Genomic DNA, 55,677 nt, shown 5'->3' with positions numbered 1-55,677 from the left:
GGTGGAAGCTCAAGGGCTCGCAATATGGCAAGCTGAAGAACTGGCGGGTTTCCGCTGACGGCACCTATGTCGACGGCGTCAGGATTTCAGAGACCAGTCTCGCCGCCCTCGACCTGAAGGGTCATCATTCAATCCGGGTCCGTATCGGCGTCAAGGACGACGCCGAGCGTCCCGGCGGAATCAATATTTTCGGCAAGGGATTTGGAAATTACGATCAGGACATTCTGCTGAGGATCAAAACCGGTTGATATCGTCAAATCGGGTCTCAAAAATAGCGAAATAATTTCAAATATTTGGCTGCATTTGCGGCTGAGGCTGCCGGTCAATTGTCAGACTTTTGGCGGTTTTTCGCTTGACGAACGGATGCTGTTTCCCTTTGATATCTAATAAGGTGATTTAAATCACTATTTATGATACTCTCGGAGGTAATGCATGAAGGCGGCCGTTACGGCGCATCCGCGTTATATCGTCTCGAAGATCGATCCCAGGCTCTATGGATCCTTCATCGAGCATCTTGGGCGGGCGGTTTACACCGGTATCTATGAGCCCGGCCATGCGACGGCGGATGACAATGGCATGCGTCGCGACGTCATCGATCTCGTCAGGGAGCTCAGAGTTCCGATCGTCCGCTATCCTGGCGGCAATTTCGTATCCGCTTACAATTGGGAAGATGGCGTCGGCCCCAAGGAAGGGCGCCCTGTGCGCCTTGACCTTGCCTGGCACACTTCGGAAAGCAATGAAGTCGGCCTGCATGAATTTGCCGACTGGTGCGCCTCGGCGAACACCGAGATGATGCTTGCCGTCAATCTCGGCTCGCGTGGGCTCGATGAAGCCCGCAACCTTCTGGAATACGCCAATCATCCCGGCGGCAGCGAGTGGAGCGACAAGCGCATCGCCAACGGCCGCAAGGAGCCCTTTGACGTCAAGCTCTGGTGTCTTGGCAACGAGATGGACGGCCCCTGGCAGATCGGCCACAAGACCGCCGACGAGTATGGCCGCCTGGCCCACGAGACCGCCAAGGCGATGCGTGCCTTCTCCAAGTCGCTCGAGCTCGTGGTCTGCGGCTCGTCAAATGCCAAGATGCCGACATACCCGGAATGGGAAGCGACCGTTCTCGATCATACTTACAACGAGGTAGATTACATCTCGCTGCACATGTATTTCGACAATGAAGCCAATGACGCGCCGAACTATCTTGCCATGAGCGAGAAGCTCGACGCTTACATTGTCTCGGTCGCCGGCGTCATCGATTATATCAAGGCCAAGAAGCGCTCCAAGAAGCAGGTCTACATCTCGTTCGACGAATGGAACGTCTGGTACCATTCCAAGGAGCAGGACAAGAAGATCCTTGGCGGCAATGAGGGTTGGCCCTTCGCCCCGCCATTGCTCGAAGACATTTACAATTTCGAGGACGTGCTGCAGGTCGGCCTGATCCTCAACACCTTCATCCGTCGCTCCGACGTGGTCAAGATCGCGTGCTTGGCGCAACTGGTCAACGTCATCGCGCCGATCATGACCGTTCCCAACGGCCCGGCATGGCGTCAGACGATCTTCTATCCTTATCTCTATGCCTCGATCTACGGCCGCGGCAATGCGCTGGATCTCAAGGTGGAAAGCCCGGCCTACAGCTCCACCGTCGCCGGCGATGTTTCCTATGTCGACGTCGCCGGCGTGCATGACACGGAAACCGGACATGTCACCTTCTTTGCCATCAACCGCCATTCGAGCGAGGAAATCGAAACCGCGATCGACATAGCGGGCTTCGGCGCGGCTGAGATCGTCGACCATGAGCTGATGGCGCATGCTGATCTGAAAGCCGTCAATTCGGCGCAGAACCCAAGCAATGTCAGTCCCAGGAAGGGGACCGGCGCGTCGGTGGTGGGCGGCAAACTGAGCCTGCCGCTGCCGCCCTATTCCTACCAGATGGTGCGCCTGAAGCTCTGACTTCAGGCGCATCGTCGTGCATGGGCTGAGGAGGAGCCTCGACGTGACGGCCGATATCGAGATCAGGAATGTGAGCAAGCATTTCGGCGCCATGACGGTGCTGGATGATCTGTCTCTCTCCATCAAGGCACGCGAATTCATCGTGTTTCTCGGGCCCTCCGGCTGCGGGAAATCGACGCTTCTGCGCATGATCGCGGGCCTCGAGACTGTCGATACCGGCGAGATAGCCATCAACAACGAACGTATCGATCATCTGCCGCCGGGCAAGCGCGGCATTGCCATGGTGTTCCAGTCCTATGCGCTTTATCCGCATATGAGCGTGCGCGACAACATGGCGTTCGGGCTTGAGAATATCGGCATGCCGCGCGACGTCATCGACGCGCGCATAAAGGAGAGCGCCCGCATCCTCGAAATGGAGCACCTGCTCGAGCGCAAGCCGGGCCAGCTCTCCGGCGGCCAGCGGCAGCGCGTCGCCATCGGCCGTGCGATCGTCAAGGAGCCGAAGGCTTTCCTGTTCGACGAGCCGCTCTCCAATCTCGATGCGGCATTGCGGACCCGTACCCGCATCGAGCTTGCCCAACTGCACCAGCGCCTGCAATCGACGATGATCTTCGTCACCCACGACCAGGTTGAGGCGATGACGCTCGCCGACCGTATTGTCGTCATGAACAATCGCAAGATCGAGCAGATCGGCTCTCCCATGGAAATCTACGACCGCCCCGCGACCAAATTCGTCGCAGGCTTCGTCGGCGCGCCGGCGATGAATTTTGTCGAGGCGACGCTCGACAGATCGAGCCGGAACGCCACGGCCAGGTTTGCGGACGGCATATCGGTTCAGACCGAGATCGCCTCCGACCAGACGATCGATGGCAAATACACTTTCGGCATCCGTTCGGAAGACGTGCGCATCGTTTCCGCCGGGCAGGGCAATGCCGATGGCGTGGTCGATGTGCTTGAGCGGCTCGGCGAACGCACCTTGGTCTACGCCCGGCTTGGCGACGGCCAGCAGATCGTCGGCTCGGATGTCGGCAACAGCCGCGTCGCGGTCGGCGACAAGGTCGGGCTCGCCTTCGACGGGCGGAAATCGCATCTGTTCGGCGAGACCGGTCGCGCCTGGCACGCGGGGGAGGTCTGACATGGACGACCGACGGGCGACGCCGCGCACCGCGCTTCCGGCCGCCGGCGACAGAGCTGCAAGCATCGATATCTGCGCGCCGCAATGGCGAAACTTCATTTTCGTCGCGCCGTTCCTGTTCTTCTTCACGACGCTTCTGCTGGTCCCGCTGTTCTGGGGAATGTGGCTGAGCTTCCACAAGGCCGACACGTTCTCATCCGGAAACTTCGTCGGTTTCGGCAACTATATCAGGCTGTTTCACGACAAGGTGTTCCTGCAATCGGTCTGGAATACCTTCTACTTCGTGCTTCTGACGGTGCCGACCCTGGCACTGATCGGTCTTTTTCTCGCGCTTTGCCTCAACCGCCGCACGCGCACCGCCGCGGTGCTGCGGACCCTGTTCTTTTCTTCCTCCGTGCTGTCGGTCACGATCGTCACGCTGATCTGGCGCATCGTGTTCATTCCGAATGTCGGCCTTCTGTCGACGATCTACGGATGGTTCGGCGCAACCGCCCCGGCTTTCATTTCCGATCCCAGCCTGGCGATGATCGGCATCGCCATTGCTACCGTCTGGTGGTGCATCGGCCTGCCGATGATGCTCTTTCTCTCCGCCCTCCAGCAGATTCCGCAGGATATTTACGAAGCGGCAGCCCTGGACAATGCCAATCGCTGGCAGACGTTACGCTCGATTACGCTGCCGTCGATCAAACGCACCTTCGTCCTGGTGGTCATCGTCCAGATCGTGCTGCAGTTCCAGCTGTTCGGCCAGGCCTGGCTGATGACACGCGGCGGTCCGAACAACCTGACCAAGCCGATCGTGCTCTACATCTACGACACCGCGTTCCGTCGCTGGGATCTCGGCATGGGTGCCGCGGCTTCGGAGGTGCTGTTCATCCTGATCCTGATGGCGGCCATGGCCCAGTACCTGGTCACGCGCAACAAGGCGGGTCAGGCATGAGGGCTCCAGCCATCTCCATCAAGGGACGCGCATTCGGCGACCGCGTGTTGCTGGCTCTGGTCATCCTGCTTTCCCTGGTCATGGTCGCGCCGGTTCTGTGGGTTATCGGCCTGTCGCTAAAGGAAAATGCCGCGCTGATGGCAAATCCGAATTCGGTGTTTCAGTCGCCCTATACGCTCAAGAACTACATCAACACCATCGGCACCTCGTCGGTGTTCGTCTGGGTGCTCAACAGCATCATCGTCTCCGGAGGATTGACGCTCGGAACGCTGATCCTGTCATCGCTTGCCGGCTATGGCTTTGCACGGCTGAATTTCCCCGGCCGAAACATCCTGTTCGTGATCGTCCTCTTCGGCCTGGCGGTTCCGGAACAGGCCGTGCTTGTCGCCCGCCACCAGATCTTCAGCATGCTGAACTTCCACAACACCTATCACGGGCTCATTCTCCCGGGCCTGTCGGCTTCTTTCGGCGTCTTCCTGATGACGCAGTATTTCAAGGCCATCCCGAAGGAGCTGGACGAAGCCGCCATGCTGGACAATGCCAGCCGGTTCAGGACGTTCTGGAAGGTTCTTTTGCCGCTCACGGTGCCCGCCCAGGCAACCCTCGGCATCTTCACCTTCCTCGGCGCGTGGAACGATTACTTGTGGCCGCTGATCTCGGCAACCAAGAAGGATATGTACACGCTGACGGTCGGCATGGCCTCGACACAGACCAATTTCGCCCAGTCGGAAGGCATCGGCTTCTTGATGGCGCAGGCGGTGTTCGCCGGCGCGCCGATCCTGATCGTCTACCTGTTTTTCCAGAAATACATCGTCACGGCCGTCTCGGGCGCCGCGGTGCGATGACGAGATTGCCTGACGGAGTGCGTCGCAGCGATTGAAGCATGAAGCCAGTCCAGCGTGGAGTGGCGCAGACTCAGGAGGAGGAACTGATATGAAAATGAAGAAAGTCCTGTTTGCAGCGGTCTCGGCGGGCGTGCTGATGCTCGCAAGCCCGAGCCTTGCAGCGACGGAATTGACGGTGCAGCGGTTTTTCGGTGCCTGCGATGCCGATTTCGGCACCAACACCGATGTCGCCAAGGCAGTAGGCGAATGCGGCATCATCACCTCGCTGATCAACAAGTTCAATGCCGACAACCCCGATGTCCACGTCAGCGTCAGCACTGTGGAATGGCCGGGCTATGACCAGCTGACCGCACAGTTTGCTTCGGGCGAGGCTCCCGACATCGTCACGATTCATGAATCCGCGCTTTCGGATTACCAGTCCAAGGGGCTGTTGATGCCGCTTGACGATCTGTTGAAGTCCGTCGGCGTCACACCCGATTCCTTCACGGACGCGGCGCGCAACGGCGCCACCAAGGACGGCAAGATCTATGGCCTGCCGATCGACAGCTGGACGATGCTCTATCACATCAACATGGATCTCTTCAAACAGGCCGGCCTCGTCAAAACCGACGGCACGCCGATCCTTCCGACGTCGCCAGAGGAGCTGCTCGCCCAGGCCGAACAGTTCAAGCAGAAGACCGGCAAGCCCTACTTCGTTCAGAACCTGGCCAATGAGACCGCGCTCTACACGCGCAATCTCTACACCTATCTCTTCCAGCAGAATTCCGATTTCTTCGCCGATCCAAAGCATGTGAAGCTGAACACGCCGGAAGCCAAGAAGGTCGTCGAGATGTACAAGGCGATCTTCGACAAGGACTACACCACCAAGGACCTCGACTATGGCGGCGCGATCAACGCCTTCCTTGCCGGTGGAGGCGGCGTGCAGCTCAACGGCACGTGGGTCGTCGGCGACAACAACGCCCAGTCCGAAACCAAGGGCACGGCCCTCAACAAGGGCGGCTATGCAGTCTACCCGTATCCGCAGCTATTTGCCGGCGCCCATGCGCAATATGCCGATGGCCACACCTGGGCAGTCTCGCAGAAGGACCGCACACCCGAACAGACCGCGGCTATCGGCAAGTTCCTGAAGTTCTTCGCCGACCATGACTTCGATTGGTCGCGCACCGGCCACTTGCCGGCCTACAAAGCCATCATCGCCTCGGACGCCTTCAAGGCACTGCCGCATCGCAATACCATTGCCGCGGTCGCCGATCTCGGCAGGCCGCTGCCGTCCGCGGTACAGCGCCAGTTCGCAATCCAGGACATTGTGGGCGAAGAGATGAGCGCTGCAATCACCGGCCAGAAGGACGTCGATGCCGCACTTGCCGACATGGAAAGCCGCGTCAACGAATTGCTCGCCAACATTTGACCGCAGGTCTCTCGGAAACGCTCTCGATGCCCGCGGCTGAAGGCCGTCGCGGGCATTCTTGGTCAATGAAGCAGCACCGCATCTTCGGACCGTTCGCAAATTTCAGGCCACGTCCCGCCGAATTGGCTTGCGATCATCAGCCGCGAACACCGCGCTCGCCTCGCTGACGATCGAGACATGGTCCCTGGCGGCCTTGCCCGCAGCCACGCTGTCTCCGCGCATAATTGCGGTGACGATCAGGTCGTGTTCCTGCCAGGATTTGGCCAGCCGTCCGGGCAGCATGAACTGGGCGCGGCGGAAGGGTGCCAACCGGCTGCGGGTCATCACGGTGAGTTCGTGGATATGCGCATTGTGGGCGCCACGATAAAGCCGGCTATGGAACTCGGTGTTGAAATACTCATAGTCCTCCTCGGCGCCCAGCTGCACCATCCGCGCCGAAGCCTGGTGCTCGATCTCGAGCCCGCGACGCTCGCTGCTGGTCATGCGCTCGGCCGAGAAGCGCGCGCAGATCGCTTCCAGCTCGGCCATGCTCTCGAACATCGAGGCGAGATGCTCCTGCGTCACGACGGCGACGATAGCGCCCCTGTTTGGCCGCCTCTCGACCAGGCCCATGGCGCTGAGCTGGCCGAGCGCCTCCCTGACAGGGGTGCGTGATACGTCGAAGCGAGCGGCGAGCGAGGTCTCGTCCAGCTTTTCGCCGGGGCGCAGGTAGCCGGTGACGATCCGGTCGCCGATCGCCCGAACCATCTGATCCACGGTCGTGCCAGACCTGATCAAGCTGCGCTTCCCAGACAATTTTCCTCCGTCGCGTCTTCTCGTGGAGTCGGCCGACTCGTTGGCCTTTCGACTCAGGCATGCCCTCTATGCCTCTATTTTAATCTGTCTGTCAAATTGGCTACTTTCAAGGCAAAAAGTGCATGCAATTGCCTCCGGCATAGGCACAAGCCTCCGATCTGATAACTGATTTTATTGGATAAATTCCAGGACATAAACTGGCACGGCGGTTGCATGCACTTTCTTGGACGGCATGTTAACCGACCCGGAAAAGGGTCCCAAAGGGGAGCATTCACTATGACCGACAGATTCATGCTTAACCGCCGCCAACTGCTCAAGACCTCAGCCGCGGGAGCCGCGCTCGGCCTCGCCTCGGCATCCTTTCCGATCAGCCGTGCCTTCGCCGCCGCCGCCACTGTCGGCTTCATCTATGTCGGCCCGAAGGACGACTATGGCTACAACCAGGCGCATGCCGAGGGGGCGGCCGCGCTGAAGGGCATCGAAGGCATCTCCGTCGTCGAGGAGGAAAACGTTCCCGAGACGGTCGACGTCCAGAAGACGATGGAATCGATGATCAACCTCGACGGCGCTTCGCTGATCTTCCCGACCTCCTTCGGCTATTTCGATCCGCACATGCTGGCCATGTGCGCGAAATTCCCCGACGTGCAGTTTCGCCATTGCGGCGGCATGTGGGACAAGGCCAAGCACCCGATGAATGCCGGCTCCTATTTCGGCTATATCGGCATGGGCCAGTACCTGAACGGCGTCGTCGCCGGCCACACATCGAAGTCGAAGAAGCTCGGTTTCGTCGCCGCCAAGCCCATTCCGCAGGTGCTGCTCAACATCAACTCCTTCCTGCTCGGCGCGCGCTCGGTCGATCCGGCGATCACCTGCCAGGTCATCTTCACCGGCGAATGGTCGCTGGCGGTGAAGGAAGCGGAAGCCACCAACGCGCTGGTCGACCAGGGCGCCGACGTCATCACCTGCCATGTCGACAGCCCGAAAGTGGTGGTCGAGACGGCCGCGGGCCGCGGCGCCTTCGTCTGTGGCTACCACGCCAACCAGAGCCCGCTGGCGCCGGAAAAATACCTCACCGGCGCCGAGTGGAACTGGGCCAAGGTCTACAAGATGTTCGTCGACGATCTCATCGCCGGCACGCCGCTACCCAATTTCACCCGCGGTGGACTGGCCGACGGCTTCGTCAAGATGAGCCCGCTCGGTCCCGCCGTCGGCGAGCCGGCCCGCAAGCAATTCGACGCCACTTTGGCCGAAATGATGAAGGGCGGCTTCTCCGTCATCAAGGGCCCGCTGAAGAGCAACAAGGGCGCCGTCGTGGCGACGGAAGGCCAAGCCTTCGTCGAGACCGCCATCGAGCTCGAAAGCATGGACTATCTCGTCGAGGGTGTCGTCGGCTCGACCGCCTGAAGCCGAGCGGAGACGGGGACCATGACCAATACGGTCAGCAGTGCGGAGGCGCCGGCCCTGCTCGGCGCCAAGGGATATCCGGCGGCGCTGGCATGGATCGCGCGGCGGGCGGAAGCTTTCGTCATTCCGCTCGCGGCTCTTGTCGTCGGCATGGCGCTGTTCAGCCTGTTCATCGCCCTGGTCGGCAAGTCCCCGGTCCTGCTTTACGAGACCATGTGGCGGGGCGGCTTCGGCTCGTGGTTCTCCATCCAGAATTCGCTGTCGCGGGCCGCGCCGCTGCTGCTGGCGGCGCTGTGCGTGGCACTGCCGGCGCGGCTCGGCCTCGTCGTCATCGGCGGCGAGGGCGCCATCGTGCTCGGTGGCGTCAGCGCCGCTGCCATAGGCGTGATGCTGAGCGGCGCGCCTTCCTTCATCGTCATTCTTGCCATGGGCGTGGCGGGCCTGGCCGCCGGCGGCATCTGGATCGGTGCCGTCGGCGCGCTCCGCCACTACCGGGCCGTCAACGAGACCATTTCCAGCCTGCTGATGGCCTACATCGCCATCGCCTTGATGAACCAGCTGGTGGAAGGGCCGCTGCGCGACCCGGCCTCGCTCAACAAGCCCTCGACCCAGCCGCTCGCCGACATCTACCGCATCGGCAACATTCCGGGCATGGAGGTGCATTGGGGGCTTGCCGTCGGCGTCGTCGCCTGCGTGCTCTCCTGGGTGCTGATCGAAAAGACCCGCTGGGGCTTTGCCGCTCGCATCGCCGGCGGCAATGTCAGGGCAGCGCAGGTGCAGGGGCTGGCCGTCGGACCGCTCATCGTCGGCTTTACCGCGCTTGCGGGCGGCTTTGCCGGTCTTGCCGGCATGCTGGAAGTCGCAGCCGTGCAAGGCAGCGCCAACGGCTCGCTCGCCGCCGGCTATGGCTACACCGGCATCCTCGTCGCCTTCCTCGCCCGCCACAACCCACTGGCCATCATCCCGGTTGCCATCCTGCTCGGCGGCATCGACGCGTCCGGCGGGCTGATCCAGCGCCGCATGGACCTGCCCGACGCCACTGTCCTGGTGCTGCAAGGCATGCTGTTCATCGTCATCCTGCTCAGCGAAACCTTGTACGGCCGTTTCAAGGCCTTCAACCCCGATTTGTGGCAGAGGGCCTCGTGATGGATGCGGCCGGGATCGGCCTCTGGGGCGTGCCGCTCGCCATCCTCGGCGGCGCGATCCGCGTGTCGACGCCCTTCATCTTCGTTTCGCTGGGCGAAGCCATCACCGAGCGCTCCGGCCGCATCAATCTGGGGCTGGAAGGCACGCTCGTCTTCGGCGCCATGACCGCATATGCGGTCGCGGTCATGACCAGCTCGCCATGGCTCGGCCTGCTGGCCGCCGCGGCCGCCGGCCTTTGCTTCGGCCTGTTCCATGGCTGGATCTGCAAATTCCCGAAAGTCAACGACATCGCCATCGGCATCGCGCTGATGCTGTTCGGCTCGGGGCTCGCCTTCTTCTTCGGCAAGCCGTTCATCAAGCCGAAAGCGCCCAATCTTCCGGCCATTCCCTTCGGCGCCTGGTCCGACATTCCGCAGGTGCAGGCGGCACTCGACGTTAACGTCCTGTTCCTGATCGGTGCGGTGCTTTCGCTGGTCCTGTGGTGGGCCTTCCGCAACACCCGCGCCGGCCTCATCGTGCGCGTCGTCGGCGACAGTTCCGACGCCGCGCGCGCCATGGGCCTCAACCCGAACACAGTGCGCCTCATCGCCACCGGCGTCGGCGGCGCGCTGGCCGGCATCGGCGGCGCCTATCTGTCGCTCTACTATCCCGGCAGCTGGACCGAGCGCATCTCGTCCGGTCAGGGGCTGATGGCGGTGGCGCTGGTCATCTTCGCGCGCTGGAATCCGCTCGGCTGCTTTGCCGCCGCGCTTCTGTTCGGCGGCGCTGGAGCGCTCGGACCGGCGCTGCAGTCGGTCGGCGTCACGCAAGGCTACTATTTGTTCTACGCCGCCCCCTACATCCTCACCCTCATCATCATGATCGCCACCTCGTCGCCGACACGCTCGCTAGCGGGCGCGCCGGGCGAATTGTCGATCACCAGATAGCTGGAGTTTTTGCCATGAACGCCAGAGCCGAAATCACCCAGCGTTATATCGACGCCGACCCGTATCCGTGGCCCTACAATGGCGAGCTTCGCCCCGACAACACGGCGTTGATCGTCATCGACATGCAGACCGATTTCTGCGGGCCGGGCGGCTATGTCGACCATATGGGATACGACCTGTCGCTGGTGCGCGCACCGATCGAGCCGATCAAGTCGGTGCTGTCGGCCATGCGCGCGAAAGGCTACACCATCATCCACACCCGCGAGGGCCACCGCCCCGACCTCGCCGACCTGCCCGCCAACAAGCGTTGGCGCTCGCGCCGCATCAACGCCGGCATCGGCGATCCCGGCCCCTGCGGGCGCATCCTGGTGCGCGGCGAGCCGGGCTGGGACATAATCCCCGACCTCTACCCGGCCGAGGGCGAGCCGATCATCGACAAGCCCGGCAAGGGCTCCTTCTGCGCCACCGACCTGGAGCTGATCCTCAACCAGCGCGGCATCGAAAACATCGTGCTCACAGGCATCACCACCGATGTCTGCGTGCACACCACCATGCGCGAGGCCAACGACCGCGGCTTCGAATGCGTGATGCTGGAGGACTGCTGCGGCGCGACCGACTACGGCAATCATCTTGCCGCGATCAAGATGATCAAGATGCAGGGCGGCGTCTTCGGCGCGGTGTCGAGCTCGGCGCCCTTCGTCGCCCAGCTGCCGTAAGGAGGCCAGGATGAGCGCGATCACCGGCAACAAGGCCGTCGGCGTCGAGACCATCGGCATGACGATGCGTTTCGGCGCCTTCACGGCGTTGGGCGACGTCTCGATCAAGGTGCCGGCCGGATCGTTCCACGCGCTGCTTGGCGAAAACGGCGCCGGCAAGTCGACGCTGGTCAAATGCATGATGGGTTTCTATCACCCGACCGCCGGCGACATCCTCGTCGACGGCCGCGAGGTGGCGATCGCCAGCCCCAGGGACGCCTCGGCGCTCGGCCTCGGCATGGTCTACCAGCATTTCACGCTTGTCCCCTCGCTCACCGGCGCCGAGAATCTGGTCATTTCGCGTGAGAAGGTTCCCGGCGTGATCGACTGGCGCAAGGAGCGCGGCGAGCTTGCAATGTTCATGGATCGAATGCCGTTCAAGCTGCCGCTCGACGTCAAGGTGGCCGAGCTCGCTGCCGGCGAGAAGCAGAAGCTGGAGATCATCAAGCAGCTTTATCTCGGCCGCTCCTTCCTGGTGCTGGACGAGCCGACCTCCGTGCTTACCCCCGGCGAGGCGCAGGAAGTGCTTGGACTGGTGCGCGCCATGACCAGGGCCGGCAACCTGACGGTGCTGATGATCTCGCACAAATTCCATGAGGTGACGGCATTCGCCGACGATGTCAGCGTGCTGCGCAAGGGCAGGCTGACCGGCACTGGCCGCGTCGTCGACCTCGACCGCAAAGCCATGGCGGCGATGATGATCGGCGACCAGCCGATCGCGGTCCTCGACAGCCGCGCCGAGCCCAGGCCGGACGCCGAGATCGTCCTCAAGGTCAAGGCGCTGAAGGCGCCGGACCGCACCGGGTTGAAGTCGATCCGGATCGAGGATCTCGGCGTGCGTGCCGGCGAGATTGTCGGCATCGCCGGCATTTCCGGCAACGGCCAGAAGGAATTGCTCGAAGTGCTGGCCGGGCAGCGCCCCCGCGATGCCGGCGAGGTCATGGTGCGCGGCGCCGCCTATGCGGCAACGCGGGCCGAGGCGCGCGCTCTCAATGTGCGGCTCATTCCCGAGGAGCCGCTGAAGAATGCCTGCGCGCCGAAAATGACGGTGGCCGAAAACATTTCTTTCCGCACCTTCGATATCGACGCCAACGGCAAACCGGTGAGCTGGATTAGTGCCGGCGCCATCAGGGCATTCAGCGCCAGGCTGGTCGAGCAGTTCAAGGTCAAGACCGCATCCCTTGCCTCGCCGATCGCCTCGCTGTCGGGCGGCAATGTGCAGCGCGCCGTGCTTGCCCGCGAGCTCACCGGCAAGGTCGACCTTCTGATCGTCTCCAACCCGTGCTTCGGCCTCGACTTCTCGGCCGTGGCCGAAATCCGCGCCCGCATCATGCAGGCGCGCAATGCCGGTGCCGCCGTGCTTCTGATGTCGGAGGATCTCGACGAACTGGTCGAGCTCTCGGACCGCATCTTCGTCATGTCGGACGGCGCGCTGGTCTACGAGACGCCGATCGCGCAGGCTAGCGTGCAGACCATCGGCGAGCACATGGCGGGACATCACTAATGGCGGAAATCGCAGCGCAGCCATTTCCGTTCGCCTTCAAGCCGCGGACCATGGCGCTGGTCGTCATCGACATGCAACGCGACTTCGCCGAGCCCGGCGGCTTCGGCGCCAGCCTCGGCAACGACGTCAGCCGGGTGACCGCGATCGTGCCGACGGTGAAGCGGTTGATCGACGGCTTTCGCGCCGCCGGCCTTCCGGTGATCCACACGATGGAGTGCCACCGGCCCGACCTTTCCGACCTGCCGCCGGCCAAGCGCAACCGCGGCAATCCGTCGGTTCGTATCGGCGATGCCGGGCCGATGGGCCGCGTGCTGATCGCCGGCGAGCCGGGCACCGCGATCCTCGACGAGCTTGCGCCGCTGCCCGGCGAGATCGTCATCGAGAAGCCAGGCAAGGGCGCCTTCTATGCGACCTCCTTCGGCGATGACCTGAAAAGGCTCGGCGCCGAGCAGCTCGTCTTTGCCGGCGTCACCACCGAAGTCTGCGTGCAGACGACGATGCGCGAGGCCAACGATCGCGGCTATGAGTGCCTGCTCGCCGAGGACGCCACGGAAAGTTATTTTCCCGAGTTCAAGGCGGCGGCGATCGCCATGATCAGGGCGCAGGGCGCCATCGTCGGCTGGACGGCGACGACCGACCAGGTGCTCGAGGGAATTGCCAATGCCTAATCTTGCCTTTGCCGGCCTGCTCGACGGCGGCTGGCGCGATCTGGCGTTCGAGCCTTTCCGAGACGGCATCGGCGTGCATTGGCTGCTGAAGGGTGGGCCGGTCGAGCCGTCGGTCGCGATCCTGAAATACCGGCCGGGCGCCAGCGTGCCGCGCCATCGCCATGTCGGGCTGGAGACCATCGTCGTGCTGGAAGGCACCCAGAGCGACGAGAACGGCGACTATCCTGCCGGCAGCGTGATCCTCAATCCGGTCGGAACCGAGCATTCGGTGTGGACGAAGGACGGCTGTGTCGTGCTGATCCAATGGGACCTGCCGGTGATCATTCTGGGGGAGACGAAATGAGTGATGTCCACTTCGACATAGCGAGCCTGCGCGCCGCCTATCGTGGAGGTGTCGGCGTTGGCGATGTGATCGCGGCGATTTATGCCCGCATCGAGGCTGCCGACGATCCGGGCATCTTCATCCATCTCGCCGCCAGGGCGGATCTGCTTGCCGCGGCCGAAGCGCTCGGCCCGTTCGACCCGGTGGCAAAACCGCTGTGGGGCATTCCCTTCGCCGTCAAGGACAACATCGACGTCGCCGGCATGCCGACGACGGCGGCCTGCGCGCAATACACCTACTGGCCCGACAAGGACGCCACCGTGGTGGCGCGGCTCAAGGCCGCCGGCGCGCTGGTCGTGGGTAAGACCAATCTCGACCAGTTCGCCACCGGCCTCGTTGGTGTGCGCACGCCTTGGCCGATCCCGCGCAACGCCATCGACGCGGAGCTGGTGCCGGGCGGCTCCTCCTCGGGCTCGGCGGTGGCGACGGCGCGCGGCATCGTCTCCTTCGCGCTTGGCACCGACACCGCCGGCTCCGGCCGCATCCCGGCCGGCCTCAACAACATCGTCGGGCTGAAGCCGACCGTCGGCGCGTTGTCGACGGGCGGCGTCGTTCCGGCCTGCCGCACGCTCGACTGCGTGTCGGTGTTCGCGCTGACCGTCGACGACGCCTATGAAGTGTTCTGCGTCGCGGCAGCGCGCGATGCGGCCGATCCCTATTCGCGCGACATCGCCGTCCGGCCGCTCGCCGCTCGCCCGCCTGTGCCGAGCGTCGGCATCCCGGCAAGAGCCGACTGGAAATTCTTCGGCGATGCGGCCATGCAGGCCGGCTTCGAGGCCTCCCTCGCCATGCTGTCGCGGCTCGGCTGCCGGCTGGTCGAAATCCCGTTCGGCGATTTCTACGCCACCGCCAACCTTCTCTATGAGGGTGCCTGGGTGGCCGAACGCTATGCTGCGATCCGCGATTTCATGGAAGCCAACGAAGCCGCCATGCATCCGGTGACGAGCAAGATCATCGGCGGCGCCAGGAAGCTGTCGGCGGCGGACGCTTTCCGCGGCCTTTATGCCTTGCAGGCCTACCGGGCCAAGCTCGCCCCGCTCATCGCCTCGGTCGACCTGTTCTGCGTGCCGACCGCGCCGACGCACTACACCACCGCCGCCGTGCTCGCCGATCCGGTCGAGACCAACAGCCGGCTCGGCACCTACACCAATTTTGTCAACCTGCTCGACATGTGCGGCATCGCCGTGCCGACCGGCACGCGCGACGACGGCCTGCCGATGAGCGTGACACTGCTTGCGGCCGCCGGACTGGACGGCCTTGTGGCGTCCATCGCGCGCGATCTCCATGCCGCGAGCGGTCTCACCCTCGGCGCGACCGGCTGGCGCCAGCCGAGCGTGCAGCCTGTCGGCGCGTCGGCCGAAGACGGCACGATCGAATTGGTGGTGGTCGGCGCTCACCTCTCGGGAATGCCGCTCAATGGCCAGCTCAAGCAGGCCGGTGCCCGGTTCTGCCGGGCGACGAGGACGGCTTCTTCATACAAGCTTTACCAGCTCGCCGGCCAGGACACGCCCAAGCCCGGACTGGTCCGTGTGGAGAGCGGCGGCACTGCGATCGAGGTGGAGGTCTGGCGGCTGCCTGCCGAGGCCTTCGGCCACTTCGTGGCCGCCATCCCGCCGCCGCTGGGCATTGGCAACATAGAGCTTGACGACGGCAGCAGCGCCAAAGGCTTCCTGGTGGAATCCGTGGGCTTGCTGGGCGCTTCCGACATCTCGTCATTCGGCGGCTGGCGCCGCTTTCTGTCTGATCGCGTTCCCGTTTGAATGTGTCCTCAACGGACTCCGCGAACTGCTTTGCATGGAATCAGTGCCGGGCACGTCCTTCGAACGATGACGAAGAGGGTGCCGCTCAACGATTGCTATTATGCGCTGCTGCCGACAGTCCCGAACCTGACGCGTGCTGATGCCAGACGTCGAGCACCGCGGCAACGATTGCTTCGGGCGCGTCTTCCTGGACGAGGTGCTTGGCGTTGGCGATAACCGTGAATGACGCGTTTGGAATACGCCTCGCGAGTTCCTCCCCATCCTTCAGCGGGATGAACTCGTCTTCAGCGCCCCACAGGATCGTCACTGGGCAGCGAATCTCGCCATAGCGCCATTCGACCTCTTCGCTGTATTTGTCGTCCATTTGAGCGATCTGGCGCCAGAACGCCTTCTGCCCCTCTTCCTCAAGCCAGGGATCGAGATAGAGCCGCATCTCCTCCTCAGCCAAAGTGCGCTTGACCGCCGCGCTGATATACGCGCGCAGCATGGCCTCATGGACATAGGCGGGCAGTCTCGCGAACACCTCTCCATGCGCTTTCGCCGCTTGCACCAGCGCTGAACCCTGCGGGCTGATCGCGACCGGGTCGATCAATATGAGGCTGCGGTAGTCGACACCGTCAAGCAAATGCGCACGCAGCGCCACCGAGCCACCGAAGTCATGCGCCACGATATCGGGCTGCTCGGCACCCCAATGGTTTACGAGTGCCGCGAACAGGCTGTTCTGAGTGCCGTGCAGGACGTCGCCCTCGGGCTTGGTCGAGCGTCCATAGCCGAGCATGTCGTAGTAGAAGACCCGTCGATGCCGCACGAGCCATGGCACGATCCGCCGCCATTCGAGCGAAGAGAATGGCGAGCCATGCATGACGACCGCGGGCGGCCCTTCGCCAATGACGCCCCAGGCGATCTCATCACCGTTGAAGTCGAACCGCTCGGGCAACTGCCAATCCATGGCTTTTCTCCTGATCAGATTTCCACTGGGATCGAAATCACTCGTGCTAGCCAGGTAGAATCCGGATTACGGCCGTGAACAACGAATGCACGCAGCGCATTCCCCAGCCCGTGCTCGACTGGCACCTTAAGACAGCATCTGCAGACATCCGGCGGCCATGCATGGGAAATGACCGATGCCATTCACGGGCCGGTGCAAATGATCCCGGGACCGGTGATCCAAGCCCCGACTGTCAGAACCTCGACGCCGATCTGTCCGAAATCAGATGGCGCAAGAACCATTGAGCCGCGAGATCCGCGACTTCGTCCAAGGTGCCGGGAGGCAGCGCCAATACGATGACGTCGTCGCGCCCGGCAAAGCGAACGAGTTCCCCGGCCAGTCGCCGTCCGGCCTCGCGGCGATCTGTAAAGATGGCAGCCATGACCTTCGATCCCCGTGCATCTGTTTTCCCGGTGCATATCCTTTCAGCCTGCGGCCACTCTCGTGAGATGACCGCGGCACCGGTATCATTTTGGAACTCGCTCGCTGTCTCGACGTTCCAGGAATAGTTTCGATCGCGAGGGAGGCGCGTTGGCGCGCGGATCGAGCAGACCGCGATCCGTGCTCCGGGCGCTTGGCGATCTCCGATGCGCAGCAGGAGGCGGTTTGGCGCCTCAGCAATCAGAGAGAGGAACATCCCATGCAAGTTCAGGAGATCATGTGCCGTCGGACCGAACTGGTCGGCCCGAACACGACGATCAGGGATGCCGCCAGGAAAATGCGGGCCGACAATCTCGGCGCCCTTCCGGTCGGCGAGAATGACAGGTTGGTCGGCATGGTGACAGACCGCGACATTGTGATGCGCGGCGTCGCCGAGGAGCGCTCAGCCGGCAACACGACCGTTCGCGAGGTCATGTCTGAGCATGTCCATTGGTGCTTCGATGACGTCGATATCACCGATGCGGCGAAGATCATGGCAAAGCATCAGGTGCGTCGTCTTCCGGTGATCAACCGTGACAAGCGTCTCGTCGGCGTCATTGCTCTGGCTGACCTCGGGCGGACCGATGAGGAAGCCGCCAAGATCGCCCTCGAAGGCATTTCCGAGGCGACGGACGATCCCCGGCGTTAGAGCAATTCCAGGAAAAGTGCGTAGCGGTTTTCGCTCCGGAATTGCTTAAAACCAAAACTTGGAGCGGTTTGGGGATTCCGTGAAACGCTGAACCGCTCTAAACGCTCGCCTGAGCGGTTGCTGGCATGCGTTCTCCTCCGTCGGGGCTGAACGTCCCCTGCTCAGGCAGCCTTCAGTTGGCCACTATCGCGCTTTGACGTCTATGCGGCGTGTCTTGTCCTTGCAGCGGGGTTCTTCGGAAGCTCGACAGCCGACAGGAATGCGCATCGGGACATGCCATCGCGGAACAACGGCCCAGCACGCCTGTTTGGTCAATCCACCTAGTCGGATTTGAACGGAAGGAGATTTCGATGAACGCCACCGGACTCGACGTATTCGACAAGACACTGCAGACCACAAACATCTGGCTCGACGAGATCATGGACGAGATTGGACCGGATCGGCAGGTCGCCTGGCACGTTCTCGGAGCGGTGCTGCACGCCCTGCGCGACCGTATACAGCCGGATCTTGCAGCCCACCTCGGCTCGCAATTGCCGATTCTGGTTCGTGGCGCCTTCTATGACCGATATCAGCCCTCCAAAGCTCCCGAGAAGGTGCGGTCGCTCGACGAGTTTCTAGCCAAGATCAAGGCGGAGCTAGAGCTCATCCGCCCGCTCGATTCCGAGGATGCATTCAGGGCCGTGTCCAAGGTGCTTGCCCATCATGTCGAAGAAGGACAGATGCACAAGGTCTGGGACTCCCTGCCAGGAGAGATCAGACGGGTCGCCGAAGCTCAGCAAGCGGCGTGAACGGCGCCGGCGCGGGTTTCTCGGTCGCAATCTCCTGGGGAAATAGCAATGCCACTCACCCTTATCAGCCCGGCGTTCCCGGCAGGCGGAAAAATTCCCGAAAAGTACGCGCGCGACGGCCAGAACGTCTCGCCGCCGCTGAAGTGGTCCGGTGTTCCTGACGGTACCAAGAGCCTTGTTCTAGTCGTGCAGGATCCCGATGCGCCAAGCGGGACGTTCGGGCACTGGGCGGTCTTCAATATACCGCCGGATGCCGGCGGACTTGCCGAAGCCGAAGATGGCAAGCCCGGTCCGTCGGCACTCAGGCAAGGCACCAACGATTTCGGCAATGCCAATTACGATGGACCGCAGCCGCCTGCGGGGCATGGCGTCCACCATTACCACTTTCGGCTGGCCGCGCTCGATGTACCGAGCCTCGGCGTACCGGGACAGGCGGGCGTGCATCAAATCTGGAAGCAAGCCCAGAAACACGCATTGCAGGAGACGGAGTTGGTCGGAACCTACGAACGGCCAGCATGAGGCCGGCGGCATTGGTCGCCGCCTTCACAACTGCCGCTTTCACAATGCAATCTGGGCAAGCGGTTTTCGGGCGGGGCCGTGGATGACCGAGCCGTCGGCGGCAAAGATCGAGCCGTGGCAGGGACAATCCCAGGTGCGGTCGGCATTGTTCCAGGATACGGTGCAGCCTTTGTGGGTGCAGGTCGCCGAAACCGCCCGGAGTGCTCCTTCGGTGTCTCTCCACGCCGCAATCTTTTCGTCTCCCCTGACGATCACGCCACCCATGCCAGGCGCGATATCGTGCGTGCTCGAGACGATCGATTGACTGCGGCCATTCTTGTGGAAGTCCTCGGGAGAGGGCCGCGCCGGATCGTAGAGTTTTTGCCATCGGCTTGGGCGGCCGCAGATCAGGTCGGCGATCATCGTGCCCGCAACCGTTCCGTTGGTGATGCCCCAGGCGTTGAAACCCGTGGCAATGTGGAAGCCGGCCGCCTTGGTGGGATCGGGTTCGCCGGCGTATGGGATCCTGTCGGCCGTGTCATAGTCCTCATTGCACCAGCGCCACGCAACGTCACCGACGGGAAGGTTCTTTCTCGCCCATTTTTCCAGTTCGATGAACCGCCGCGCCACGTCGCCATCCCAGCCAGTGTTGAATTTGGGGCCGAGCGCGACCAGCAGTGGACCTTCGGCATCACGGCCCGTGCGAATGGAATGCGTCGGATCGTCGATGCCGATAAACATGCCGTCGACAGGGCGGGGATCATCGATCCGAAAGGCCATGGCGGTGTGGCAGCGCGGTTGCGTCCGGTTCGCCATGCCGACGGGACTCTTCACCGTCATGTTGGTGGCCACGATGACGTCCCCGGCATCAACGGCGCCGCCATCGGTGACGACGCGCCAGCGGCTTGCCTCGTCGATCGAGGTGGCGCGGCTGTTTTCGAAGATACGACCACCATGGGCTGTCACCGCTGCCGCCAAGCCAATCAGATACATCGTTGGATTGAACTGCGCCTGGTCGGGAAACCGTAATGCTGCGGTCGTTTCGAAAGGCAGCGGCGCGCGATCGAGGAGATCGGCCTCCAGTCCGACCTGGCGCGCGGCCTCCGCCTCGGCCACGACCTCCGCGCGCCGGCTTTCACTGCACGTGTAGGTATAGGCGTCCTTGCTCTCGAGATCGCAGGCGATGGCGTGGTTGTTGACCCAATCGCGGATTTGTTGCGCGCCAGCGGAATTCGCGTCGGCGTAATCCTGGGCCAACTCCAGGCCGACAGTGTCGATGAGATGACGATAGATCAGCGCATGCTGCGTGGTGATCTTGGCCGTCGAGCGGCCGGTGACCTGGCCGCCTGTACGCAGGCCTTCGAGGACGACCACCGATCGGCCCGCCTCGCAAAGGCGAAGCGCCGTCGTCAGGCCGACAATTCCAGCCCCCACGACAACGGCGTCCGCACGGAGCGAACCTTCGAGCCGGGGAAAGTCGGTGGCGGTGGCTGCCGCAACCCAACAGCTTCCCGGCTGTCCTAAGAGAATGGCCATTTCAACCGCGTCCCTCGCGTCTCGATGCGCTTCCATCGACAACCGGGCCGGCGGAGGAACGTTCCCGGGGTTCGTCGCTTTCAATCGATCCCTCGCCACCCCTGGCTAGAAAAGCACCGGGAAGGTGCGAGGTGCAGGCCATCACCCAAGTGATCGCCTCGCGGTCGTATTCGTCGCCCGAGCGCCAGTCCTCGAAGAAGGCGTTCAGCCTGTCGATACGCCCCGGCCAGATACCGGCGGCCTGCAGGCCGAGTGAAACACCGTAATTGGTGAAGGCGAACTTGGTATCGCCCAGCCATGGGGCGCGGCTGAAATAGCCGGGCGGGTCGACCCACATCGTTTCCAGGGTTCGCAGCGAACGCCTCGTCTGCGCCTCTGCCCACGGCTCATCGGGAAAGAAATGGGCGAGCCACAGCATCATGCCCAGGCCGAGGTCCTGCTCGATGTCGAGGGTGCGCCAATCCCGCTCCATCAGGTCGCGCATTTGCGCGATCTCGACCGCCAGCGCGTCCTCACCGAGCATCCGGTAAGAGACGTAGCCGTCATAGGCATCCATGCTGCCGAGACCGTAGCCAGGATATGGGCTGCTCAGATCCTCCTGCATCTTCCAGATCACGCCGCGGCCGGGGATCACAAAGGCTGGGTGAATGTCACGCGCCAGGGCAATGCCGCGCTTGCGGTATTCCGGCTTCAGATCGCCGAGACGCGCCAAGGCGAATAGCCACATCGCCAGATAATGGAAATACTGGCCGTCGCGATCCGCCGCCTCGCCGATCCTCAATCCGCGCTGGCGGCCGAGCACACGCTCGACATCGGCCACCAGCCGGTCGGCCGCGCCCAGCCAGCGCTCTTCGCCAGTTTCTGTGTAGAGCGAGACATAGAGCACGACGCCGAATGCATCGGTCCAAAGATACCGCAAGCCGTTGGGCCAGATGCCTTCGGCGCGCAGCCAATCGAGTTTTCGCAGGACATAGTCGACGTCATGCAACATTGAGCCAAAGTCCTAAAACTGGCGGAACTGGCCGGTATTCGGCACCGCGCGACTGCGAGCATGCCGAATTTCGAGCTCTCCTCGGTCCGTTGATCTGGCCAGATATCGCGAAACGATCTGATCGGCGGCGGGTTCCTTGGCCGCTTTGGCCGGCGCGACCGGATATCCTCGTCCTGATCACGAGTTTCGGGTCCAGGCACTCATAGCGGGATGTGCGAGGTTGCCAGGCGTTTCGGGCGTTTCGCTCGGGGAGGCAAAGTTGCGACGCCGCCAAATCCGAATTGAGGCTGGCGAAGCCGCAGCCGAGCGCGGTTCTCAGCGCTTACGCCGCTCAACCCCGAACGACTTCAGCTAAGCAAGCCTAGTGCTAACTACCTGTTATGCAATGAGAAATTGGCGCACCCGACAAGATTCGAACTTGTGACCTCTGCCTTCGGAGGGCAGCGCTCTATCCAGCTGAGCTACGGGTGCTTCCCGGGAAAACGAACCGGCCGGTGAGCCGGCCAGCCACGGCTTCATAGCGGAAGCCGGCCGTGGCTTCAACGGCCAATTGGCGATTGTGCGGCGGCCTGAGACGGGTTGATTGTTTCACCGATAGCTATCGGACATGGCGCTCCCTCGACGTCGCGGCTTCGCCGAGCCCACCGTTTCGGAGCAAACCGCGGGTCTCGCCGCCCTTCGGACCTCCGTTTTTTGGGCGCGAGGAACCCAAGCTCTTGGGTCTCACCCCTCCGCCTCCACCTTCGCCACCCTCCTTCTCACCGCCCTTGTCGCCCGCTTCTGTTTCTTTGCACCCGCCAGCTCGTGCATCGCATCCAGCTGCATCTGCTGCATTTCGGCCAGCCGCTGCCATTGGCGCGAGATCAAATAGTCGAGCTTTTCGTGCAGATGGCGCACTTCGAGCTCGGCTTTCAGGTTCACCCGGTAGTCGTTGAAGGAGCGCAGCCGGTCTTTGGCTTCCTGCCGCTTCTGGCTCATCATGATCACCGGCGCCTGGATGGCGGCAATGCAGGAGAGCAGAAGGTTGAGCAGGATGAACGGGTAGGGATCGAAGGCGTGCGCCAGGCCGGCGATCAGGTTGACGCCGATCCAGACCAGAAGCACGGTGCCGAACGAAATCAGGAACCACCAGCTGCCGCCGAACTCGGCCATCGTGTCGGAGACGCGGTCGGCGAACGAGCGGTGCTCCTCGAACTCCTCTTCCGAGTTTTCCGAGATCGTGTCTTGTCTCGCGATCGATTCAACCACCTGGCGGTCGAGCTCGGAGAACTCGCCGTGCTCCTGCTGCAGCAATTCCTCCATGTAGCGCATGCGGTAGCGGCCGAGCTCCTCGCGGCTGATGCGGGCGCCGCGCGGCAGGTCGGGATGGTCGGAGCGGATGCGGTCGGCAAGGCTGGGCCGCAGGTCGTCGATCCGCACCAGGTCGCGCTTGCGGAATTTCCGACCGCTGATCGCCGAGGGTTTTTTCTTCGGCTTGATCCGGCCGGGCACATGCGGTTCGGAATCCGGCACTTCCGGCGCTTCGAGGATCTCGTCGGCTCCGTGCTGGGCATCCTCCAACACGGTTTCCGCCTCGAGATATTCGCCGGCGACGTCGTTCTCGTTGTCCGCCTGCTTCTGCGCGGCTGCCTTCGGGTCGCTGGCCATGGTCGGTGCTCCTGTTCGAGGCTTTGCGATACGATACGCCAAGCCGGCGCGGCATATCCATGGTCAGTATGAATCTCGTGTGACAGAACAAGTTCTTGTGATTGGGAGGAGGTGGCTGCGGGGTTGCCCGGTTCGCATAGGGCCGCGCCCGCCCCTCATCCGGCCGCTACGCGGCCATCTTCTCCCGTCTGGGAGAAGAGACTGGCGCCCACGCCGGCCATCTCCTCTCCTCTCGAGGAGAGGTCAGCCGAGCGAAGCGGAGGCTGGGTGAGGGGGAGCGCCGTCGGCAATTTCTCATCTCCCCTGGCGCAATCGTCTTCGCCGCCTGGCCTTGATCCGGATCAAGCTGGCCCCTGTGGCGGGCCTGATAGGCTGACTATATCGACATCAGGCCTGACCGTTCAGGCTCCCGCCACCTGGGCCGCGCGCAGCGCCCCGCAAATGAGGGATCGCCACCATGTACAAGACAATCCTGATTGCCACCGACGGTTCGGAACTCGCCCAAAAGGGCGTCGCCCACGGGCTTGAGCTGGCCAAGGGGCTCGGCGCCACTGTCGTCTTCGTCACCGTCTCCGAGCCGTTCCCGACGCTGGCCTGGGGCGGCGCCATGGCCGGCTATGTCGCCGCCGACGAGCTCACCAATTACCAGGAAAGCGCGCGCAAATTTGCCCGCGAGCTGCTCGACAAATGCAAGGCCGAGGCGGATGCGAAGGGCATCGGTTCGAAAACCCTGCACATCGAGAACCGCACCCCCGCCGAGGCGATCCTCGAGGTGGCTACCGCGGAGGCCTGCGACCTGATCGTCATGGCCTCACATGGCCGCCGCGGGCTGGGGCGCCTTGTGCTGGGCAGCCAGACGGCGGAGGTGGTGTCGCTGACGCAGATCCCGGTGCTGGTGGTTCGGTAGGTCCTAGGACGGCGAGGCGCTGGACGTCGAGCGCGCCATACTACTGCGCCGGCAGCAGAGGCGAACTGGGCGACGCCAGATCCGGCGACGGCAGATCCGACGCCGGCTGGCCCGGCAGCGTCGATGCAGGCGTCGCCTGATTCGGCTTGGACAGCCCTGGCAAAGCCGAATCCGGCGGCACCATGCCGGGCAGGGGCGAAGCCGGCTGCTGCCCGGAATACATCAGCCTGGGCTGGCCGGCATCGGCTGTCGTCGGCCCCAGGCTTCGCTGGATCAGCGCTTCGACATGGTTGTTGCGCTGGCGCGCGCTGTCGGCGCCCATCACCACCACGATCAGATGCCTGCCGTCGGCATTGTAGGAGGTGACGATGTTGTAGCCGGAGGCACGAATGTATCCGGTCTTGATGCCGTCGACGCCGCGCACGCGGCCCAGCATGTCATTGTGGCCGCGCACCAGCCGGCCGCGGAACATGAAGTCGCTTTCGGAGAAATAGTGGAAATGCTGCGGAAAGCGCTTTTCCAGCGCCATGCCCAGCACCGCCATGTCGCGCGCCGTGGTCACCTGGCCGTCGTCGGGCAGGCCGCATGCATTGCGGAAATTGGTGGCGGTCATGCCGAGCTGGCGCGCCTTGGCGGTCATCATGGCGGCGAACTGGTCCTCCGAGCCGCCGCCCAGATACTCGCCCACCGCCACCGCCACATCGTTCGCCGACTTCACCACCATGGCACGTATGGCGGAATCGACGTCGATCGTCTCGCCGCGCCGGAAGCGCAGCTTCGTCGGGGGTTGCGAGGCGGCGTGGTCGGAAACCGGAATCTGCGTCTGCTTGGTGACGCGGCCGGACTCCAGCGCCTCGAACAGCATGTAGAGCGTCATCATCTTGGTCAGCGAGGCGGGATAGCGCTGCGACCTCGAGTTCACCTCGAACAAGGTCTTGCCGGTCGAGGCATCGACCACGATCGCCGCATATTTCTGCGGCTGCGCCGGCACGGCAAGCACGCTTTCAGGCGGCGCGGCCGTGGTGCAGCCGGCCACCAGCAGGAGCAGGGCCATCGCAGCGATGAGTTTTTGGAGGATGAGGAAGGGACGGGGCAAGACGGTTCTAAAGCTGTTGCTGAGATGCGGCGAAGCTAACGTACCGCATATGCCGCGTCCAATGGGTTAACGGCGGCAATAAGGCATTTGCCCAGGTTTTCGGGGTGCGCGCTGCGGGGGAGATCGGATGCTGCTTGGCTTTCGCCAATCGCCGGCCACCTGCTTACCCCCGTTTTGCCTTCCGCCCCACCTTTCCGTTAATATGCGCGCGGCTTGGCTTTGGGGGAATCGGCAATGTCGGAAATCGCCACGGGTACGACCTCGCTTCTGCGGGCATCGCTCAGCCGCACCGGCAAATGGGCGGCGAGCTTCGCCTTTGTCAGCGGCGCGATTGGCGACGTGCTCAACCCGCTCGGACCCTTCGCCGCCTATATCGCGCTCGGCGCCGCGGTCGCGGCGTTGATCATCGCCATCGCCATGGTGCTGCGCCTGGTGCTGGCGGCAAAAGCAATGCCGGCGCTGATCTTCGCCACCAGCGCGGCGGCAATCGCCGGCGGCGTCTACGGCATCCAGCAGCAAACGAATTCGCAGAACGGCGTGATCGCCAGCCTCGTGCCGGCGGTGGCCGAGCTGCAGCAGTCGCTGGGCATCGTCTCGCAGAAAGTGGCGAAGATCGAAAAGACCGTCACAGAGACGCAGAAGACCGTCGAAGCGGTCAAGAAGTCCACCGACACGGTAGCGAAGACGACCGAAGAGATCGCGCTGACGCAGACCAGGCAGACCCAACAGGGCACCGAGACGCAGAAGACCGTGGAGGCGGTCAAGCAGACCACCGACACTTTGGCCGCAGGCCAGCAACGGCAGCAGGCGCAGGTGGAAAAGCTGCAGGCGACCACCGAGCAGATCGCCGCTTCTATCGACACCATCGCCAAGGGCTTTGCGCAGCTTGCGGCGCAGGGCGGAACGATAGCCGATCCGAAGCGCCCGGACGAATTCTATCATAATGCCCGCGTCTATGAGCTGGCCGGCGACATGCTCAACGCCCGCCGTTCCTATCTTGGTTTTGCCGGCTTCGATGTCGATGCGATCGACCCCTATACGCGCTTTGCCACGCTGCTCAGGGTCCAGGACGGCAAGGCGGGCGCCCGCGAAGTGTTGGGTTCTCTGGCGGAAAAGGCCAGGGCGCCGTCGATTAAGCTCGTCCATCTGTTGCAGTTCGACGATGTCCAGCGGCTCGACAAGCTCAACGCCTTCATCGCCGCCAACCCGGATTACGTGCCGGCTTACTTTCTCCTGGCGCAGGAGTTTTCGGAAGACCGCCTGGGCAGCCAGACGCTGGCCGACAAGCGCAGCGAGGCGACCGCGCTGACCAAGTTCGTTTCCTACGAGAAGGATGGCGGCCTGCTCAAATATTTCGTCGATCAGACCCAACTGGCCGACTGGCTCGACCGCAGCCGCGCCCGGCTGACGGCATTGGGCGACGTGCTCGACCCGTCGCGCTTCGTGCCGACGCTGACGCCGACGCGCTCCAACGCCGGCTGGTCGATGACGATCTCGCTGCCCGAGCCGGCGACGGCGATTTCGTGGCGGCTCGGCGCCAATGGCCCGTTCACCGAGACCGGCATGCTGGCGATGAACGACCAGCGCACCGGCAAGCCGATGCCCAATCCGAGCTTCGAATTGCCGGACAGCACCGCGGCGACCAATATCGGCATCAGATATCTCGACATCCGCGGTCGTGAGACCGGCCCGTTCGACATCCGCTTCGATCCGGATTCGGCGCTCCAGCAGGGCAACAAGCAGATCCTCGACCAGTTCTGGACGTCGTGGATCGCCTTCGACGCAGGCGGCAATCGCGGCCTGGTCTATTTCACCCAGATGCTCTCCTTCCGCTGCGCCATCAGGCAAGTGCATTACAGCCTGAACGGAACTGCGCTCGACAAGGAGATCAAGATGCCACCCTGCGACGCCAAGGACCCTTATGCGATTCCTTCCGACTACCAGCCCTACCTCAAGATCAAGGACGACGTGAAATCGATGGCGGTGCAGGTGACCTATACCGATGGCACCAAGTCGCCGGTCAGGGAGTATAAAAGGCAGTAGGGTCGTTTTCAGCGTGGCGCTGTTCCCCTCTCCTTGCGATTTTTTATCGCGCGTGAAGCGGCGACCTATCCTTCGTCATTCTAGGGTCTGCGCGCGTCGCTTCGCTCCTTGCTTCGCCCTAGAATGACGAAGGATAGGTTGGCGGGGGCGAAAAAGCCTGATGCAAATTGCCAGCCATCACGCTTGCGTATCCGGTGCTGGACAGGCTTTGCTGCCGCGAGAAAAGATTCGGGAAGCATTCATGGACATGCTCACCATCGGCGCAAAGGGCATCTCGGTTTCGCTCGATCTTGCCGTCGGTCACATCAGTGCCATGGAGGTCGAGGCCGAAGGCCGCCTCCTGAAGCCCCTGCACCGCGCGCCCTGGGTCGGCTCGCCGCGCGAGAGCCTGCCGGAAACCCTGCCCGAAGGCACGGTGCGGCTCTCAGGCGATTTCCTCTGCGCGCCTTTCTCCACCAGCGACGTCGAGACCGCGCCCCTGCATGGCTGGCCGGCCAACAGCGAGTGGGACGTCGTCGACAACGGCGCGGTTCCCGGCGGCTGGCGCGCCGTCTTCCGGCTGCGCCGCAAGGTCATGGGCGCCACTGTCGACAAGGTCTTCACGCTGCGCGATGGCCATCCTTTCCTCTACCAGGAGCACGTCTTTTCCGGCGGCGCCGGCGCGATTTCCGTCGCCCATCATCCGATGACGGCGATGACGGGCGGCGGTCGGCTCGCCTTCTCTGCGAAGCGCATGGCCGTCACGCCGCCGATGCCGCCGGAGCCCGATCCGGCGCGCGGCCGCTTCATGCTGGCCTATCCGGCTCGCGCCGCCGACCTCACAAAATTCCCGCTTACCGCCGGCGGCACAACCGACCTTACCGACTACCGCATGGAGGACAGGCGCGAGGATTTCATCACCCTGGTCGAGGCGGATCACGGCGGCCCGGGCTGGACGGCGATTGCCCGGCGCGCCGAGCAGGATCTGGTTCTGGTGCTGAAGAACCCGGCCGAGCTGCCGGTCACCATGCTGTGGTTCTCGAATGGCGGCCGCGACTACGCGCCCTGGAGCGGCCGTCACGTCGGCGTGCTCGGCATCGAGGACGGCCGCACGGCCGTCGGCCACGCCGCTTCGCTCGGCGACAACTGGTTGAAGCATGAAGGCGTGGCCACAGTCTTTGCACTCGCCGAGGGGCGGTCGGTGTCGTTTCGTCATGTCATCGGTGGGGTTCCGTCCGCGGACGTGGAGCCGCCGAGCGGCTTGGAATCGGCGCCTGACCGCCTGCGTGTCCTCGCTGCCGGCGGGGCAGCGCGGGAGGTGCCGTTCGACGGCGGGTTCCTGCGCATCGGCCGCTCGGTTCCTGCGTAGTTGGGGCAGTGCGTCTAGAAATTCGTCATTCCGGGCGGGCCTCTAAGGAAGGACGGTTACGTTGCTCTGCGACGCCGAGTTCCGTCACACCCCCCTCTGGCCTGCCGGCCATCTCCCGCAAGGGGGGAGATTAGACGTCGCCACCGCTTTCGCCAATCGCCTGCGTTGAAGGAAGAGCGCGGTCGACGGAACCGCCAATCTCCCCCCTTCCGGCAGGACAGAGGGGGGTGCTGTCCCGCCGGCGTTTTGGATTTCTGCATGAACCGGCAGCATGCGACTGCCAGGCTGCAGTCTAAACGACGTCCTAAGGTTTGAATTTTCCGCCGACACCCGCCAAGATGTCGGCTGAACCGCAGCCGGAAAGCCGCCGATGTCCGAGATCGCCCATATCACAGCCGCCATCTTCAAGCGCGCCGGCGGAGCCAGGCGCTTCGTTGTCGCCATCGCCGGTCCGCCCGGCTCCGGCAAGTCGACGCTGTCCGCTGCATTGCATGAGCTGCTGCCGGAAGGCACATCCGAAGTAGTACCGATGGACGGCTTTCATTATGACGACATCATTCTCAACCGCCGCGGCCTGCGCCCCCGCAAGGGCGCGCCGGAAACGTTCGATTTCGCCGGTTTCGAGACGCTCTTGAAGCGCATCCGCTCCGGCGAACCCGATATCGCGATTCCCGTGTTCGACCGCAGCATGGAACTGTCGCGCGCGGCGGCCGAAATCGTCGGCACCGACACCAAGTTCATCCTGGTCGAGGGCAACTATCTGCTGCTCGACGAGGAGCCGTGGTCGCGGCTGGCGCCTTTGTTCGATTTCACCATCTTCGTCGACGTGCCGCGGGCCGAGCTCGAAAGCCGCCTGATGGAGCGCTGGCGCGAACATGGCAAGTCCGACGAGGACGCCCGCGCATGGATCGCCTCCAACGACATGCCCAACATCGAGCGGGTGCTGGCGCGGCGCCGGCCTGCCGACATGGTCGTTGGTTCCTTGGTTATTGGTTAACCTGCTCAATTTTCAATAGTTTTGGGCGGGAACCTTAAGGTTTTCGCGCCGTTATGACCTTATCCCGAATTGTCCGGCGCCGGAGCAATTCCAGGAAGGCGGTGGATGCTTTCCCTCCGAAACTGCGACCGAGAATGCAGGAGCCGTCAGATGGCAACGAACAGCAGAAAAACCGCGCCCAAAAAGGCCAGGGCCAGCCAATCCAGGACGACGCAAGCCCAAGCCGGCGCCGCGGCGGCCGAACGATCGAAGGACGCCAAGCCGACCTTCGGTAAGGCAGCGCCGAAGAAAGTGACGCCCGGCGCGGCCCACAAGGTCGCGGCCAAGAGCGCGAAACATGCCAAGTCGCCGGCAAGCAAATCGGGGCCGATCCGCACCGTGGCCAGCGTCGCCACAGGAGCGGTCGTCGCCACCGCGCGGCTCGCGGCTTCCGTGTTCGGTCGCGGTGGTGCCAAGGCCAAGGCGAAGTAGCCCCTTTACGCGATTCCGGACGGCGAAGTCGCCGAGCCGGACCTTCGCGATTGGCCACCACGACAGCACGGTCGTCATTCTAGGGCGGAGCAAGGAGCGAAGCGACGCGCGCAGACCCTAGAATCCATGCCGTGACGCTAAGGCCTTGCTGCGGTTACAGAATTCTGCACGGTTGCACTCTACGGCAAGGGCCACGGCATGGATACTCGGGTCAAGCCCGAGTATGACGACGACACGGGGGTCCGGCTAATCTCCAACGCAGGCGCTAGCCGCGCCCGCTTAGCCACCGCCACCTTCAGCCAAAGCGCCTTTTCCGAGGTCGAACCAGCCCGGCATGGGCCGCGCGATCAACCTCGGTCAAGCGCGCCCGCAGGGCTTTTTTTTGTTGCGCCCACCGCTGCACGTTTCCCGAAGCTACTTCAGCCCTTCGCCGGGATGGTCAGGCCCCTCTTCACCGCAGGCCGTGCCAGGCCGCGCTCCAGCCATTCGGCAACGGTCGGGAAATCGTCGAAACCGACCAGGTCGCGCGCCTCGTAGAACCCGATCAGGTTGCGCACCCAGCCCAGCATCGACACATCGGCGATGGTATAGTCGTCGTCCATGATCCACTTGCGGCCCTTCAGGCGCGTTTCGAGCACGCCGATCAGCCGCCGCGACTCGTCGCGGTAGCGCTCCAGCGGCCGCTTGTCGGCAATTTCGCGCCCGGCGAATTTGTGGAAGAAGCCGACCTGCCCGAAGATCGGGCCGATCGCCGCCATCTGGAAGAACACCCATTGGATCGCCTCGTAGCGGCGCGCCGGATCGGCGGGAATGAGCTTGCCGGTCTTGTCGGCCAGATAGAGCAGGATGGCGCCGGACTCGAACAAGCCGATCGGCTTGCCGCCCGGACCGTCCGGATCGATGATCGCCGGTATCTTGCCGTTCGGATTGAGCGACAGGAATTCCGGCGTCCAACTCTCATTCTTGCCGATATCGACATAATGCGGCTCATAGGGCAGGCCGATCTCCTCCAGCGCGATCGACGCCTTCACGCCATTGGGCGTCGTGGCGGAATAAAGCTGCAGGCGCTCGGGGTGCTTGGCCGGCCAGCGCTTGGCGATCGGAAAGGCGGACAGGTCGGTCATCGCAAACTCCGGATGCGGATCGGCGGCGGGCGGCGCTCATGGCGGGTCAGGGAGAATTAGGATCCCGGCCGACCGGGATCAATACACCGGCAAGCGGCTTGGCATGGACACACAGTCAACCAGTGGGCCGCGGTCAAACCGTCTTGAAGGCCAGCACCGCATTGGTTCCGCCGAAGGCGAAACTGTTGCTGAGCGCCGCGCGCACCCTGCGCTCGCGCGCCATGTTCGGCGTCACGTCGAGATCGCATTCGGGGTCCGGCTCGCGGTAATTGGCGGTCGGCGGCACGATGCCGTCGCGGATCGCCATCACGCAGGCGATCATCTCCAGTCCGCCCGAAGCGCCGAGGCAATGCGCATGCATCGACTTCGTCGACGACACCGAAAGCGAACGGGCATGCTCGCCGAAGACGCGCTTGATCGCCGCTGTCTCGATCTGGTCGTTGGCCTTGGTACCGGTGCCGTGCGCGTTGAGATAGTCGACATCTTCCGGATTGAGCCCGGCATCCGCCAAGCAGAAACGCATGGCCGCTTCCGGTCCCTCGACGGTCGGCGCGACGATGTCGGAGGCATCGGCCGAAAGCCCGACGCCGGCGATCTCGGCCAGAATCGTGGCGCCGCGCGCCATCGCGTGATCGTAGCTTTCGAGCACCGCCATGCCGGCACCTTCGCCGAGCACCAGGCCGGCGCGATCGGCCGAGAACGGCCGGCAAGTGTCGGGCGAAAGCACCCTGAGCGCCTCCCAGCCCTTCAGCACGCCCCACACCAGCGGCGCTTCGGTGCCGCCGGCGACCATCACGTCGGCGCGGCCGAGCCTGATCTGGTCGACCGCCGAGGAAATCGCGTGGTTGGCCGACGAGCAGGCCGAGGTGGCGCCGAAAACAGGGCCGCGCAACCCGAGATTCATGCTGACCTGGCCGGCGGCCGCGCCCGGCATCACTTTCGGCACGGTGAAGATGGCGGCGCGGTTGCGCCCTTCGAGCAGGATGGCGCGGTAGTTCTCCTCGATCGTCTCGAAGCCCGCGACGCCGATGCCGACGATTGCGCCCATCCGGTAGGTGTTGTCGGCATGCGCGGTCAAGCCCGATTGCTGCATGGCTTCCCGCGCCGCGATCACGGCCAGCAGGCTGAAGCGGTCCATCGACACGACCTGCTTGCGGTCGATGCCATGGTCCGGCAATTGCTTGATTTCGCAGCCGGTCTTGACCTTGAGGTCATGCAGCGACGGATTGTCGATAGGGCCGATGGCCGAGCGGCCGGCGCGCATGGCGTCCCATATCGCCGCCGCATCGTTGCCGAGCCCGCAAATCCCGCCAATACCGGTGATGACGACGCGTTTTTGCATGCAGTCAGGCTTTTTTCGCGATCAGTTCGCGAACCGCCTCGACCATGTCGCCGACGTTCTTGAGGTTGCTCCAGGCATCGACCGTGTTCATCTCGATCTCGATGCCGTACTTTTCCTCGAGATCGAAGATGATCTCGGTCAGCTCCAGCGAATGGATGCCGAGCGTGCCGAGATCGGTGCTGGCGGTGATTTCCTCGCCGCCGGTATCGGCATGCGCCTTGATCTTTTCGATGATCTCGGTCGTCAGCTGGTCAGCCATTCGGTTCCTTCCCTGTCGTTGCCCGACGCCAACTGATCAGCGCCTCTTTTTTGATCCCCGGACCCAACAAACGCCGTTGCCCTTACCTCGCCAGGCACCGCGCGACCGCTCCAAGGTGGCTTCCCTCTATAGAAACCGAAACGATGTCAAGCAACAAGCGATATCGACAAAGCCGCCGGAGTGCTTAACCTGGGATCATGGACATGATCGGCAACACTTTGACATCCCAGCCTGCCTCGCCTTTGGCCGCCCCTCCCTTGCCTGCCGCGCAACGCGTTGCCGGCCTAGGCAGGCTTTTCTGCGGCAAGAGCGGCGGCCGGACGCGCCTGCGGCGGCTCTATCAGGACGGATCGGCCAAGATCCGCCTGCCGGCGGTGCAAGGCGATCCGCTCGAGGCGGTGCTGATCAACACCGCCGGCGGGCTGACCGGCGGCGATCGCCTCGGCTGGACAGTCGAGGTCGGCGCCGACGCCTCCGCCGCCGTCACCACCCAGGCCTGCGAGAAGATTTATCGTGCCGCCGCCGACAGGGCCGAGACAAGCGTCAACCTGCGGGTCGGTCCGGGCGGCCGCATCGCCTGGCTGCCGCAGGAAACTATCGTTTTCGACCGCGCCGCCTTCGCCCGCACGCTGGATGTCGAGCTTGGCGACGATGCCGAGGCACTGGTGCTGGAGGCCGCGCTGTTCGGCCGGCTGGCGATGGGCGAGCGGACAACCAACGGCAGTTTCCATGACCGCTGGCGGGTCCGTCAGGGCGGCGCGCTGATCCATGCGGAGGATTTTCGGCTCGGCCCGGACATCGCCGCAACGCTCCAGCGGCCGGCGGCGACCGGCGGCGCGCTTGCCGTCGCCACATTGCTGCTGGTGTCGCCGCAGGCCGAAAGTCTGCTGGAGCCCGCCCGCGCCATCATCGGCGACCCCGCCATCGGTGGTTGGGGCGGCGCCAGTTTCTGGCGCGTCGGCCGATCTGGCAAGCTTCTTGCGAGGCTCTGTGCCGGCGACGGCTACCAGCTCCGCAAGTGGCTGGTTCCGCTCGTCGAACTGCTCAATGGGCGGGCGGGCCTGCCTAAATTGTGGTCACTCTGATTTCGATTGCCGGGAAGTTGCATGAACCTGACGCCGCGTGAAAAAGACAAGCTGCTGATCGCCATGGCGGCGATGGTGGCGCGCAAGCGGCTGGAGCGCGGCGTCAAGCTCAACCATCCCGAAGCCATCGCCTTGATCACCGACTTCGTCGTCGAAGGCGCGCGCGACGGCCGCCCGGTCGCGGAACTGATGGAGGCGGGTGCGCATGTCGTCACCCGCGCCCAGGTCATGGACGGCATCGCCGAGATGATCCACGACGTCCAGGTCGAGGCGACATTTCCCGACGGCACCAAGCTGGTGACCGTGCATGAACCGGTCCGGTGAGGAGGAAGACAGATGCTGGAGCTCAGGCCGAATTGCGAATGCTGCGACAAGGATCTGCCGCCGGAAGCGACCGATGCGCTGATCTGCACCTTCGAATGCACCTTCTGCGCCGACTGCGTGGACAATGTGCTGGGTGGCGTCTGCCCCAATTGCGGCGGCAATTTCGCGCCGCGGCCGATCCGGCCGGCGGCCAAGCTGACGAAATATCCGCCGTCGACCAGGCGCGTGCTCAAGGCCGAAGGCTGCGGTCCGCGCAAGGCCGCTTGACCGGTTCAATTGGAAGGGCAGAAAGATGATCCCCGCTTCGACGAAACGTGCCACGCTTGCCGCGATCCTTTTCCTGGCAGCCGCCATGCCGGCCTATGCCCATGTCGGCATCGCCACGTCCTCGTCCTTCGCCGCCGGTTTCGCGCACCCGCTGTCCGGTCTCGACCACATGACGGTCATGATCGCCGTCGGCCTGTGGGCGGCGCTGAAGGGCGGCAAGGCTATCTGGGCCTGGCCGCTGGCCTTTGTCGGCGTGATGCTGGCCGGCGGCGCGCTCGGTATGCTGCATGTGCCGATGCCTTTCGTCGAGCCCGGCATCCTCGCTTCCGTGGTGACGCTTGGCCTGCTGGTGGCACTGGCGATTGACCTGCCGGTCTCGACCGGGATCGCGGTCATCGGTCTGTTCGCGCTGTTCCATGGTCACGCCCACGGCACGGAAGTGCCCGAAAACGCCGGCGGGCTGGAATACATTGCGGGCTTCGCCGCCGCGACGGCCCTTCTCCATGCCGTGGGCATCGCGGCCGCCCTCAGCCTCGGCATTCGCTTCCGCAGCCTGGCGCGCGCTGCGGGTGCGGCTTGCGCGGCGGCCGGCGTCGGCCTCGCCTTCGGCGTGTTGTGAGGGCGCGATGATCCCCGGCGAAATCATCGCGGCCAAGGGCGAGATCGAGCTCAACAAGGGGCTGCCGACCGTGACGCTCAAGGTCGCCAACAGCGGCGACCGGCCGATCCAGGTCGGCAGCCACTATCATTTCTACGAGACCAATGAGGGCCTGAAATTCGACCGCGAGAGCGCGCGCGGCATGCGGCTCGACATCGCCGCCGGCACCGCGACGCGCTTCGAGCCCGGGCAGGAGCGCGACGTCACGCTGGTGCCGCTGGGCGGCAAGCGCGAGGTCTATGGCTTCCAGCAAAAGGTGATGGGCAAGCTGTGACGTCCGCCGGCGCGCTCACATCACTTCGGAGGCTTGGCGGCGGCATAGATGACGACCTTCCCCGGATTGTCGAACTCTACGGCGAGCACGTCCTCGGCCTGCACGCGCCGCGAATCGATCGCGTTGAAGAGCAGGGCGTTCGCCTCGATCTCCTGGCGCAGTTCGGCGACGTCCTCCTGATGCTGCTTCACCTTGTTCTCTATCGCCGGCGGCGGCCCGCCCTCGCTGCGCGCCGCGTCGGTCAGGAACACGATGTCGACCGTATCGAGCTTGGTTGTCTTTCGCACCGTGCCGATGTTGTCGCGGGTGCGGTCGATGGCAGTGATGACCTTTCCGGCCTCCGTCGAGGAAAGCGCCTCTTCCTGCCGGACATCGGAATCGACGATTGCCGCGGCAGGCCTGTCGTTGTCCAGCGGCTGCGCCGCGGGCGCCGCATGGGGCGCAGCCACGAAAAGCGTGGCGGCAACCGCGGAACTCCATCTTTTAAAACGCGGGGCTTTCGCCATCGCTCGCTCCTGACTGAACTCGTGGCGGGGCGACAACAGCGAAACGGTCCTGCTTGGCCGGAGGTTCCCTTCAAAAGCCGGCAGGCGGACCGTGACGCGGCCCGCATTCCCTTCAAAATATGGCTGGCGGACCGCAAGGCGGCCCGCCTGGGCGTGCAATCAGCTCGTTTTCTTGGTGATCAGCGTCAGCGCGCCATTGGGCTGCATGCTTGCGGCGATCACCTGCGCGGAGCTCATGCCTTTGGCTTCGAGCGCGGATTTGACCTTGGGCGTGGCGTCGATCGACTTGCGCAATGTCTGCAGGCCGGCATCGCCGCGTTGCGCCACGATCTGGTTGACCTGCGTCTGCGTGTCCTTGGGCAGTTCGGTGATGTCGACGACATTGACGCTTTGGATAGCGGGCGCCGCGGGCTGGGCTTTCGGCGCGGCGGGCGCGGCGGGCGCGGTCGGCGCGGGACTGGGCTGCGGCGTCGGCTGCTGCTGGGCATTGGCAGTGCCCGCCATCAACGTAGTGGCGGTTGCGGCGAGAAGAATCGCTTTGAGCATGGATATTCCTTCCATCGGTTTGGCAAACGGTCCTTTTGGGCTGACCGGGGCACCTCAACCGCCAAATGGGAGCGCAAGGTGTCGCCGAGCGGGTCATTGCGTGACCATTGGGTGGCGACAATGTGCACCTCGCGTTCATTCAACCTGAATTTCGGGAGCAATCGCTGATGGCCAGGATAAGCCGTGCCGCCTATGCGCAGATGTATGGACCAACGGTCGGCGACAAGGTGCGGCTTGCCGACACCGAGCTCTTCATTGAGGTGGAGAAGGATCTCACCGTTTACGGCGAGGAAGTAAAATTCGGCGGCGGCAAGGTCATCCGCGACGGCATGGGCCAAAGCCAGGTGACGCGGGCCGGCGGCGCCGTCGATACCGTCATCACCAATGCGCTGGTCGTCGATGCGCTCACCGGCATCGTCAAGGCCGATATCGGCCTGAAGGATGGCCGCATCGCCGCGATCGGCAAGGCCGGCAATCCGGACACGCAGGCCGGCGTCACCATCATCATCGGCCCCGGTACCGAGATCATCGCCGGCGAAGGCAAGATCCTGACGGCCGGCGGATTCGACGCGCATATCCATTTCATCTGCCCGCAGCAGATCGAGGAAGCGCTGATGAGCGGCGTCACCACCATGCTTGGCGGCGGTACCGGCCCGGCGCATGGCACCTTGGCCACCACCTGCACGCCGGGACCCTGGCACATGGCGCGCATGATCCAGTCCTTCGATGCCTTTCCGATGAATATCGGCCTGTCGGGCAAGGGCAATGCGTCAAAGCCGGCGGCGCTTGAAGAGATGGTGCTGGCCGGCGCCTGCTCGCTGAAGCTGCATGAGGACTGGGGCACGACCCCGGCCGCCATCGACTGCTGCCTGTCGGTCGCCGACGACTACGACGTCCAGGTGATGATCCACACCGACACGCTGAATGAATCGGGCTTCGTCGAGAACACGGTGGCGGCCATCAAGGGCCGCACCATCCATGCCTTTCACACCGAGGGCGCCGGCGGCGGCCATGCGCCCGACATCATCAAGATCTGCGGCCTGCCCAACGTCATCCCGTCCTCGACCAATCCGACCAGGCCATACACGGTCAACACGCTCGCCGAGCATCTCGACATGCTGATGGTCTGCCACCATCTGTCGCCGTCGATCCCGGAGGACATCGCCTTTGCCGAAAGCCGCATCCGCAAGGAGACGATCGCCGCCGAGGACATCCTGCACGACATCGGCGCCTTCTCGATCATCTCTTCCGACAGCCAGGCCATGGGCCGGGTCGGCGAGGTGGCGATCCGCTGCTGGCAGACCGCCGACAAGATGAAGCGCCAGCGCGGCGCGCTGCCTGACGAGACCGGCGACAACGACAATTTCCGCGTCCGCCGCTACATCGCCAAATACACGATCAATCCGGCCATCGCGCACGGCCTGTCGAAGGAGATCGGCTCGATCACCGTCGGCAAGCGGGCGGATCTCGTGCTGTGGAACCCGGCCTTCTTCGGCGTCAAGCCGGAGATGGTGCTGGTCGGCGGCTCGATCGCCGCAGCACCCATGGGCGATCCGAACGCCTCGATCCCGACGCCGCAGCCGATGCACTACCGGCCGATGTTCGGCGCCTATGGCAAGGCGCTGACCAACACCTCGGTGACCTTCGTCTCCAAGGCCGCCTTCGACGCCGGCCTGCAGGGCAGGCTGGGCGTCGACAAGGCGATGATCGCGGTCGAGAACACGCGCGGCGGCATCGGCAAGCATTCGATGGTGCTCAACGACGCCACGCCGCATGTCGAGGTCGATCCCGAGACCTACGAAGTGCGCGCCGACGGCGAGCTGTTGACCTGCGAGCCCGCGACCGTGCTGCCTATGGCGCAACGGTATTTCCTGTTTTGACAGGCGGCTGATCGGCGAATGGGCAAATATCGTTGCGGCTCGCGCGCGCAGACCGCAATATGCGGCAAAGCAGCAGCCGCATTGTGATTACGCATGCCCACCGAAATAGCCTCCCCGCATGACATCTTTCCGCATATCCGCATCGTCATGGGCATGGTGATCGGCCTCGGCGTCACGCGTCTGCTTTCGGGAACTGCCCGCATCGTCCAGCATCCAGGCCAGTACCGGCTCTATGCGGTGCATCTCGCCTGGGTCGCTTCGGTGCTGTTGATGCTGGTGCATTTCTGGTGGTGGGAATTCGGCCTCTACGCCATCGAGAACTGGACCTTCGGCAAATATCTTTTCATCATCTTTTACGCCATCACGCTGTTCCTGCTTTGCGCGCTGCTGTTTCCGGATTCGATGCTCGACTACACCAGCTACGAGGATTATTTTTACTCGCGCCGCGCCTGGTTCTTCGGGCTGCTGGCGGCTACCTATCTGCTCGACGTGATCGACACGCTGCTCAAGGGCCCTGAGCATTTCGCCCGCTTCGGCAATGAATATCTGTTCCGCACACCGGTCTTCGTCGCGCTCTGCCTGGTGGCGATCCTGGTTCGCGACCGCCGTTTCCACGTCGCTTTCGTCGCGGCCGCGCTTGTCTACCAGGTATCGTTCATCATGCGGCTCTTCGACACCATCGTCTGAGCGCCATTGGGCTGATGCATGCGTTGATCTAGGATCGGGGAAATGCAGGACTCAACCATGTACAAGGCCGTCGGATCGCGCGGATCCCGGGTCAGCCGGGTGCTCTGGATGCTCGAGGAGCTCGGCCAGCCCTACGAATTCGTCGAGGTGAAGCTGCGCTCGCCGGAGGCCTATGCGCTCAACCCCTCCGGCAAGGTGCCGATCCTGATCGACGGCGAGCTCAAGGTCACGGATTCAGCGGCGATCTGCGTCTATTTGGCCGATAAGCACGCCGACAAAGGTATGGGTGCCAATCCGGGTCTCGCCGGCCGCGCCGAGATGGACTCCTGGATGCACTTCGCCCAGAGCGAGCTGGAAGCGCCGCTGTGGAACAAGCTGCGCCATCGCTTCCTGCTACCCAGGGATGTGCGGGTCGATGTCGGCCCGGCCGCAGCCTATGATTTCGCATCCGAAATAAAGGCGCTGGAACGGCGGCTTGGCGACAAGCCCTTTGCGCTGGGCGACCGCTTCTCGGCCGTCGACGTGTTGCTGGGCGATATTGGCGGCTGGGCTCGTGCCGGCCGTTTTCCGATCGAGTCCCAGCGCGTCAACACCTATTTCGATCGTGTCCTCGGGCGCCCCGCTCGTGCCCGTGCCCAAGCCAATGGCGGAGCCATGAAATGAAGCTCAACATTACCACCGATTTCACCAAATTCCCGCGCGCCGTCTCGGTGTTGCCAGCCGGCGAGGCTGGCTCGGCGCCGCCCTACGACAGGGCAGTGCTGCCGCATGACGAGCGGCACCTGCGCCGCCGCGCCGTCGAAACCGCCGGCGGCGAAAAGGTGCTGGTCGACCTGCCCGAGCCGGTAGCGTTGAACAATGGCGACCGGCTGGTGCTGGAAGACGGCCGCCAGCTCGAGATCGTCGCCGCGCCCGAGGAGGTCTACGACATCCGCGCCCGCGACGCGGTTCATCTCACCGAACTTGCCTGGCACATCGGCAACCGTCACCTCGCGGCGGCGATCGAGGCGCACCGCATCCTCATCCTGCGCGATCATGTCATCAAGGCGATGCTCGAAGGCCTCGGCGCCACGGTGAACGAGGTTTCGCAGCCCTTCAGCCCAGTGCGTGGCGCCTATTCCGGGCATAGCCGCGACCACGGCCATTCGCATGATCACGATCATGACCACCACGGCCATGATCACCACGGCCATGATCACGATCACCACGATCATGCGCACGACCATCACCACGACCACCACCATCATCATGACTGAGGAGCTTTCCAGCGTCGCGCTGCTGCGACTGATGGCCTGGCTGTCGCCGTCCTTTCCGGTCGGCGGCTTCTCCTACAGCCACGGGATCGAGCGCGCCGTGCATGACGGGCTGATCGCGGATCGTGACGATCTCGCCGGCTGGCTGGAGACGCTGGTCGAGATCGGCTCGGGCTGGAACGACGCTGTGCTCTTCGCCGAAAGCTGGCGCCGCGGACGTGACGGCGGCGATCTCAGCGAGGTTGCCGCGCTGGCCGAGGCGCTCGCCGGGTCGCAGGAGCGGCACACGGAAACCATGCTGCAGGGCACAGCCTTCCTCCACGCGGCGTCGGCCTGGTCGTCTCGAGCGCTGGAGCGCCTGCCGGCCGATTGCCCCTATTGCGTAGCAGTCGGCGCCCTTGCGGGCGGCAGCGGCATCGGCCTTTCGGAGGCGCTCTCCGCCTTCGTGCAGGCTTTCTTCTCCAACCTCCTGCAAGCGGCAATCAGGTTGGGTGTCGTCGGCCAGGTCGACGCCGTCGCATTGTTAGCCGGCTTCGAACCTCTGGCGCTGGCGACCGCATCGCGCGCCGCCGCTTCCAGCCTGGACGATATGGGCGGCGCGGCCTTCATGTCCGACATCATGGCGATGCAGCATGAGACGCAATATTCCAGGCTGTTCCGCTCATGATCGTGCTTGCCGTCATCCTCTCCTTCGTCCTGCTCCTGGTCACCACGCTGCATGTCTATTGGGGCATAGGCGGCATCTGGCCGGGTAGGGACCAGGCATCCTGCGCCCGCGCCGTCGTCGGCTTCCGCGGCGTCGATGAGATGCCGTCGTCATTCGCGAGTTTTGCCGTCGCCGCGTGCCTCGCGCTCGCGACGCTCTGGCCGCTGGCGCTGGCCGGCGTCTTCGCGACGCCCTTTCCACGGGAGGGCCTGGCCGCCACGGCGTTGATGATCGGCCTCGTCTTCCTCGGCCGCGGCATTGCCGGCTTCGCGCCCTGGTGGCGCCGGCTTGCGCCCGAACAGCCTTTCGCGCGGCTTGACCAAAGCCTTTATTCGCCGCTTTGCCTCTTGATCGGGGCAGGCTTCGCAATCCTTGCCATCACGGAGTTTCCGGCATGACATCGAAAAACGGTCCTCTTCGCATCGGCATCGGCGGCCCGGTCGGCTCCGGCAAGACGACGCTCACCGAAAAGCTCTGCAAGGCGTTGCGCGACGATTTTTCGATCGCCGTCGTCACCAACGACATCTACACCAAGGAGGATGCTATGATGCTCGCGCGGCTACAAGCATTGCCCGAAGAGCGCATCGTCGGCGTCGAGACCGGCGGCTGTCCGCACACCGCCATCCGAGAGGATGCCTCGATCAATCTGCGCGCCATTGCCGAGCTGAACAAAAAATTCCCCGATCTCGACATCATCTTCATCGAATCCGGCGGCGACAACCTCGCCGCCACCTTCTCGCCTGACCTTGCCGACTTGACCCTCTACGTCATCTCGGTCTGCCAGGGCGAGGAGATCCCGCGCAAGGGCGGCCCGGCCATCACCCGCTCGGATTTCCTCGTCATCAACAAGAGCGATCTGGCACCCTATGTGAACGTCAACCTCGACGTCATGGAGAGCGACGCCGGCCGCATGCGCGGCAAAAGGCCCTTCGGCTTCACTGATCTGTCGCGCGGCAAGGGCTTGCAGGAAGTGATCGACTTTATCGTCGAGCAGGGCGGCCTGCAGTCGTCGCGCCCGGCGGCTTGATCCGCTGAGCCACCGTTTATCGGTTGCTGGCAGCCGCCATGCGCGGCATTCTCGGAAAACAAACCCAAGCGGAGGATTTTCGATGAGCCTTGCCCGCCTGCACAAGGAACCGCTGAGCAACCTGCCCTATTATGAGGAGCGGGTCGATCTCGCCGCCGCCTTCCGCTGGACGGCGCGGCTCAACATGCATGAGGCGGTGGCCAACCATTTCTCGCTGTCCGTCAACGACGAAGGCACGAAGTTCCTGATGAATCCCAACCAGGTGCATTTCTCGCGCATCAAGGCGAGCGACCTGCTGCTGATCGACGCCAACGATCCGGACACGCTGTCCGGCCCCAACGCGCCCGACCCGACCGCCTGGGGCCTGCATGGCGCCATCCACCGCAACGTCCCGCATGCGCGCTGCGCCATGCATGTCCATTCGATCCACGCCACCGTGCTTGCTTCGCTCGCCGATTCGACGCTGCCGCCGGTCGACCAGAACTCGGCCATGTTCTTCAACCGCCATGTCGTCGACGCCAATTATGGCGGCTTGGCCTTCGAGGAAGAGGGCGAGCGCTGCTCCCAGCTTCTCACCGACCCCAAGGTCAAGGTGATGGTCATGGGCAATCACGGCGTCATGGTCATCGGCGACACCGTCGCCGACACCTTCAACCGCATGTTCTATTTCGAACGCGCCGCCGAGACCTACATCAAGGCGCTGTGGACCGGCCGTCCGCTGCGCACCCTCTCCGACGAGATCGCCGAGAAAACAGCGCGCGAAATGGATGATTATCCCGGCCAGGCCGAGCGTCACCTTGCCGAGTTGAAGGCAATCCTCGACGAGGAAGAGCCGGTCTACCGGAATTGATCTTCCTTCTCCCCGGTTACGCTATACACATCCTCTGTGGCTGGCGTGACCGATCAGGCCGAGGCTTGATTGCCAGGTGGTTCCCCCAATCCGTCGCTGCTTCGCAGCGCCACCTTTCCCCCCCTCCGGAGGGAAAGGAAGGGAGCGTTGCTGGACGAGCGTTGACGGCAAAAAACTTGGCGCCTTTCCTCTACCCCGTCGATCGGGGGAGAGGTGGCTCGGCGAAGCCGAGACGGAGTGGGGGTCGACCAGCGCTACATGAGACAATTCATGCGCCAAGCTGCCATGCACGCTATCGCCAAAGGCCAGCCACTTGGAAAAGGTGTGCATGCCGTAACCCGTTCACGGGGAGAAGGTGCCCGAAGGGCGGAGCGGCGCCGACGTCTGAAGCTGCTCAGAGCCCCAGTTGCGCCCGCAGCTCTTCGGCGCTGTTGATGATGATCGCGCCGGCCGGGCCTTCCATCGGCGCCTCCGGCCAGAAGATCGTCTTCATGCCCGCCGCCAGTCCGGCCATGGCGCCTGTCAGGCTGTCGTCGACGGCAAAAGCATCCGCCGGATCGACGCCGGCGAGATAGGCGGCGCGCAGGAATGGTTCGGGAAGCGGCTTGCCGTCAATCACGTCGTTGCGGCTGACCGTCATCATGCCCGGATAGGTGAGGCCGACGGCGCGCAGATTGGCGTCAACGATCAGCCGGTCGGAGTTGGACACCACCGCCTGCTCGACGCCGAGCGCGCGCAATTCGTTGAACACCTCGATCGCGCCGGGGCGTGGCTTCAGCGTTTCGGCCAGCGGCAGATAATGGTCATATTTGCGCACGATCCAATCGTCGAAGGGCAGTGCGAGGCCGAACTCGTCGCGCAGCATTTCGTAAACCGGCCATGCCGCGATGCCCAGCACGCGCTGATGCAGGTCGGCCGGCGGGGCGATGCCGACGCTGCGCAGCGCCGCCACAAGTGCCGCCTCGTGCAGCGGCTCGCTGTCGACCAGCGTCCCGTCCATATCCCAGAAAACGGCTTTCGGCGTCATGCGCGGCTCCCTTCGCCGATCCCCCTTAATCGGTTTCCCGGTGGAGATAAACCGTCCCGCCGGCAAATGGTTGGGCAAGCGGCGGATTGATCCTTCGGGATCAGGAAAACTGCCAAGCAATTGCTCTTTCGATAGACAATTGCGCGTCGGCGCAATCGCTGTAAGCTATGGCGCCCGTTTCAGCATTCTGCGGGTTGGGAGGCGAGACGTGAATTCGCGACAGGAAATCGGCAGCACCAGGTTGGACGACGCCGCGCGCGCCGGCTGGCTTTATTATGTTGCCGGCAACACGCAGGACCAGATCGCCGCCAAGCTCGGCATTTCCAGGCAGACGGCGCAGCGGCTGGTATCGCTCGCCATGTCGGAGGGCCTGATCAAGGTGCGGGTCGATCATCCGATCGCCAACTGCCTGGACCTCGCCGCGCGGCTGAAGTCGCGCTTCGCGCTCGACCTTGTCGAGGTGGTGCCGAGCGACCCGACTTCGAGCTCGACGACGATCGGCATCGCCGAGGCGGCCGCGGCCGAGATCGAACGCCGGCTGCGCTCCGAGGCTCCGATCGTCATGGCGATCGGCACCGGGCGCACGCTGAAGGCGGCGATCGAGCAACTGCCGCCGATGGAATGCCCGCAGCACAAGGTCGTGTCCTTGACCGGCAACATCTCGCCCGACGGCTCGGCCGCCTTCTACAACGTCATCTTCACCATGGCCGACCGCGTCAAGGCGCGGTCCTTCCCGATGCCGCTGCCGGTCATTGCGTCCTCGCCGGAAGAGCGCGAGATGCTGCTCAACCAGCCGATGATCCAGCCTACATTGGCGCTGGCGGCCGAGGCCGATGTCACCTTCGTCGGCATCGGCGATCTCGGGCCCAAGGCCCCGCTCTACGAGGACGGCTTCATTTCCGAAAACGAGTTGAAGGCGCTGCAGAAGGCAGGCGGCATCGCCGAGATCGTCGGCTGGGTGTACGACCGCGAAGGCCGCATGATCGAAGGCATCACCAACGATCGCGTGTCTTCCGCCGCGCTGCCGTCGCGGGAAAGGTCGCTGGTCATCGCTCTGGCCATGGGCGAACGCAAGCTGGCGGGCATCCTGGCCGCCGTCAACCGCCGGCTGGTCAACGGCCTCATCACCGACGAACGCACGGCCGAAGCACTGCTTGCCGGCTAATTGCCCATAAAAAGTGCCGGCTATTGCGAGCGGCCGCGCGGATCGTTGCCGTCGAGAAAACCCATGTCGCGCTGCAGATGCTCGGAAAATTCCCGGACATCGAGATAACCGCGCCTGCGGCCCGAAAACCTTGCAAATTCCCGCAGGAAAGTGAAAAACCAGCCTTGTGCCGGGGTGGAAACGAGCTTTTCCTGAACCGTGACCATGATCGTCAGCCTTCGCAATGCTTGAACTGGATTGATCGTCGACCCCAAATATCGGTCTGACCGGTTCGTGCTTCCAATCAAACCTCGATCATGACTCATAAGGAGGCCTTATGCCCGATCTCAGCTCTCCGCAGCTTGCGCCCCTGCCGCCGCTGCAGGCGATCCGAGTGTTCGAGGCGGTGGCCAGGCACCTGTCCTTCACCAAGGCGGCGCAGGAGCTGGGCATGACCCAGGCGGCTGCGAGCTACCAGATCAAGCTGCTCGAGGAGCGCATCGGCGCGCCGCTGTTCCTGCGCCGTCCACGACAGATCGAGTTGACCGAGCCCGGCCAGCGCTTGGCGCCCGCCGTCAGCGAAGCCTTCGCTATCCTGGGTCAGGCCTATGCCGCGGCGCGCGGTGGCGCCGACGGCCTGCTCTGCATCACCACCGTGCTGACCTTTGCCTCGAACTGGCTGGCGCAGCATCTGGGCGCGTTCCAGCTCGCGCATCCGGCACTTGCCGTGCGGCTCGACACGTCGAGCCGCCTGACCGATTTCGCGCGCGAGGATGTCGATCTCGCCATTCGCTCCGGCGCCGGCAAATGGCCGGGCCTGGAGGCGCATAAGCTGCTCGACGCCGATTTCACGCCGATGCTGAGCCCGAAGCTCGCGGCGAGCATCGGCGGCGTCAGGGAGCCGGCGGACCTGTTGCGCCTGCCGATCCTCGACCCCGGTGACATCTGGTGGACGCAATGGTTCGAGGCCGCCGGCGTGACCGGGCACGACCTCGCCAAACGGCCGGGCTCCAGCATGGGCGCGCAGGCCTATGAAGCGAACGCGGCCATGGCCGGCCATGGCGTTGCGATCCTGACCAGGTCGTTGTTCAAGAACGAGATCGCCGACGGCCGCCTGGTCCAGCCCTTCGACCTCGTCGGCGACGACGGCCATGCCTATTGGCTGGTCTATCCGACGGCGCGCCGCAACGTGCCGAAGATCCGCGCCTTCCGCGACTGGCTCCTGGCCGAGATCGCCTGCCCGTAAGCCAATCGCCCTGACGTTCCTCCTCCGTAGGATACCGGCGCGTCGCCCGACCGGGTCGTGCGGCGTCATTTCTGCTGCGCTGCAGCACAGATTCAGGGTTGACATAATTCACGCCAAGTGAGTAATTGCCCATAACCAAGGCAAATGCTCATCTTGGTTTATGGGAGGAATTTGATGAAACTTCGCACGCTCACCCTGGGCCTGTTGTCGGCCAGCGCCCTCGCTTTCGCCGCGAATGCCGAATCCATCACCATCGCCACCGTCAACAATGGCGACATGGTCCGCATGCAGAAGCTGACGGACGACTTCACCAAGGCCAACCCCGACATCCAGCTCAACTGGGTGACGCTTGAAGAGAACGTGCTGCGCGAGCGCGTCACGACCGATATCGCCACCAAGGGCGGCCAGTACGACGTCATGACCATCGGCACCTACGAGGTTCCGATCTGGGCAAAGCAGAGCTGGCTCCTGCCGCTCGACAAGCTCGGCGACGACTATGACGTCAAGGACATCATCCCGGCCATCGCCGGCGGCCTTTCGGTCGACGGCAAGCTCTATGCCGCGCCCTTCTACGGCGAGAGCTCCTTCGTCATGTACCGCAAGGACCTGATGGAGAAGGCTGGTTTGAAGATGCCCGACGCGCCGACCTGGGACTTCATCAAGCAGGCCGCCGACAAGATGACCGACCGCGCCAACGGCGTGAATGGCGTGTGCCTGCGCGGCAAGGCCGGCTGGGGCGAGAACATGGCCTTCCTCACCGCCATGTCGAACTCCTTCGGCGCCCGCTGGTTCGACGAGAACTGGAAGCCGCAATTCGATCAGCCGGAATGGAAGAACACGCTGCAGTTCTATGTCGACCTGATGAAGGCCGACGGTCCGGAAGGCGCTTCCTCCAACGGCTTCAACGAGAACCTGGCGCTCTTCCAGCAGGGCAAGTGCGGCATGTGGATCGACGCCACCGTCGCGGCGTCCTTCGTCTCCGATCCGAAGGCCTCGAAGGTTGCGGACAAGGTCGGCTATGCGCTAGCGCCCGACAACGGCCTCGGCAAGCGCGGCAACTGGCTGTGGGCATGGTCGCTCGCCATTCCCGCCGGCACCCAGAAGGCCGATGCCGCCGAGAAATTCGTTTCATGGGCGACCTCGAAGCACTATCTCGAGCTCGTCGCCTCGAAGGAGGGCTGGGCCAATGTTCCTCCTGGAACGCGCTCCTCGCTCTACGCCAATCCGGAGTACCAGAAGGCGGCGCCCTTCGCGAAGATGACGCTGGACTCCATCAATGCCGCCGATCCGACGCATCCGACCGTCAAGCCGGTGCCCTATGTCGGCGTGCAGTTCGTCGCCATCCCTGAATTCCAGGGCCTCGGCACCACCGTCGGCCAGCTCTTCTCGGCAGCCCTTGCCGGCCAGTCGAGCGTCGACGACGCGCTGAAGCAGGCTCAGGACGCCGCCACCGCGGCGATGACCGAAGGCGGCTACATCAAGTAAGGCTCCTCCCGGTGCCGAACGCCGGTAGCGCATCATGACCGGCAAGGGGCCGCCCGAAACCCAGTTCGGGCGGCTACCCTTCAAAATCGGGAAAATTCTGGCACGACTCTGAAAATCCGGCTGACCTTGGGAGGGTGACCGTCATGGCTACTCAGCAAACCCGTTCGCTTGCCCGTTTCATGATGGCGCCATCGGTAATCCTGCTGTTCGTCTGGATGATCGTGCCGCTGCTGTTCACGCTGTGGTTCTCGTTCCAGCAATACAATCCGCTGAACCCGATCCGTAACGGCTTTGTCGGCTTCTCGAACTACGCGCTGTTCTATTCCAACCCGGCCTTCCTCTCCTCGATCCTCAACACGCTCATCATCGTTGTCAGCGTGCTGGTCATCACCGTGGTCGGGGGCATCCTTTTGGCGTTGTTGCTCGACCAGCCGATCTGGGGCCAGGGCATCGTGCGCATCCTGGTCATCTCGCCGTTCTTCGTCATGCCGCCGGTCGCGGCGCTGGTCTGGAAGAACATGATCATGCATCCGCAATACGGCGTCTTTGCCGATATAGCGCGCTTTTTCGGCGCCGAGCCGATCGACTGGTTCGGCCAGCATCCGCTGACCGCTATCATCCTCATCGTCGCCTGGCAGTGGCTGCCCTTCGCCACGCTGATCCTGCTGACTTCCCTGCAATCGCTCGACGGCGAGCAGAAGGAAGCGGCCGAGATGGACGGCGCCGGCTTCCTCAGCCGCTTCATCTATCTGACGCTGCCGCATATGTCGCGCGCCATCACCGTCGTCATCCTGATCCAGACGATCTTCCTGCTGTCAGTCTATGCCGAGATCCTGGTCACCACCAATGGCGGCCCGGGCTATGCCTCCACCAACCTGCCCTTCCTCGTCTACCAGAAGGCGCTCCTGGAGTTCAAAATCGGTCAGGCGTCCGCTGGCGGCGTGATCGCCGTCATTCTCGCCAACATCGTTGCATTCTTCGCCATGCGCGCCGTCGGCAAGAACCTGGACAAGTAGGGGGAGACGATGCCGCTTGCGCTGAACCACCCCCACTCCGTCCCGCTGCGCGGGACACCTCTCCCCCTGCCCGGGGGAGAGGAAACGCCTGCATCGAAGCCGCGCCCTTCCTCTACCCCGTCGATCGGGGGAGAGGTGGTTTGCGCAGCAAACCGGAGTGGGGGTCGACCCTGCTGCCAACATCGCCGATACGGGAGGACCTGACATGGCACGCGCAGTCACCACCCAGCACAAGACCATCGCCACGGCCGCGGCCTGGATCGTCGCCCTGCTGATCTTCTTTCCGATCCTTTATACGATCATCACCTCGTTCAAGTCCGAGCAGGAGGCGATCCAGGGCTTTGCACTGATCCCGTCCGGCACCATGGAGAGCTATGCCGAGGTGCAGGCGCAGAGCGGCTATTTCAAGTTCTTCCTGAACTCGGTGATTCTGTCGGTCGGCTCGACGCTGCTTGCGATCCTGATTGCGGTCCCGGCGGCATGGTCTATGGCCTTCTCGCCGACCAAGCGCACCAAGGACATCCTGATGTGGATGCTGTCCACCAAGATGATGCCGGCCGTCGCGGTGCTGTTCCCGATCTACCTGATCTTTCGCGACACCGGCCTGCTCGACAGCCGCATCGGCCTAACCGTCATGCTGATGCTGATCAACCTGCCGATCGTGGTCTGGATGCTCTACACCTATTTCCGCGAAATCCCGGGCGAGATCCTGGAAGCGGCGCGCATGGACGGCGCCTCGCTGTGGAACGAGATCATCTATGTGCTGACGCCGATGGCGGTTCCCGGCATCGCCTCGACCATGCTCTTGAACATCATCCTGGCCTGGAACGAGGCGTTCTGGACCATCCGGCTCACCACCACCAATGCCGCGCCGCTGACGGCCTTCATCAGCTCCTTCTCCAGTCCGCAAGGCCTGTTCTGGGCAAAGCTGTCAGCGGCCTCGACGCTGGCGATCGCGCCGATCCTGATCATGGGCTGGTTCAGCCAGAAGCAGCTGGTGCGCGGCCTCACCTTTGGCGCCGTGAAGTAGCAACGCCCAAGCGGCGGACGACGAAGACCATCCCCGGGAGGAAACCATGGGAAACATCGCGCTCAAGAACGTCTCCAAGTCCTTCGGGTCGACGACGATCATTCCGAACATCGACCTCAACATCGAGGACGGCGAGTTCGTGGTGTTCGTCGGCCCCTCGGGTTGCGGCAAGTCCACGCTGCTTAGGCTGATCGCCGGGCTCGAGGACACCAGCGGCGGCGCCATCAGCATCGATGGACGCGATGTAACCCGCGAGGCGCCGGCCAAGCGCAAGCTTGCCATGGTGTTCCAGTCCTACGCGCTCTATCCGCATATGACGGTCGCCAAGAACATCGCCTTTCCGCTGAAGATGGCCGGCGAAGACCAGGCGACCATCGACAAGAAGGTGAAGGACGCCGCGCGCATCTTGAACCTCACCAACTATCTCGAGCGCCGCCCAGGCCAGCTGTCCGGCGGCCAGCGCCAGCGCGTCGCCATCGGCCGCGCCATCGTGCGCCAGCCTTCGGCGTTCCTGTTCGACGAGCCGCTGTCCAACCTCGACGCCGCGCTTCGCGGCACCATGCGGCTTGAGATCAGCGAGCTGCATCATCAGTTGAAGACGACGATGATCTACGTCACCCACGACCAGGTCGAAGCCATGACCATGGCCGACAAGATCGTCGTGCTCAATGCCGGCAACATCGAGCAGGTCGGCTCGCCGATGGAGCTCTACAAGACGCCGAAGAACCTCTTCGTCGCGGGCTTTATCGGCTCGCCCAAGATGAACATGATCGAAGGCGCGCCGGCGGAGAAATATGGCGCCAAGACCATCGGCATCCGGCCCGAGCATCTCAACATCTCGACCTCGGCCGGCGACTGGAAGGCGACGGTGGGCGTCGCCGAGCATCTCGGCTCCGACACCTTCCTCCACGTCCAGGCGGACGGCATCGGCACCATCAATGTCCGCGCCGACGGCGAGGTCGCGGTCAAGCATGGCGACACCGTCTATCTGACCCCCGACAAGACCAAGCTCCATCGCTTCGGCGCCGACGGCAAGGCGCTGGTGCAGTGAGGTTGAAAGGCAAATCGGCGCTGATCACCGGATCGGCGCGCGGCATCGGCAAGGCCTTCGCCGAAGCCTATGCGCGCGAAGGCGCGACAGTCGCGATTGCCGACATCGACCTGGAAGCGGCGGAAGCGACGGCGAAAGCGATCGGTTCTGCCGCCTACGCGATCAGGCTCGACGTCACGGACCAGTCTTCGATCGAGGCAGCGGTGAAAGCGGTCGAGGCGAAGACCGGTGGGCTCGACGTGCTGATCAACAACGCGGCGATCTTCGACCTCGCGCCGATCGTCGAGATAACGAGGGCGAGCTACGAAAAACTGTTCTCCGTCAATGTCGCCGGCACGCTGTTCATGCTGCAGGCGGCGGCCCGCTCGATGATCGCGCGTGGCAAGGGCGGCAGGATCATAAACATGGCAAGCCAGGCGGGCCGGCGCGGGGAGCCGCTGGTCGCGGTCTATTGCGCCACCAAGGCCGCCGTCATCTCGCTGACGCAGTCGGCCGGGCTCGACCTCATCAAGCATCGGATCAACGTCAACGGCATCGCGCCGGGTGTCGTCGACAGCGACATGTGGGACCAGGTCGATGCGCTCTTCGCAAAATATGAGAACCGGCCCAAGGGCGAGAAGAAGCGGCTGGTCGGCGAAGGTGTGCCTTACGGTCGCATGGGCAAGCCGGAAGATCTCGCCGGCATGGCCGTGTTCCTCGCCAGTGACGAGGCCGAATACATCGTCGCCCAGACCTACAATGTCGACGGCGGCCAATGGATGAGTTGAGGGGGAGGCGCTTCTCTTCTTTCCTCCGGAGAAGACGCCATGGGGCAGGTGAGGGGCAGCATACTGGAATACCGGGTGTTGCCCCTCATCCTCGCCATCCGAAGGAGGCGGAACAGTCGGGCTGCAGATCGGCCAAAGGGTAAATGAGATGACCGTAAGACTCTCTTCCTCGAACCTCGCCATGCTGCCGGCCAAGGTCGCCGGCCCGAAATATGACCGCTCTGTCCTGAAGGCGGGCATCGTCCATTTCGGCGTCGGCAACTTCCATCGCTCCCATCAGGCGGTCTATCTCGACGACCTGTTCGGCACCGGCGAGGGCCATGACTGGGCGCTGATCGGCGCCGGCGTGTTCGAAGGCGAGAAGATCGGTCGCGCCAAGCTGCAGGAACAGGACTGGCTGACCACCGTCGTCGAGCAGGACCAGGGTCATATGAGCGCCCGCGTCACCGGCGCCATGATCGATTTCCTGATGCCCGGCGACGCGGCTGCGATCATCGAGCGGCTTGCCGATCCGGCGATCAAGATCGTGTCGCTGACCATCACCGAGGGCGGTTATTTCATCGACCCGGCCTCCGGCAAGTTCAACCCGGCCCATCCCGATATCGTCGCCGACGCACAGCCCGGCGCTGTGCCCAAGACCGTCTTCGGCATCATCCTTGCCGGACTGTTGCGCCGGCGGGCCGACGGCATCGTGCCGTTCACCGTCATGTCCTGCGACAACATCCCCCATAACGGCCACGTCACCTCCGACGGCGTCATCGGCCTTGCGCGGCTGATCGACGAGGACCTCGCCAAATGGGTGGAGGACAAGGTCGCCTTCCCGAATGGCATGGTCGATCGCATCACCCCGGCAACCACCGACCGCGAGCGCAAGATCCTCGCCGACGATTTCGGACTGGAGGACAATTGGCCGGTGTTCTGCGAGCCGTTCAAGCAATGGGTGCTGGAGGACCATTTCACCTCCGGCCGCCCGGCGTTGGAAAAGGTCGGCGTGCAATTCGTCAAGGATGTCTCGCCTTACGAGCTGATGAAGATACGCATCCTCAATGGCGGCCACGCCACGATCGCTTATCCGGCCGGGCTGATGGACATCCATTTCGTGCATGAAGCCATGCAGGAGCCGCTGGTGCGCGCATTCCTGTCGAAGCTCGAGCATGACGAGATCATCCCGACCGTGCCGCCGGTGCCGGATACGGATCTGGAGGACTACTATCAGCTTATCGAGCGGCGTTTCTCCAATCCCAAGATCGGCGACACCATCCGCCGGCTTTGCCTTGACGGCTCCAACCGCCAGCCGAAATTCATCATCCCGACGATCGCCGACCGGCTGAAGGCGGGCGAGGGCGTCGCCGGCCTCGCGCTGGAATCGGCCCTGTGGTGCCGCTATTGCTTCGGCACCACCGACAGCGGCGCCGTCATCGAGCCGAACGACCCGAGCTGGGACCGCATGCAGGCGACCGCGAAGGCGGCCAAGGACGATCCGCAGGCCTGGCTGGCGATGGAGGACATCTATGGCGATGTCGGCCGTTCGTCCGTCTTCGCCGAGGCCTTTGGCCATGCGTTGAAGGCGCTGTGGGCGGACGGCGCGCGCGAAACCCTGACGCGTTACCTCGCTGGAAAGCTCTGAAAGCCTCTGTCTCTTTTTACGCAATTCCGGACGGAAAACCGCTCACACTTTTCCTGGAAATGCTTAGCTGGAAGCATCCGCGATGACGCCTGAGCTGGTCATCTTCGACTGTGACGGCGTGCTGGTCGACAGCGAGGCGCTTTCGGTCTCCGCGCTGCTCGGCATGATCGAGCTCGCCGGCGGTACGGTCAGCGAGGACGCCGCCTACGAGCATTTCCTGGGCAAGAGCATGAAAAGCGTGCGCGAGATTCTCGGCCGCGATTTCGGGCTCGATATCAGCGACCGGCATTTGACCGCCATGCGCGTCGACCTGATGCGCAAATTCCGTGAGGAATTGAAGCCGATCCCCGGCGTCAAGGAACTGCTGCCGAAGCTCGGCCGGCCCTTCTGTGTCGCCTCGTCCGGCACGCTGGAACGCATCCGCTATGCGCTCGACGTCACCGGCCTGCTGCCGCTGCTGGAGCCGCATCTGTTCAGCGCCACCATGGTGAAACGCGGCAAGCCGGCGCCCGATCTCTTCCTCCACGCCGCCACCTCGATGCGCGCGCATCCGGGCAACTGCCTGGTGATCGAGGACAGCCCGGCCGGCGTCGCCGCCGCCCGCGCGGCGGGTATGCGCGTCTTTGCCTTCACCGGCGGCTCGCATGCCTCCAATCCCGCCCTCAAGGCGCGGCTTGCGTCGACGGAACCGGACTTTATATTCGCTGACATGCTGCAATTGCCCGATTTGATTGCAGGCCTGGGAGCGAGAGAAAAAGCATCTTGATCAAGAGTTTCGTTTGCGCGGTCGATGTCGGCACCGGGAGCGCCCGCGCGGGCATTCTCGACGTGCGCGGCAACCTGCTCGGCCGCGCCGATCATCCGATCGCCATGCATCAGCCCAAGCCCGATCATGCCGAGCACGATTCGGAAGATATCTGGTCGGCGGTGTGCAAATCCGTGCGGTCCGCGCTCCAAAAATCCGGCGTCGCCGCCGGCGATATCGCCGGCATCTCTTTCGACGCGACCTGCTCGCTGGTCGCGCGCGACAGACAGGGCGGTCAGATCAGTGTTTCAGTCACCGGCGAGAAGCGCTGGGACACGATGGTCTGGCTCGATCACCGCGCCATCGCCGAGGCCGATGAATGCACCGCAAGCGGTCACGCCGTGCTCGATTATATCGGCGGTGTGATGTCGCCGGAGATGGAAACGCCGAAGCTGATGTGGCTGAAGCGTCATCTGCCGAGCACATGGAATGAAGCCGGCTATCTGTTCGACCTCGCCGATTTCCTAACCTGGAAGGCATCGGGCTCGCTCGCCCGCTCCCAATGCACGCTGACGGCCAAATGGACCTATCTCGCGCATGAGGAAAAGAGCTGGCGGCGCGATTTTTTCGAGTTGGTCGGCCTCGGCGACCTGTTCGAGCACGGCAATCTGCCGGAAAAGGCAAGCCCGGTCGGCACCGATATCGGTCCGCTGACGGCGAGTGCCGCGGCCGAGCTTGGTCTGACAGAGAAATGCCGGGTCGGCGCCGGCGTCATCGATGCCTATGCCGGTGCGCTTGGCGTTTTGGGCGGTTTTGCCGGCGACGAGAGGAACATCAGCCGGCATTTGGCGCTGATCGCCGGCACATCGTCCTGCGTTATGGCCATGTCGCAAGACCCGCAGCCCTTTGCTGGCGTCTGGGGCCCTTATTACGGCGCGGCTTTGCCGAGGCTGTGGCTGTCGGAAGGCGGCCAGTCGGCCACCGGCGCGCTGCTCGACCACATCATCCGCTGGCATGGCGCCGGCGGCGAGCCGGACGCGGCCATGCATATGAAGATCGCTCGCCGCGTCGCCGAGCTGCGCGGCGAGGATGGCGACGCGCTGGCGGCAAGGCTGCATGTGCTGCCGGATTTCCACGGCAATCGTTCGCCGCTCGCCGACCCCCACGCGGTCGGCGTCATCAGCGGCCTGACGCTCGATTCCTCCTTCGACAGCCTGTGCAAGCTCTACTGGCGCACCGCCGTCGGCATCGCGCTCGGCGTGCGCCATGTGCTGGAAGCGCTGAACGAGAACGGCTATCTGATCGACACGCTGCATGTCACCGGCGGCCACACCAAGAACCCGCTTTTGATGGAGCTCTATGCCGACGCCACCGGCTGCACGGTGGTCGAGCCGCTGGCCGACGAGGCGGTGCTGCTCGGCACCGGCATGGTGGCGGCGACCGCCGCCGGGATCTACCCTGACCTCAACGCGGCCTGCGTCGCCATGCAGCAGGGCGGCAGGACGCGCGCCCCCAACAAGGAAGCCGGCGTCCGCTTCGACCGCGACTACCGCATCTTCCTCGAAATGCACCGCCAGCGGCAGGCGCTCGACGCGATCGGCTAGCTTCCATCAACGCAATTCCGGCTACGCCATGCACACATCTTCTGTGACTGGCGTGACGGATCAGGCCGAGGCTTGATTGCCGCGTGGTTCCCCCAATCCGTCGCTGCTTCGCAGCGCCACCTTTCCCCCCTCCGGAGGGAAAGGAAGGGAGCGTTGCTG

Annotated in this window: 58 protein-coding genes, 1 tRNA gene and 1 pseudogene (1 of these 60 only partly in view); 45 read left to right on the top strand and 15 right to left on the bottom strand. The window is 63.8% G+C overall.

Annotation, left to right across the window (positions count from 1 at the left end):
* The 6 genes from LB515_RS19185 to LB515_RS19160 form a co-directional block, all read left to right on the top strand.
* On the top strand, window positions 1-248 hold the 3' end of the coding sequence (locus LB515_RS19185; RefSeq protein ID WP_140545631.1) for an ArsR/SmtB family transcription factor. Its footprint begins 679 nt before the window's first position; the window shows 248 of its 927 coding nt (coding positions 680-927); the start codon falls outside the window, past its left edge; it ends in the stop codon at window positions 246-248.
* 184 nt (window positions 249-432) lie between these two features.
* Window positions 433-1,944 carry an alpha-N-arabinofuranosidase gene (locus tag LB515_RS19180; RefSeq protein ID WP_224708637.1) on the top strand — a complete coding sequence of 504 codons (1,512 nt, stop codon included), beginning with the start codon at window positions 433-435 and terminating at the stop codon, window positions 1,942-1,944.
* A 43-nt stretch (window positions 1,945-1,987) separates the two neighbouring features.
* Window positions 1,988-3,079: an ABC transporter ATP-binding protein gene (locus LB515_RS19175; RefSeq protein ID WP_224631589.1), complete on the top strand. Its 1,092-nt coding sequence runs from the start codon at window positions 1,988-1,990 to the stop codon at window positions 3,077-3,079.
* A 1-nt stretch (window position 3,080) separates the two neighbouring features.
* Window positions 3,081-4,016, top strand: coding sequence for a carbohydrate ABC transporter permease (locus LB515_RS19170; RefSeq protein WP_224708636.1), 936 nt, complete (start codon window positions 3,081-3,083; stop codon window positions 4,014-4,016).
* Window positions 4,013-4,861, top strand: coding sequence for a carbohydrate ABC transporter permease (locus LB515_RS19165; protein ID WP_224708635.1), 849 nt, complete (start codon window positions 4,013-4,015; stop codon window positions 4,859-4,861). Before LB515_RS19170 ends, LB515_RS19165 begins: the two co-directional genes overlap by 4 nt.
* A 94-nt stretch (window positions 4,862-4,955) precedes the next feature.
* Complete coding sequence (locus LB515_RS19160) at window positions 4,956-6,269, top strand: ABC transporter substrate-binding protein (protein WP_411969156.1); 1,314 nt, start codon at window positions 4,956-4,958, stop codon at window positions 6,267-6,269.
* A gap of 102 nt (window positions 6,270-6,371) precedes the next feature.
* On the opposite strand, the gene LB515_RS19155 is transcribed toward LB515_RS19160, so the two are convergent.
* Complete coding sequence (locus tag LB515_RS19155) at window positions 6,372-7,016, bottom strand: GntR family transcriptional regulator (protein ID WP_224708700.1); 645 nt, start codon at window positions 7,014-7,016, stop codon at window positions 6,372-6,374.
* A 324-nt stretch (window positions 7,017-7,340) separates the two neighbouring features.
* On the opposite strand from LB515_RS19155, the gene LB515_RS19150 reads away from it, so the two are divergent.
* Genes LB515_RS19150 through atzF form a run of 8 tightly spaced genes read left to right on the top strand, consistent with a single transcriptional unit; the run spans window position 7,341 to window position 15,609 of the window.
* Entirely contained in the window at window positions 7,341-8,468 is a 1,128-nt protein-coding gene (locus LB515_RS19150; RefSeq protein WP_224708633.1) for a BMP family ABC transporter substrate-binding protein, read from the top strand.
* 21 nt (window positions 8,469-8,489) lie between these two features.
* Window positions 8,490-9,614, top strand: a complete 1,125-nt coding sequence (locus LB515_RS19145) for an ABC transporter permease (RefSeq protein ID WP_224708632.1) — start codon at window positions 8,490-8,492, stop codon at window positions 9,612-9,614.
* Window positions 9,614-10,540 (top strand): ABC transporter permease, encoded by a 927-nt coding sequence (locus LB515_RS19140; RefSeq protein ID WP_224639577.1) that lies wholly within the window; start codon window positions 9,614-9,616, stop codon window positions 10,538-10,540. Before LB515_RS19145 ends, LB515_RS19140 begins: the two co-directional genes overlap by 1 nt.
* A gap of 14 nt (window positions 10,541-10,554) precedes the next feature.
* On the top strand, window positions 10,555-11,256 hold the full coding sequence (locus LB515_RS19135; RefSeq protein ID WP_224708631.1) for a cysteine hydrolase family protein: 702 nt from the start codon (window positions 10,555-10,557) through the stop codon (window positions 11,254-11,256).
* Between the two features lie 10 nt (window positions 11,257-11,266).
* Window positions 11,267-12,799: an ABC transporter ATP-binding protein gene (locus LB515_RS19130; RefSeq protein WP_224708630.1), complete on the top strand. Its 1,533-nt coding sequence runs from the start codon at window positions 11,267-11,269 to the stop codon at window positions 12,797-12,799.
* A complete protein-coding gene (locus LB515_RS19125) occupies window positions 12,799-13,467 on the top strand; it encodes a cysteine hydrolase family protein (RefSeq protein ID WP_140655605.1) in 669 nt (222 codons plus the stop codon). The genes LB515_RS19130 and LB515_RS19125 overlap by 1 nt, the downstream gene beginning before the upstream one ends.
* Window positions 13,460-13,810: a cupin domain-containing protein gene (locus LB515_RS19120; protein ID WP_224608202.1), complete on the top strand. Its 351-nt coding sequence runs from the start codon at window positions 13,460-13,462 to the stop codon at window positions 13,808-13,810. Before LB515_RS19125 ends, LB515_RS19120 begins: the two co-directional genes overlap by 8 nt.
* Window positions 13,807-15,609, top strand: a complete 1,803-nt coding sequence (atzF, locus tag LB515_RS19115) for an allophanate hydrolase (RefSeq protein ID WP_224708629.1) — start codon at window positions 13,807-13,809, stop codon at window positions 15,607-15,609. The genes LB515_RS19120 and atzF overlap by 4 nt, the downstream gene beginning before the upstream one ends.
* Window positions 15,610-15,694: 85 nt before the next feature.
* On the opposite strand, the gene LB515_RS19110 is transcribed toward atzF, so the two are convergent.
* Together LB515_RS19110 and LB515_RS19105 are read right to left on the bottom strand one after the other, a co-directional pair.
* Window positions 15,695-16,558: an alpha/beta fold hydrolase gene (locus LB515_RS19110; protein ID WP_224708628.1), complete on the bottom strand. Its 864-nt coding sequence runs from the start codon at window positions 16,556-16,558 to the stop codon at window positions 15,695-15,697.
* A 232-nt stretch (window positions 16,559-16,790) separates the two neighbouring features.
* Window positions 16,791-16,979 carry a hypothetical protein gene (locus LB515_RS19105; protein WP_224708627.1) on the bottom strand — a complete coding sequence of 63 codons (189 nt, stop codon included), beginning with the start codon at window positions 16,977-16,979 and terminating at the stop codon, window positions 16,791-16,793.
* 258 nt (window positions 16,980-17,237) lie between these two features.
* On the opposite strand from LB515_RS19105, the gene LB515_RS19100 reads away from it, so the two are divergent.
* From LB515_RS19100 to LB515_RS19090, 3 genes are all read left to right on the top strand, one after another.
* On the top strand, window positions 17,238-17,666 hold the full coding sequence (locus tag LB515_RS19100) for a CBS domain-containing protein (RefSeq protein ID WP_224708626.1): 429 nt from the start codon (window positions 17,238-17,240) through the stop codon (window positions 17,664-17,666).
* Between the two features lie 350 nt (window positions 17,667-18,016).
* On the top strand, window positions 18,017-18,454 hold the full coding sequence (locus LB515_RS19095) for a DUF2267 domain-containing protein (protein ID WP_095768073.1): 438 nt from the start codon (window positions 18,017-18,019) through the stop codon (window positions 18,452-18,454).
* A gap of 48 nt (window positions 18,455-18,502) precedes the next feature.
* Window positions 18,503-18,973 carry a YbhB/YbcL family Raf kinase inhibitor-like protein gene (locus LB515_RS19090; protein WP_224708625.1) on the top strand — a complete coding sequence of 157 codons (471 nt, stop codon included), beginning with the start codon at window positions 18,503-18,505 and terminating at the stop codon, window positions 18,971-18,973.
* Between the two features lie 39 nt (window positions 18,974-19,012).
* Here LB515_RS19090 and LB515_RS19085 read toward each other — a convergent pair whose 3' ends face one another.
* From LB515_RS19085 to LB515_RS19070, 4 genes are all read right to left on the bottom strand, one after another.
* A complete protein-coding gene (locus tag LB515_RS19085) occupies window positions 19,013-20,488 on the bottom strand; it encodes an FAD-dependent oxidoreductase (protein ID WP_224708699.1) in 1,476 nt (491 codons plus the stop codon).
* Between the two features lies 1 nt (window position 20,489).
* Window positions 20,490-21,479, bottom strand: a complete 990-nt coding sequence (locus tag LB515_RS19080; RefSeq protein WP_224708624.1) for a hypothetical protein — start codon at window positions 21,477-21,479, stop codon at window positions 20,490-20,492.
* Window positions 21,480-21,873: 394 nt separating this feature from the next.
* A tRNA-Arg gene (locus LB515_RS19075) sits at window positions 21,874-21,950 on the bottom strand.
* Window positions 21,951-22,202: 252 nt separating this feature from the next.
* On the bottom strand, window positions 22,203-23,126 hold the full coding sequence (locus LB515_RS19070) for a DUF1003 domain-containing protein (protein WP_224609617.1): 924 nt from the start codon (window positions 23,124-23,126) through the stop codon (window positions 22,203-22,205).
* Between the two features lie 457 nt (window positions 23,127-23,583).
* On the opposite strand from LB515_RS19070, the gene LB515_RS19065 reads away from it, so the two are divergent.
* Entirely contained in the window at window positions 23,584-24,033 is a 450-nt protein-coding gene (locus tag LB515_RS19065; RefSeq protein ID WP_224629609.1) for a universal stress protein, read from the top strand.
* A gap of 205 nt (window positions 24,034-24,238) precedes the next feature.
* Here the strand turns inward: LB515_RS19065 and LB515_RS19060 are convergent.
* Window positions 24,239-25,087, bottom strand: a pseudogene (locus LB515_RS19060) (D-alanyl-D-alanine carboxypeptidase family protein); the annotation flags it as partial.
* A gap of 276 nt (window positions 25,088-25,363) precedes the next feature.
* Here LB515_RS19060 and LB515_RS19055 point away from each other — a divergent pair.
* From LB515_RS19055 to LB515_RS19040, 4 genes are all read left to right on the top strand, one after another.
* On the top strand, window positions 25,364-27,172 hold the full coding sequence (locus LB515_RS19055) for a methyl-accepting chemotaxis protein (RefSeq protein ID WP_224637978.1): 1,809 nt from the start codon (window positions 25,364-25,366) through the stop codon (window positions 27,170-27,172).
* 241 nt (window positions 27,173-27,413) lie between these two features.
* Window positions 27,414-28,520: a hypothetical protein gene (locus LB515_RS19050; RefSeq protein WP_224708622.1), complete on the top strand. Its 1,107-nt coding sequence runs from the start codon at window positions 27,414-27,416 to the stop codon at window positions 28,518-28,520.
* Between the two features lie 370 nt (window positions 28,521-28,890).
* Window positions 28,891-29,517, top strand: coding sequence for a nucleoside triphosphate hydrolase (locus LB515_RS19045; protein WP_140843669.1), 627 nt, complete (start codon window positions 28,891-28,893; stop codon window positions 29,515-29,517).
* Window positions 29,518-29,667: 150 nt separating this feature from the next.
* Window positions 29,668-29,988, top strand: a complete 321-nt coding sequence (locus LB515_RS19040) for a hypothetical protein (protein WP_224708621.1) — start codon at window positions 29,668-29,670, stop codon at window positions 29,986-29,988.
* 419 nt (window positions 29,989-30,407) lie between these two features.
* On the opposite strand, the gene LB515_RS19035 is transcribed toward LB515_RS19040, so the two are convergent.
* From LB515_RS19035 to LB515_RS19025, 3 genes are all read right to left on the bottom strand, one after another.
* Window positions 30,408-31,112, bottom strand: coding sequence for a glutathione S-transferase family protein (locus LB515_RS19035; RefSeq protein ID WP_224525761.1), 705 nt, complete (start codon window positions 31,110-31,112; stop codon window positions 30,408-30,410).
* A 133-nt stretch (window positions 31,113-31,245) separates the two neighbouring features.
* The gene (locus tag LB515_RS19030; RefSeq protein ID WP_224708620.1) at window positions 31,246-32,454 is read right to left on the bottom strand and encodes a beta-ketoacyl-[acyl-carrier-protein] synthase family protein; all 1,209 of its coding nucleotides are present in this window, start codon (window positions 32,452-32,454) and stop codon (window positions 31,246-31,248) included.
* Window positions 32,455-32,458: 4 nt separating this feature from the next.
* Window positions 32,459-32,713 (bottom strand): acyl carrier protein, encoded by a 255-nt coding sequence (locus tag LB515_RS19025; RefSeq protein ID WP_041003067.1) that lies wholly within the window; start codon window positions 32,711-32,713, stop codon window positions 32,459-32,461.
* A gap of 203 nt (window positions 32,714-32,916) precedes the next feature.
* Between LB515_RS19025 and LB515_RS19020 the strand changes: the two genes are divergently transcribed.
* The 5 genes from LB515_RS19020 to LB515_RS19000 are packed head-to-tail and all read left to right on the top strand — an operon-like array spanning window position 32,917 to window position 35,321.
* Complete coding sequence (locus tag LB515_RS19020; RefSeq protein ID WP_224708619.1) at window positions 32,917-33,798, top strand: urease accessory protein UreD; 882 nt, start codon at window positions 32,917-32,919, stop codon at window positions 33,796-33,798.
* A 21-nt stretch (window positions 33,799-33,819) separates the two neighbouring features.
* Window positions 33,820-34,122, top strand: a complete 303-nt coding sequence (locus LB515_RS19015; RefSeq protein WP_224708618.1) for an urease subunit gamma — start codon at window positions 33,820-33,822, stop codon at window positions 34,120-34,122.
* Window positions 34,123-34,134: 12 nt separating this feature from the next.
* Window positions 34,135-34,389: a DUF1272 domain-containing protein gene (locus LB515_RS19010; RefSeq protein WP_140756795.1), complete on the top strand. Its 255-nt coding sequence runs from the start codon at window positions 34,135-34,137 to the stop codon at window positions 34,387-34,389.
* Between the two features lie 25 nt (window positions 34,390-34,414).
* Window positions 34,415-35,008 (top strand): HupE/UreJ family protein, encoded by a 594-nt coding sequence (locus tag LB515_RS19005; protein ID WP_224708617.1) that lies wholly within the window; start codon window positions 34,415-34,417, stop codon window positions 35,006-35,008.
* A 7-nt stretch (window positions 35,009-35,015) separates the two neighbouring features.
* Entirely contained in the window at window positions 35,016-35,321 is a 306-nt protein-coding gene (locus tag LB515_RS19000; RefSeq protein ID WP_224546641.1) for an urease subunit beta, read from the top strand.
* A gap of 20 nt (window positions 35,322-35,341) precedes the next feature.
* On the opposite strand, the gene LB515_RS18995 is transcribed toward LB515_RS19000, so the two are convergent.
* Together LB515_RS18995 and LB515_RS18990 are read right to left on the bottom strand one after the other, a co-directional pair.
* Window positions 35,342-35,827, bottom strand: coding sequence for a hypothetical protein (locus LB515_RS18995; protein ID WP_140843683.1), 486 nt, complete (start codon window positions 35,825-35,827; stop codon window positions 35,342-35,344).
* A gap of 159 nt (window positions 35,828-35,986) precedes the next feature.
* Window positions 35,987-36,373 carry a hypothetical protein gene (locus LB515_RS18990; protein ID WP_224708616.1) on the bottom strand — a complete coding sequence of 129 codons (387 nt, stop codon included), beginning with the start codon at window positions 36,371-36,373 and terminating at the stop codon, window positions 35,987-35,989.
* A 167-nt stretch (window positions 36,374-36,540) separates the two neighbouring features.
* Between LB515_RS18990 and ureC the strand changes: the two genes are divergently transcribed.
* The 8 genes from ureC (at window position 36,541) to LB515_RS18950 (ending at window position 42,776) form a co-directional block, all read left to right on the top strand.
* On the top strand, window positions 36,541-38,253 hold the full coding sequence (gene ureC, locus LB515_RS18985) for an urease subunit alpha (protein ID WP_411969154.1): 1,713 nt from the start codon (window positions 36,541-36,543) through the stop codon (window positions 38,251-38,253).
* A gap of 93 nt (window positions 38,254-38,346) precedes the next feature.
* On the top strand, window positions 38,347-38,940 hold the full coding sequence (locus tag LB515_RS18980) for a hypothetical protein (RefSeq protein WP_224708615.1): 594 nt from the start codon (window positions 38,347-38,349) through the stop codon (window positions 38,938-38,940).
* Between the two features lie 57 nt (window positions 38,941-38,997).
* Entirely contained in the window at window positions 38,998-39,603 is a 606-nt protein-coding gene (locus tag LB515_RS18975; RefSeq protein ID WP_318012634.1) for a glutathione S-transferase family protein, read from the top strand.
* Window positions 39,600-40,196 carry an urease accessory protein UreE gene (locus LB515_RS18970; RefSeq protein WP_224708613.1) on the top strand — a complete coding sequence of 199 codons (597 nt, stop codon included), beginning with the start codon at window positions 39,600-39,602 and terminating at the stop codon, window positions 40,194-40,196. Before LB515_RS18975 ends, LB515_RS18970 begins: the two co-directional genes overlap by 4 nt.
* Window positions 40,153-40,860 carry an urease accessory protein UreF gene (locus tag LB515_RS18965; protein ID WP_411969155.1) on the top strand — a complete coding sequence of 236 codons (708 nt, stop codon included), beginning with the start codon at window positions 40,153-40,155 and terminating at the stop codon, window positions 40,858-40,860. Before LB515_RS18970 ends, LB515_RS18965 begins: the two co-directional genes overlap by 44 nt.
* Window positions 40,857-41,297 (top strand): DUF3995 domain-containing protein, encoded by a 441-nt coding sequence (locus LB515_RS18960; protein WP_224708612.1) that lies wholly within the window; start codon window positions 40,857-40,859, stop codon window positions 41,295-41,297. Before LB515_RS18965 ends, LB515_RS18960 begins: the two co-directional genes overlap by 4 nt.
* Entirely contained in the window at window positions 41,294-41,926 is a 633-nt protein-coding gene (ureG, locus tag LB515_RS18955; RefSeq protein WP_140843696.1) for an urease accessory protein UreG, read from the top strand. The genes LB515_RS18960 and ureG overlap by 4 nt, the downstream gene beginning before the upstream one ends.
* Window positions 41,927-42,008: 82 nt before the next feature.
* The gene (locus LB515_RS18950; protein WP_140628305.1) at window positions 42,009-42,776 is read left to right on the top strand and encodes a class II aldolase and adducin N-terminal domain-containing protein; all 768 of its coding nucleotides are present in this window, start codon (window positions 42,009-42,011) and stop codon (window positions 42,774-42,776) included.
* A gap of 394 nt (window positions 42,777-43,170) precedes the next feature.
* Here LB515_RS18950 and LB515_RS18945 read toward each other — a convergent pair whose 3' ends face one another.
* On the bottom strand, window positions 43,171-43,803 hold the full coding sequence (locus tag LB515_RS18945) for an HAD family hydrolase (RefSeq protein ID WP_224708611.1): 633 nt from the start codon (window positions 43,801-43,803) through the stop codon (window positions 43,171-43,173).
* Window positions 43,804-44,011: 208 nt separating this feature from the next.
* On the opposite strand from LB515_RS18945, the gene LB515_RS18940 reads away from it, so the two are divergent.
* A complete protein-coding gene (locus LB515_RS18940; protein ID WP_140686938.1) occupies window positions 44,012-44,968 on the top strand; it encodes a sugar-binding transcriptional regulator in 957 nt (318 codons plus the stop codon).
* A 20-nt stretch (window positions 44,969-44,988) separates the two neighbouring features.
* Here LB515_RS18940 and LB515_RS18935 read toward each other — a convergent pair whose 3' ends face one another.
* The gene (locus LB515_RS18935) at window positions 44,989-45,222 is read right to left on the bottom strand and encodes a hypothetical protein (RefSeq protein WP_318012632.1); all 234 of its coding nucleotides are present in this window, start codon (window positions 45,220-45,222) and stop codon (window positions 44,989-44,991) included.
* Window positions 45,223-45,284: 62 nt separating this feature from the next.
* Between LB515_RS18935 and gcvA the strand changes: the two genes are divergently transcribed.
* The 9 genes from gcvA (at window position 45,285) to LB515_RS18890 (ending at window position 55,518) form a co-directional block, all read left to right on the top strand.
* Complete coding sequence (gene gcvA / locus LB515_RS18930) at window positions 45,285-46,193, top strand: transcriptional regulator GcvA (protein WP_224560586.1); 909 nt, start codon at window positions 45,285-45,287, stop codon at window positions 46,191-46,193.
* Between the two features lie 174 nt (window positions 46,194-46,367).
* Complete coding sequence (locus tag LB515_RS18925; RefSeq protein WP_224525737.1) at window positions 46,368-47,678, top strand: ABC transporter substrate-binding protein; 1,311 nt, start codon at window positions 46,368-46,370, stop codon at window positions 47,676-47,678.
* 143 nt (window positions 47,679-47,821) lie between these two features.
* Window positions 47,822-48,694, top strand: a complete 873-nt coding sequence (locus tag LB515_RS18920) for a carbohydrate ABC transporter permease (RefSeq protein ID WP_224708610.1) — start codon at window positions 47,822-47,824, stop codon at window positions 48,692-48,694.
* Between the two features lie 205 nt (window positions 48,695-48,899).
* The gene (locus LB515_RS18915; protein WP_140846390.1) at window positions 48,900-49,724 is read left to right on the top strand and encodes a carbohydrate ABC transporter permease; all 825 of its coding nucleotides are present in this window, start codon (window positions 48,900-48,902) and stop codon (window positions 49,722-49,724) included.
* Window positions 49,725-49,770: 46 nt separating this feature from the next.
* A complete protein-coding gene (locus tag LB515_RS18910; RefSeq protein ID WP_095768105.1) occupies window positions 49,771-50,775 on the top strand; it encodes an ABC transporter ATP-binding protein in 1,005 nt (334 codons plus the stop codon).
* Window positions 50,772-51,542 carry an L-iditol 2-dehydrogenase gene (locus LB515_RS18905; protein ID WP_224708609.1) on the top strand — a complete coding sequence of 257 codons (771 nt, stop codon included), beginning with the start codon at window positions 50,772-50,774 and terminating at the stop codon, window positions 51,540-51,542. The genes LB515_RS18910 and LB515_RS18905 overlap by 4 nt, the downstream gene beginning before the upstream one ends.
* 148 nt (window positions 51,543-51,690) lie before the next feature.
* The gene (locus tag LB515_RS18900; RefSeq protein ID WP_224708608.1) at window positions 51,691-53,169 is read left to right on the top strand and encodes a mannitol dehydrogenase family protein; all 1,479 of its coding nucleotides are present in this window, start codon (window positions 51,691-51,693) and stop codon (window positions 53,167-53,169) included.
* Window positions 53,170-53,251: 82 nt separating this feature from the next.
* Entirely contained in the window at window positions 53,252-53,935 is a 684-nt protein-coding gene (locus LB515_RS18895) for an HAD-IA family hydrolase (RefSeq protein ID WP_224708607.1), read from the top strand.
* Window positions 53,932-55,518, top strand: a complete 1,587-nt coding sequence (locus LB515_RS18890; protein ID WP_224708606.1) for an FGGY-family carbohydrate kinase — start codon at window positions 53,932-53,934, stop codon at window positions 55,516-55,518. Before LB515_RS18895 ends, LB515_RS18890 begins: the two co-directional genes overlap by 4 nt.
* The last annotated feature ends 159 nt before the right edge of the window (window positions 55,519-55,677 follow it).

It is taken from the genome of Mesorhizobium sp. CA15, from assembly GCF_020165215.1.
Lineage (GTDB): Bacteria > Pseudomonadota > Alphaproteobacteria > Rhizobiales > Rhizobiaceae > Mesorhizobium.
The sequence above is the reverse complement of the archived record's forward strand: the minus strand, read 5'-3'. Positions and strand labels throughout refer to the sequence as shown.

Coding starts and splice junctions, on each gene's coding strand:
- LB515_RS19180 (WP_224708637.1), top strand. CDS start 433: ATGAAGGCGGCCGTTACGGCGCATCCGCGTTATATCGTCTCGAAGATC.
- LB515_RS19170 (WP_224708636.1), top strand. CDS start 3,081: ATGGACGACCGACGGGCGACGCCGCGCACCGCGCTTCCGGCCGCCGGC.
- LB515_RS19165 (WP_224708635.1), top strand. CDS start 4,013: ATGAGGGCTCCAGCCATCTCCATCAAGGGACGCGCATTCGGCGACCGC.
- LB515_RS19160 (WP_411969156.1), top strand. CDS start 4,956: ATGAAGAAAGTCCTGTTTGCAGCGGTCTCGGCGGGCGTGCTGATGCTC.
- LB515_RS19155 (WP_224708700.1), bottom strand. CDS start 7,016: ATGGTTCGGGCGATCGGCGACCGGATCGTCACCGGCTACCTGCGCCCC.
- LB515_RS19150 (WP_224708633.1), top strand. CDS start 7,341: ATGACCGACAGATTCATGCTTAACCGCCGCCAACTGCTCAAGACCTCA.
- LB515_RS19145 (WP_224708632.1), top strand. CDS start 8,490: ATGACCAATACGGTCAGCAGTGCGGAGGCGCCGGCCCTGCTCGGCGCC.
- LB515_RS19140 (WP_224639577.1), top strand. CDS start 9,614: ATGGATGCGGCCGGGATCGGCCTCTGGGGCGTGCCGCTCGCCATCCTC.
- LB515_RS19135 (WP_224708631.1), top strand. CDS start 10,555: ATGAACGCCAGAGCCGAAATCACCCAGCGTTATATCGACGCCGACCCG.
- LB515_RS19130 (WP_224708630.1), top strand. CDS start 11,267: ATGAGCGCGATCACCGGCAACAAGGCCGTCGGCGTCGAGACCATCGGC.
- LB515_RS19125 (WP_140655605.1), top strand. CDS start 12,799: ATGGCGGAAATCGCAGCGCAGCCATTTCCGTTCGCCTTCAAGCCGCGG.
- LB515_RS19120 (WP_224608202.1), top strand. CDS start 13,460: ATGCCTAATCTTGCCTTTGCCGGCCTGCTCGACGGCGGCTGGCGCGAT.
- atzF (WP_224708629.1), top strand. CDS start 13,807: ATGAGTGATGTCCACTTCGACATAGCGAGCCTGCGCGCCGCCTATCGT.
- LB515_RS19110 (WP_224708628.1), bottom strand. CDS start 16,558: ATGGATTGGCAGTTGCCCGAGCGGTTCGACTTCAACGGTGATGAGATC.
- LB515_RS19105 (WP_224708627.1), bottom strand. CDS start 16,979: ATGGCTGCCATCTTTACAGATCGCCGCGAGGCCGGACGGCGACTGGCC.
- LB515_RS19100 (WP_224708626.1), top strand. CDS start 17,238: ATGCAAGTTCAGGAGATCATGTGCCGTCGGACCGAACTGGTCGGCCCG.
- LB515_RS19095 (WP_095768073.1), top strand. CDS start 18,017: ATGAACGCCACCGGACTCGACGTATTCGACAAGACACTGCAGACCACA.
- LB515_RS19090 (WP_224708625.1), top strand. CDS start 18,503: ATGCCACTCACCCTTATCAGCCCGGCGTTCCCGGCAGGCGGAAAAATT.
- LB515_RS19085 (WP_224708699.1), bottom strand. CDS start 20,488: ATGGCCATTCTCTTAGGACAGCCGGGAAGCTGTTGGGTTGCGGCAGCC.
- LB515_RS19080 (WP_224708624.1), bottom strand. CDS start 21,479: ATGTTGCATGACGTCGACTATGTCCTGCGAAAACTCGATTGGCTGCGC.
- LB515_RS19070 (WP_224609617.1), bottom strand. CDS start 23,126: ATGGCCAGCGACCCGAAGGCAGCCGCGCAGAAGCAGGCGGACAACGAG.
- LB515_RS19065 (WP_224629609.1), top strand. CDS start 23,584: ATGTACAAGACAATCCTGATTGCCACCGACGGTTCGGAACTCGCCCAA.
- LB515_RS19055 (WP_224637978.1), top strand. CDS start 25,364: ATGTCGGAAATCGCCACGGGTACGACCTCGCTTCTGCGGGCATCGCTC.
- LB515_RS19050 (WP_224708622.1), top strand. CDS start 27,414: ATGGACATGCTCACCATCGGCGCAAAGGGCATCTCGGTTTCGCTCGAT.
- LB515_RS19045 (WP_140843669.1), top strand. CDS start 28,891: ATGTCCGAGATCGCCCATATCACAGCCGCCATCTTCAAGCGCGCCGGC.
- LB515_RS19040 (WP_224708621.1), top strand. CDS start 29,668: ATGGCAACGAACAGCAGAAAAACCGCGCCCAAAAAGGCCAGGGCCAGC.
- LB515_RS19035 (WP_224525761.1), bottom strand. CDS start 31,112: ATGACCGACCTGTCCGCCTTTCCGATCGCCAAGCGCTGGCCGGCCAAG.
- LB515_RS19030 (WP_224708620.1), bottom strand. CDS start 32,454: ATGCAAAAACGCGTCGTCATCACCGGTATTGGCGGGATTTGCGGGCTC.
- LB515_RS19025 (WP_041003067.1), bottom strand. CDS start 32,713: ATGGCTGACCAGCTGACGACCGAGATCATCGAAAAGATCAAGGCGCAT.
- LB515_RS19020 (WP_224708619.1), top strand. CDS start 32,917: ATGATCGGCAACACTTTGACATCCCAGCCTGCCTCGCCTTTGGCCGCC.
- LB515_RS19015 (WP_224708618.1), top strand. CDS start 33,820: ATGAACCTGACGCCGCGTGAAAAAGACAAGCTGCTGATCGCCATGGCG.
- LB515_RS19010 (WP_140756795.1), top strand. CDS start 34,135: ATGCTGGAGCTCAGGCCGAATTGCGAATGCTGCGACAAGGATCTGCCG.
- LB515_RS19005 (WP_224708617.1), top strand. CDS start 34,415: ATGATCCCCGCTTCGACGAAACGTGCCACGCTTGCCGCGATCCTTTTC.
- LB515_RS19000 (WP_224546641.1), top strand. CDS start 35,016: ATGATCCCCGGCGAAATCATCGCGGCCAAGGGCGAGATCGAGCTCAAC.
- LB515_RS18995 (WP_140843683.1), bottom strand. CDS start 35,827: ATGGCGAAAGCCCCGCGTTTTAAAAGATGGAGTTCCGCGGTTGCCGCC.
- LB515_RS18990 (WP_224708616.1), bottom strand. CDS start 36,373: ATGCTCAAAGCGATTCTTCTCGCCGCAACCGCCACTACGTTGATGGCG.
- ureC (WP_411969154.1), top strand. CDS start 36,541: ATGGCCAGGATAAGCCGTGCCGCCTATGCGCAGATGTATGGACCAACG.
- LB515_RS18980 (WP_224708615.1), top strand. CDS start 38,347: ATGCCCACCGAAATAGCCTCCCCGCATGACATCTTTCCGCATATCCGC.
- LB515_RS18975 (WP_318012634.1), top strand. CDS start 38,998: ATGTACAAGGCCGTCGGATCGCGCGGATCCCGGGTCAGCCGGGTGCTC.
- LB515_RS18970 (WP_224708613.1), top strand. CDS start 39,600: ATGAAGCTCAACATTACCACCGATTTCACCAAATTCCCGCGCGCCGTC.
- LB515_RS18965 (WP_411969155.1), top strand. CDS start 40,153: ATGCGCACGACCATCACCACGACCACCACCATCATCATGACTGAGGAG.
- LB515_RS18960 (WP_224708612.1), top strand. CDS start 40,857: ATGATCGTGCTTGCCGTCATCCTCTCCTTCGTCCTGCTCCTGGTCACC.
- ureG (WP_140843696.1), top strand. CDS start 41,294: ATGACATCGAAAAACGGTCCTCTTCGCATCGGCATCGGCGGCCCGGTC.
- LB515_RS18950 (WP_140628305.1), top strand. CDS start 42,009: ATGAGCCTTGCCCGCCTGCACAAGGAACCGCTGAGCAACCTGCCCTAT.
- LB515_RS18945 (WP_224708611.1), bottom strand. CDS start 43,803: ATGACGCCGAAAGCCGTTTTCTGGGATATGGACGGGACGCTGGTCGAC.
- gcvA (WP_224560586.1), top strand. CDS start 45,285: ATGCCCGATCTCAGCTCTCCGCAGCTTGCGCCCCTGCCGCCGCTGCAG.
- LB515_RS18925 (WP_224525737.1), top strand. CDS start 46,368: ATGAAACTTCGCACGCTCACCCTGGGCCTGTTGTCGGCCAGCGCCCTC.
- LB515_RS18920 (WP_224708610.1), top strand. CDS start 47,822: ATGGCTACTCAGCAAACCCGTTCGCTTGCCCGTTTCATGATGGCGCCA.
- LB515_RS18915 (WP_140846390.1), top strand. CDS start 48,900: ATGGCACGCGCAGTCACCACCCAGCACAAGACCATCGCCACGGCCGCG.
- LB515_RS18910 (WP_095768105.1), top strand. CDS start 49,771: ATGGGAAACATCGCGCTCAAGAACGTCTCCAAGTCCTTCGGGTCGACG.
- LB515_RS18900 (WP_224708608.1), top strand. CDS start 51,691: ATGACCGTAAGACTCTCTTCCTCGAACCTCGCCATGCTGCCGGCCAAG.
- LB515_RS18895 (WP_224708607.1), top strand. CDS start 53,252: ATGACGCCTGAGCTGGTCATCTTCGACTGTGACGGCGTGCTGGTCGAC.